Annotated in this window: 47 protein-coding genes and 1 pseudogene; 25 read left to right on the forward strand and 23 right to left on the reverse strand. The window is 68.9% G+C overall.

Features of this window, described 5'->3' with window-relative positions; genetic code table 11:
- Together QNJ12_RS05025 and QNJ12_RS05030 are read right to left on the reverse strand one after the other, a co-directional pair.
- A partial coding sequence (locus tag QNJ12_RS05025) for an ImmA/IrrE family metallo-endopeptidase (protein WP_300619687.1) occupies positions 1-631 on the reverse strand: 631 nt, incomplete at its 3' end.
- A 134-nt stretch (positions 632-765) separates the two neighbouring features.
- Positions 766-1,116 (reverse strand): helix-turn-helix transcriptional regulator, encoded by a 351-nt coding sequence (locus QNJ12_RS05030; protein ID WP_300619690.1) that lies wholly within the window; start codon positions 1,114-1,116, stop codon positions 766-768.
- Positions 1,117-1,293: 177 nt separating this feature from the next.
- On the opposite strand from QNJ12_RS05030, the gene QNJ12_RS05035 reads away from it, so the two are divergent.
- The 7 genes from QNJ12_RS05035 (at position 1,294) to QNJ12_RS05060 (ending at position 7,617) form a co-directional block, all read left to right on the forward strand.
- On the forward strand, positions 1,294-1,770 hold the full coding sequence (locus QNJ12_RS05035; RefSeq protein ID WP_300619693.1) for a multiubiquitin domain-containing protein: 477 nt from the start codon (positions 1,294-1,296) through the stop codon (positions 1,768-1,770).
- The gene (locus QNJ12_RS05040; protein WP_300619696.1) at positions 1,767-2,147 is read left to right on the forward strand and encodes an E2/UBC family protein; all 381 of its coding nucleotides are present in this window, start codon (positions 1,767-1,769) and stop codon (positions 2,145-2,147) included. The genes QNJ12_RS05035 and QNJ12_RS05040 overlap by 4 nt, the downstream gene beginning before the upstream one ends.
- A 119-nt stretch (positions 2,148-2,266) precedes the next feature.
- Positions 2,267-3,505, forward strand: a complete 1,239-nt coding sequence (locus QNJ12_RS05045; RefSeq protein WP_300619699.1) for a ThiF family adenylyltransferase — start codon at positions 2,267-2,269, stop codon at positions 3,503-3,505.
- On the forward strand, positions 3,502-3,855 hold the full coding sequence (locus QNJ12_RS23690) for a DUF6527 family protein (RefSeq protein WP_367281752.1): 354 nt from the start codon (positions 3,502-3,504) through the stop codon (positions 3,853-3,855). The genes QNJ12_RS05045 and QNJ12_RS23690 overlap by 4 nt, the downstream gene beginning before the upstream one ends.
- Before the next feature lie 432 nt (positions 3,856-4,287).
- Positions 4,288-4,695 carry a heavy metal-responsive transcriptional regulator gene (locus tag QNJ12_RS05050; protein ID WP_300619702.1) on the forward strand — a complete coding sequence of 136 codons (408 nt, stop codon included), beginning with the start codon at positions 4,288-4,290 and terminating at the stop codon, positions 4,693-4,695.
- 316 nt (positions 4,696-5,011) lie between these two features.
- The gene (locus tag QNJ12_RS05055) at positions 5,012-6,961 is read left to right on the forward strand and encodes a copper-translocating P-type ATPase (protein ID WP_367281753.1); all 1,950 of its coding nucleotides are present in this window, start codon (positions 5,012-5,014) and stop codon (positions 6,959-6,961) included.
- Between the two features lie 368 nt (positions 6,962-7,329).
- A complete protein-coding gene (locus QNJ12_RS05060) occupies positions 7,330-7,617 on the forward strand; it encodes a DUF411 domain-containing protein (RefSeq protein WP_300619708.1) in 288 nt (95 codons plus the stop codon).
- A 26-nt stretch (positions 7,618-7,643) separates the two neighbouring features.
- Here the strand turns inward: QNJ12_RS05060 and QNJ12_RS05065 are convergent, their stop codons facing one another.
- Together QNJ12_RS05065 and QNJ12_RS05070 are read right to left on the reverse strand one after the other, a co-directional pair.
- The gene (locus QNJ12_RS05065; protein WP_300619711.1) at positions 7,644-8,510 is read right to left on the reverse strand and encodes a M56 family metallopeptidase; all 867 of its coding nucleotides are present in this window, start codon (positions 8,508-8,510) and stop codon (positions 7,644-7,646) included.
- The gene (locus QNJ12_RS05070; protein WP_300619714.1) at positions 8,507-8,857 is read right to left on the reverse strand and encodes a BlaI/MecI/CopY family transcriptional regulator; all 351 of its coding nucleotides are present in this window, start codon (positions 8,855-8,857) and stop codon (positions 8,507-8,509) included. Before QNJ12_RS05070 ends, QNJ12_RS05065 begins: the two co-directional genes overlap by 4 nt.
- Positions 8,858-9,282: 425 nt before the next feature.
- On the opposite strand from QNJ12_RS05070, the gene QNJ12_RS05075 reads away from it, so the two are divergent.
- The 4 genes from QNJ12_RS05075 (at position 9,283) to QNJ12_RS05090 (ending at position 13,029) form a co-directional block, all read left to right on the forward strand.
- The gene (locus QNJ12_RS05075) at positions 9,283-10,887 is read left to right on the forward strand and encodes a CopD family protein (protein WP_300619717.1); all 1,605 of its coding nucleotides are present in this window, start codon (positions 9,283-9,285) and stop codon (positions 10,885-10,887) included.
- 115 nt (positions 10,888-11,002) lie between these two features.
- Positions 11,003-11,578 (forward strand): TMEM165/GDT1 family protein, encoded by a 576-nt coding sequence (locus QNJ12_RS05080; protein WP_300619720.1) that lies wholly within the window; start codon positions 11,003-11,005, stop codon positions 11,576-11,578.
- Positions 11,579-11,890: 312 nt separating this feature from the next.
- Positions 11,891-12,622, forward strand: a complete 732-nt coding sequence (locus tag QNJ12_RS05085) for a DUF433 domain-containing protein (RefSeq protein WP_300619723.1) — start codon at positions 11,891-11,893, stop codon at positions 12,620-12,622.
- Between the two features lie 8 nt (positions 12,623-12,630).
- Positions 12,631-13,029, forward strand: a complete 399-nt coding sequence (locus tag QNJ12_RS05090; RefSeq protein WP_300619726.1) for a hypothetical protein — start codon at positions 12,631-12,633, stop codon at positions 13,027-13,029.
- Between the two features lie 243 nt (positions 13,030-13,272).
- Here QNJ12_RS05090 and QNJ12_RS05095 read toward each other — a convergent pair whose 3' ends face one another.
- The 3 genes from QNJ12_RS05095 to QNJ12_RS05105 are packed head-to-tail and all read right to left on the reverse strand — an operon-like array spanning position 13,273 to position 14,656.
- Complete coding sequence (locus tag QNJ12_RS05095; RefSeq protein WP_300619729.1) at positions 13,273-13,632, reverse strand: CocE/NonD family hydrolase; 360 nt, start codon at positions 13,630-13,632, stop codon at positions 13,273-13,275.
- A gap of 56 nt (positions 13,633-13,688) precedes the next feature.
- On the reverse strand, positions 13,689-14,396 hold the full coding sequence (locus tag QNJ12_RS05100; RefSeq protein ID WP_300619731.1) for a hypothetical protein: 708 nt from the start codon (positions 14,394-14,396) through the stop codon (positions 13,689-13,691).
- Entirely contained in the window at positions 14,393-14,656 is a 264-nt protein-coding gene (locus QNJ12_RS05105) for a hypothetical protein (protein ID WP_300619733.1), read from the reverse strand. Before QNJ12_RS05105 ends, QNJ12_RS05100 begins: the two co-directional genes overlap by 4 nt.
- Positions 14,657-14,804: 148 nt before the next feature.
- On the opposite strand from QNJ12_RS05105, the gene QNJ12_RS05110 reads away from it, so the two are divergent.
- A complete protein-coding gene (locus tag QNJ12_RS05110; RefSeq protein ID WP_367281754.1) occupies positions 14,805-16,934 on the forward strand; it encodes a LuxR C-terminal-related transcriptional regulator in 2,130 nt (709 codons plus the stop codon).
- A 28-nt stretch (positions 16,935-16,962) separates the two neighbouring features.
- On the opposite strand, the gene QNJ12_RS05115 is transcribed toward QNJ12_RS05110, so the two are convergent.
- The 4 genes and pseudogenes from QNJ12_RS05115 to QNJ12_RS23695 all read right to left on the reverse strand — a co-directional run.
- Positions 16,963-17,175 (reverse strand): hypothetical protein, encoded by a 213-nt coding sequence (locus QNJ12_RS05115; protein WP_300619739.1) that lies wholly within the window; start codon positions 17,173-17,175, stop codon positions 16,963-16,965.
- A gap of 281 nt (positions 17,176-17,456) precedes the next feature.
- Positions 17,457-18,125 (reverse strand): SDR family oxidoreductase, encoded by a 669-nt coding sequence (locus QNJ12_RS05120; protein WP_300619741.1) that lies wholly within the window; start codon positions 18,123-18,125, stop codon positions 17,457-17,459.
- Complete coding sequence (locus QNJ12_RS05125; protein ID WP_300619744.1) at positions 18,122-18,523, reverse strand: hypothetical protein; 402 nt, start codon at positions 18,521-18,523, stop codon at positions 18,122-18,124. The genes QNJ12_RS05120 and QNJ12_RS05125 overlap by 4 nt, the downstream gene beginning before the upstream one ends.
- A gap of 15 nt (positions 18,524-18,538) precedes the next feature.
- A pseudogene (locus tag QNJ12_RS23695) lies at positions 18,539-18,778 on the reverse strand (TetR/AcrR family transcriptional regulator); the annotation flags it as partial.
- On the opposite strand from QNJ12_RS23695, the gene QNJ12_RS05130 reads away from it, so the two are divergent.
- Positions 18,760-19,938 carry an aromatic ring-hydroxylating dioxygenase subunit alpha gene (locus QNJ12_RS05130; protein ID WP_300619747.1) on the forward strand — a complete coding sequence of 393 codons (1,179 nt, stop codon included), beginning with the start codon at positions 18,760-18,762 and terminating at the stop codon, positions 19,936-19,938. The pseudogene QNJ12_RS23695 and the gene QNJ12_RS05130 sit on opposite strands and share 19 nt — an antisense overlap.
- Before the next feature lie 2 nt (positions 19,939-19,940).
- On the opposite strand, the gene QNJ12_RS05135 is transcribed toward QNJ12_RS05130, so the two are convergent.
- Genes QNJ12_RS05135 through QNJ12_RS05150 form a run of 4 tightly spaced genes read right to left on the reverse strand, consistent with a single transcriptional unit; the run spans position 19,941 to position 22,961 of the window.
- Positions 19,941-20,120: a hypothetical protein gene (locus tag QNJ12_RS05135; protein ID WP_300619750.1), complete on the reverse strand. Its 180-nt coding sequence runs from the start codon at positions 20,118-20,120 to the stop codon at positions 19,941-19,943.
- 8 nt (positions 20,121-20,128) lie between these two features.
- On the reverse strand, positions 20,129-20,998 hold the full coding sequence (locus tag QNJ12_RS05140; protein WP_300619752.1) for a metal ABC transporter permease: 870 nt from the start codon (positions 20,996-20,998) through the stop codon (positions 20,129-20,131).
- The gene (locus tag QNJ12_RS05145; RefSeq protein ID WP_300619754.1) at positions 20,995-21,882 is read right to left on the reverse strand and encodes a metal ABC transporter ATP-binding protein; all 888 of its coding nucleotides are present in this window, start codon (positions 21,880-21,882) and stop codon (positions 20,995-20,997) included. The genes QNJ12_RS05140 and QNJ12_RS05145 overlap by 4 nt, the downstream gene beginning before the upstream one ends.
- Entirely contained in the window at positions 21,879-22,961 is a 1,083-nt protein-coding gene (locus tag QNJ12_RS05150) for a metal ABC transporter substrate-binding protein (RefSeq protein WP_300619757.1), read from the reverse strand. The genes QNJ12_RS05145 and QNJ12_RS05150 overlap by 4 nt, the downstream gene beginning before the upstream one ends.
- Positions 22,962-23,070: 109 nt before the next feature.
- On the opposite strand from QNJ12_RS05150, the gene QNJ12_RS05155 reads away from it, so the two are divergent.
- On the forward strand, positions 23,071-23,508 hold the full coding sequence (locus tag QNJ12_RS05155; RefSeq protein ID WP_300619760.1) for a Fur family transcriptional regulator: 438 nt from the start codon (positions 23,071-23,073) through the stop codon (positions 23,506-23,508).
- A 48-nt stretch (positions 23,509-23,556) separates the two neighbouring features.
- On the opposite strand, the gene QNJ12_RS05160 is transcribed toward QNJ12_RS05155, so the two are convergent.
- Entirely contained in the window at positions 23,557-25,404 is a 1,848-nt protein-coding gene (locus QNJ12_RS05160; RefSeq protein ID WP_300619763.1) for a hypothetical protein, read from the reverse strand.
- A complete protein-coding gene (locus tag QNJ12_RS05165) occupies positions 25,401-26,741 on the reverse strand; it encodes a HupE/UreJ family protein (protein WP_300619766.1) in 1,341 nt (446 codons plus the stop codon). Before QNJ12_RS05165 ends, QNJ12_RS05160 begins: the two co-directional genes overlap by 4 nt.
- Positions 26,742-27,287: 546 nt before the next feature.
- On the opposite strand from QNJ12_RS05165, the gene QNJ12_RS05170 reads away from it, so the two are divergent.
- Positions 27,288-27,710, forward strand: a complete 423-nt coding sequence (locus QNJ12_RS05170; RefSeq protein WP_367281755.1) for a VOC family protein — start codon at positions 27,288-27,290, stop codon at positions 27,708-27,710.
- 320 nt (positions 27,711-28,030) lie between these two features.
- Here the strand turns inward: QNJ12_RS05170 and QNJ12_RS05175 are convergent, their stop codons facing one another.
- Positions 28,031-28,819 (reverse strand): DUF4386 domain-containing protein, encoded by a 789-nt coding sequence (locus tag QNJ12_RS05175; RefSeq protein ID WP_300619772.1) that lies wholly within the window; start codon positions 28,817-28,819, stop codon positions 28,031-28,033.
- Between the two features lie 43 nt (positions 28,820-28,862).
- Entirely contained in the window at positions 28,863-29,831 is a 969-nt protein-coding gene (locus QNJ12_RS05180) for an NAD(P)-dependent alcohol dehydrogenase (RefSeq protein WP_300619774.1), read from the reverse strand.
- 140 nt (positions 29,832-29,971) lie between these two features.
- Between QNJ12_RS05180 and QNJ12_RS05185 the strand changes: the two genes are divergently transcribed.
- The 8 genes from QNJ12_RS05185 (at position 29,972) to QNJ12_RS05220 (ending at position 38,031) form a co-directional block, all read left to right on the forward strand.
- Positions 29,972-32,833 (forward strand): BTAD domain-containing putative transcriptional regulator, encoded by a 2,862-nt coding sequence (locus QNJ12_RS05185; protein ID WP_300619777.1) that lies wholly within the window; start codon positions 29,972-29,974, stop codon positions 32,831-32,833.
- 445 nt (positions 32,834-33,278) lie between these two features.
- Positions 33,279-33,740: a sigma-70 family RNA polymerase sigma factor gene (locus tag QNJ12_RS05190; protein WP_300619778.1), complete on the forward strand. Its 462-nt coding sequence runs from the start codon at positions 33,279-33,281 to the stop codon at positions 33,738-33,740.
- A complete protein-coding gene (locus QNJ12_RS05195) occupies positions 33,737-34,828 on the forward strand; it encodes a hypothetical protein (protein ID WP_300619780.1) in 1,092 nt (363 codons plus the stop codon). The genes QNJ12_RS05190 and QNJ12_RS05195 overlap by 4 nt, the downstream gene beginning before the upstream one ends.
- Before the next feature lie 29 nt (positions 34,829-34,857).
- Positions 34,858-35,214: a hypothetical protein gene (locus QNJ12_RS05200; protein WP_300619782.1), complete on the forward strand. Its 357-nt coding sequence runs from the start codon at positions 34,858-34,860 to the stop codon at positions 35,212-35,214.
- A 117-nt stretch (positions 35,215-35,331) separates the two neighbouring features.
- Complete coding sequence (locus QNJ12_RS05205; RefSeq protein ID WP_300619785.1) at positions 35,332-35,598, forward strand: hypothetical protein; 267 nt, start codon at positions 35,332-35,334, stop codon at positions 35,596-35,598.
- Between the two features lie 532 nt (positions 35,599-36,130).
- Positions 36,131-37,066, forward strand: a complete 936-nt coding sequence (locus QNJ12_RS05210) for a hypothetical protein (protein WP_300619788.1) — start codon at positions 36,131-36,133, stop codon at positions 37,064-37,066.
- 96 nt (positions 37,067-37,162) lie between these two features.
- The gene (locus QNJ12_RS05215; RefSeq protein WP_300619791.1) at positions 37,163-37,627 is read left to right on the forward strand and encodes a DUF5990 family protein; all 465 of its coding nucleotides are present in this window, start codon (positions 37,163-37,165) and stop codon (positions 37,625-37,627) included.
- Positions 37,624-38,031: a hypothetical protein gene (locus QNJ12_RS05220; RefSeq protein ID WP_300619794.1), complete on the forward strand. Its 408-nt coding sequence runs from the start codon at positions 37,624-37,626 to the stop codon at positions 38,029-38,031. Before QNJ12_RS05215 ends, QNJ12_RS05220 begins: the two co-directional genes overlap by 4 nt.
- A 152-nt stretch (positions 38,032-38,183) precedes the next feature.
- On the opposite strand, the gene QNJ12_RS05225 is transcribed toward QNJ12_RS05220, so the two are convergent.
- The 4 genes from QNJ12_RS05225 to QNJ12_RS05240 all read right to left on the reverse strand — a co-directional run bounded on the left by QNJ12_RS05225 (position 38,184) and on the right by QNJ12_RS05240 (position 49,904).
- Positions 38,184-39,995 carry a PASTA domain-containing protein gene (locus QNJ12_RS05225; RefSeq protein WP_300619797.1) on the reverse strand — a complete coding sequence of 604 codons (1,812 nt, stop codon included), beginning with the start codon at positions 39,993-39,995 and terminating at the stop codon, positions 38,184-38,186.
- An 81-nt stretch (positions 39,996-40,076) separates the two neighbouring features.
- Positions 40,077-43,217 carry a BTAD domain-containing putative transcriptional regulator gene (locus QNJ12_RS05230; RefSeq protein WP_300619812.1) on the reverse strand — a complete coding sequence of 1,047 codons (3,141 nt, stop codon included), beginning with the start codon at positions 43,215-43,217 and terminating at the stop codon, positions 40,077-40,079.
- A complete protein-coding gene (locus QNJ12_RS05235) occupies positions 43,132-46,884 on the reverse strand; it encodes a hypothetical protein (protein WP_300619800.1) in 3,753 nt (1,250 codons plus the stop codon). Before QNJ12_RS05235 ends, QNJ12_RS05230 begins: the two co-directional genes overlap by 86 nt.
- Positions 46,881-49,904, reverse strand: a complete 3,024-nt coding sequence (locus QNJ12_RS05240; protein ID WP_300619803.1) for a hypothetical protein — start codon at positions 49,902-49,904, stop codon at positions 46,881-46,883. Before QNJ12_RS05240 ends, QNJ12_RS05235 begins: the two co-directional genes overlap by 4 nt.
- 62 nt (positions 49,905-49,966) lie before the next feature.
- Here QNJ12_RS05240 and QNJ12_RS05245 point away from each other — a divergent pair, with 62 nt between their 5' ends.
- Together QNJ12_RS05245 and QNJ12_RS05250 are read left to right on the forward strand one after the other, a co-directional pair.
- A complete protein-coding gene (locus tag QNJ12_RS05245; protein ID WP_300619806.1) occupies positions 49,967-52,753 on the forward strand; it encodes a hypothetical protein in 2,787 nt (928 codons plus the stop codon).
- A gap of 261 nt (positions 52,754-53,014) precedes the next feature.
- On the forward strand, positions 53,015-55,401 hold a 2,387-nt coding region (locus tag QNJ12_RS05250), incomplete at its 3' end, for a hypothetical protein (RefSeq protein ID WP_300619809.1).

Raw genomic sequence — 55,401 nt, forward strand, 5'->3', positions numbered from 1 at the left:
GGGCGAGATCGGTCAGCAGCATGTCGCCCCCACCGTTGTCGGCGCCCGCAAACGCATAGTCGTCGACGCCGATCCGGGTCGGAAGCCGCCGCCGACCGAACTGGCGACGCCACGGACCCGAATCGATGTGCTCGTGTCGACGCCGTCGGCCGCCCACGTCGAGCGTCGGATCCATGACCAGACCGCATGCAGGGACATCGAGGCCCTCGACCCAGCGTCGAAACGACGCATGAATGGATGCCCCAAACATGGCTGAAAGCTCGACCGGTGTGGCGAGGTCGATCGGGAAGTCGCCTGCGACGCGTCGGAACAGGTCGAGTTGGAACAAGATCTCCGCGCCGCCTTGATTGGCTTCGCGCTCGAATCGGTTGGTGACCGTCGCGGCCAACGTCTGGGATGTGTCGCCAAGAACCTGCAGATCGCGCTGCCACGGGAAGATGTCGTGGGCGACCTCGTGACACGTCACGAAGTTCTCACGACCGGCCGAGCTGCTCGGGTCGATCTGAATCACCCGCTCCCGACGATCGAGGACACCGACAACCTTGCGGGCCGCACTGCGCAACAGCTTGCGGAGATGCTTGGGTGCCTTGGCGATCATCGAGTCCGACAGCAGCACCTGGTCGGTCTTCACGAGCCCGGCAGCGGACACGATGTCTGCGACCGGCGTCGGCAGCCGCTCGTTGACATCTGCGATCCGCAGCAGCCGCTCAACGCTCGAGGCGATGTCGTCGCCGTTGTCGAGATCGCCCAGCACCCGAGCTTGCCCTATCCGCGTTCCGAACTGCGCTGATCTCGAAGGTGGGAGATGAACGCAGCAACTGCGCGGCGTTCGTCGTCGCTGAGATCCGAGCTGGCCAACGCATGCTCGAACGGACTCGCGGCGCCGCTGCCGCCGTCGGGGACCACATAGCCAGCGAGGCGCATCAGTTCGGCGTACGGCACGTTCAGGGTCGCGGCCAACCGATGCAAGATGTTCGGCGACGGATTCCGGACTTCGCCGCCCTCGAGCTTCTGCAGGTACGTCGTCGAGATCTCTGCCGGTTCGGCGACGGCCTTCAGCGAGAGCCCCAAGGCCGAGCGGACACTGCGCAACTGCTCACCGAGTTCGCTGGCCACGGCATGTCGTCCCGGTCGATGTGTACACCATGATTGTGATCGTACACCAAAGAGGTTGCGACGTCCATGGCTGACCACTATAGTGGTCGACGTCACCTCAAGAGGTGGTGCTGCGAAGACCCCTTCGCAGCCGCTCGTTCGCCCCAACCGGCGAGCCTCGTAGAAACGAGAAGCACGATGCCAGATCACGACAACCGGGGCCGCCAGCGCTTCCGTCTCGACGACCACCGGATCCGTGTGCCCCGTCACCCCGTCACTCCCGCACAGCTGCGCCAACTCGTCGACCCGCCCCTTGCTGACTCGACACAGCTCTGGCGCGACACCGACGGCGGCGTCGACGAGCAGCTCGTCGAGGATGAGCCAGTCACGGTCCGTCGGGGCGACGTGTTCTACTCCGCGGGCCCCGATGGGGCGCACCCCCGCGACCTGTGGATCATTATCGACGGCAGCAAGATCGACGTCGAAGCGCTATCAATGACCGAGACGCAGCTGCGTCAGCTCGTCGACCCGCCAATCCCCACCGACCGTGCGCTCTACCGCGACATCGATGGTGCGCCCGACGAACGCATCGATCACGACGAGGTCGTCACGCTGCGGCGCGGGGCCGAGTTCTTCTCAGTGCCCCACATCACGGCCGGCCGGTGTTCGCGATGAGAGCTTCAGACGAGCAGTACCTCGACGAGAGCGGCCTCACCTGGTCGGCCAACCAGGACGGCGAGATGGTCAACCTAATCATCGAAGACTGGCCTGTTCCTAGCGGACTCGAACCCGAGGTCACGGCGCTGCTCATCCGGCTTCCGGCCACGTTCAACGCGGCCGCGCCCGACATGTTCTGGTGCGACCCGCCCGTCGTCGGACCGAACGGGGCGGCACCAGCAGCCACGCAGGTCCGCAACCAGTTCGACGGCCGTACGTGGCAACGCTGGAGCCGCCACATCGGAGCAGCGTGGCGACCCGGCATCGACAACGTGGCCAGCTACCTCGGCTACGTCGCGCAAGCGATGGCGCAAGCAGCTCAGGCGGCAGCATGAGGTCCCGACTCGCGCTCCACTGTCGGGATGCGAACCCACTCATCGAAGCGCTCGCAGGCCCCGTCGAGACCGCCGCGATCGGAAGAGGCCGCCTGACACGAAGCGTTGACGACCACACAGTGGTCGTCACCGACATCACCTTCGTGGCTGACGAGGGCTACCTCGAGCGCTCGGCAACGCACCTCACACTCCGCCCCGAGGGATGGTCACCGGTCTGCCGGCAGATTTCGCTCGCCGGAGATGTCCCCGTCCTCCTGCACACGCACCCGAACGGGTCGGCGGCGTTCTCGGCACGCGACGACACCTTTGACCGCACCGTCGGCGCCGAGCTCCGTCGAACGGCCGGCAGCGACGTCGTCGTGTCCGTCGTCGTCGCCGGCACACCCGCTGCGCCACGTTTCGTCGCACGTCTCGTCACAGCCGACCAGTTTCGAGGTGTCGACGTCATTCGGATCGTGGGTGACCGCGTCGACATCCACCTGCCCGACGACGCCGCACCGTTGCGCGACGATGTGCACGACCGAGCGATCCGGGCGCTCGGCAAGCGTGGCAAGCGCACTCTCGGCTCGCTGCGAGTTGGCTTCGCAGGCGCCGGTGGTACCGGCTCGCCCGCGATCGAGCAGGTCGCCCGCCTCGGCGTCGGTGAAGAACTCGTCATCGACAACGACGTCGTAACCGCCTCGACCGTGTCGCGCGGCTACGGCACCACGCTGAATGACCTCGGCCGCCCCAAGGTCGACGTCGTCGCCGAGCACATCGCCCGGATGGGGCTGGACACGACAGTCGTGGCGCTCAACCAGGACATCCGGACAGAGTCATCGAGACTGGCGCTCGCCCAATGCGACGTCGTGTTCGGGTGCACCGACAGCCACGCCTCCCGAATCGTGCTCTCCCGACTCGCGTACCTCCACCTCGTACCCGTCATCGACCTCGGCGTCGTCGTCGCCAACACGGCCGGGCGGCTCAACGGTTGGGGCCGAGTGACATGGGCCGCACCCGGAGCGGCCTGCCTGTTGTGCGGCGGGCACATCGACCCCCAGATCGCCGCAACCGAGTCGCTCGACCCAACCGAACGTCGACGGCTCGCTGCCGAAGGCTATGTGCCCGACCTCGACGAACCCGCTCCCTCGGTCATCGCGTACACCACGATGGTCGCCGCCGAAGGAGTCGCTGAGTTCCTCGACCGGTTCCTTGACCTCCACTCCCACGACGGTGCATCCGAAACCCTTCTGCAACTCAGCGCACACAAGAAGCGGCGCAGCAAGCCGCACCCGCGCACTGGGTGCATCTGCAACGAACCCATCCAATGGGGAACCGGTCGAGCCGAGGTCGACCTCGACCTGCTCTGGGCGTCATGATCGGTCGGCGACCCCGATTCACCACCATCAGACAGGTTGACCGCCGCGCAGACATCGGCGACATCGCTCGTCGCGAACTTGTACTGCTCCCGAACAAGTGGCTGATCTTCCGGTGCCCGTGCGACACCGGCCACGAGGTCCACCTCAACATGGACGTACAGCGACACCCATCCTGGACGCTTGACCCAGCCAACATCTCGGTTCGTCCGTCCGTCATTGCCGCTGGCCCCGAACGCAGATGTCACTACTTCATCGTTGGCGGCCGCGTCCGAGCGTGCCCCGACGACCGCACCACATCGGAACCGCAATGGCGGCTCTGGCTTCGATCGTTGATCGCAACCATCCGCTGAAAGGTGTGGCGGCGTGCCATGGGTGTGCCATTCTCAACGGTCAACAGGGGTCAGGACCGGCTAATCTCACGGACGGGCAACAGTCCACAAACCACCAGGTCATGGTGCGAAAGTGCAGCATGACAGGCCGGTCGGCGAGGTCGGAACATCATCTTCCCAAGCTGAGAACGCGAGTTCGATTCTCGTCACCCGCTCCCAGCAACACCTGATCGATGAGCTGAGAGCCTGCAGTGGGCCAGCCTCTCGAAGCCGGCGTGCCTCACCGCTGAGGCACGACCGGCCGTCTCCTGGCTCGACGGCCGCCCTCCTTCAAGGCAAGATCCTGGTCAGCGGCGTGCGGCCTCACGGACGGCCATACGTTCTCAGCCTGTCTTGCCTGATGGTCCCTCGCACCGTGGACGGCATGGCGAGTCGCCTGGCTACCGTGGTCGTGTGTCGATCGGTGAGTTGGCTCGTGCTGCGGGGGTGTCGATCAAGACGGTCCGCTACTACGAGTCGATCGGGTTGCTGCCCGAGCCACGGCGGACGCCGGCTGGTCACCGGGTGTACAGCTCGGAGATGGTGGATCGGATCGGGTTCATCCGTCGGGCGCAGTCGAGTGGGTTATCGTTGACCGAGATCGGCTCGGTGTTGGAGATCAAGGACGCTGGCGGCCGCTCGTGTGAGCACACCCGTGCGCTGTTGGAGGATCATCTCGCGCACCTGGATGCCCAGATGGAGGAACTGCGGGTGACGCGCCGTGAGGTCGCCACGCTGGCTGAGCGGGCTGCCGAGCTGGATCCGTCGGCGTGTACGGATCCGCACCGCTGCCAGGTGTTGTCGAGCGAGCCCGCTCGCTGAGACGCAGCACCTCGGCAGACGTGATGTGACGAACGTCATATTGTCCTGCCCCTGAGGGGAGGTTTCTAGCGTGGTTCCCGTTCACCGCAGTGGAACGCGAAAGGACGCAGACATGGCTTCTCATCGAACCGACACCGATCCGGTGACGCTGGCGGCCGCCGCTGCTCCGGGGGTCGATGCGCTGGTGCACGAGCACTCGGGCGGCGACCACGGCGACCAGTCCGACACAACCCCGTCCAGCGATCACGGCGATCACGGCGAGCACGACGACCGAGGGGATCACGCCGAGCACCAGGGTCACGGGGATCACGCCGAGATGTTCCGGCGGCTGTTCTGGCGCAACTTGGTCCTGGCGATCCCGGTGATCACATTCTCCGAGATGGTGCAGGACTGGTTCGGGTACACCCTGGAGTTCCCGGGATCGGCGTGGATCCCACCGGTTCTGGGCACGGTCATCTACCTCGACGGCGGCCGCCCGTTCCTGACCGGCGGCGTCGATGAAGCGCGCTCCCGGCAGCCGGGCATGATGCTGCTGATCGCGATGGCGATCACCGTCGCCTTCGTTGCGTCGGTCGTGTCGCTCACCGACTTGATCGACCTCGAGTTCTGGTGGGAACTGGCTGCGCTCGTGGTGATCATGCTGCTCGGTCACTGGCAGGAGATGAAGGCCATCGGCCAGGCGCAGGGAGCGCTTGCGGCGCTGGCGGAGCTGTTGCCCGACGACGCCGAACGCATCTCCGACACCGGCGAGATCGACACGGTGCCGGTCGCCGATCTCGCGGTCGGCGACCGGCTGCTGGTCCGCTCCGGAGCACGGATTCCGGCCGATGGCACGATCTTCGACGGTGCCGTGGAGGTCGATGAATCGATGCTCACGGGCGAGTCGAACCCGGTCGCGAAGGACGAAGGCGACCAGGTCGTGGCGGGATCGGTCGCGACCGACAACTCGATCCGGATGCGCGTGGACGCAGTCGGTGACGACACTGCGCTCGGTGGCATCCAGCGCCTCGTCACCGAAGCGCAGACGTCGAGGTCCCGTGCGCAGGCGTTGGCCGACCGGGCGGCGGCGCTGTTGTTCTATGTCGCTGTCGCCGCAGCGGTGATCACGGTGATCGTGTGGCTCGTCGTCGGTGAGCCCGACGAGGCGCTGATCCGCACGATCACGGTGTTGATCATCGCCTGCCCGCACGCCCTGGGCTTGGCGATCCCGCTCGTCATCTCGCTGTCGACTGCCAAGGCGGCGCGGAACGGCATCTTGGTCAAGGACCGTCTCGCCCTCGAGCGGATGCGCACGATCGACACGGTGCTGTTCGACAAGACCGGCACCCTGACCGCGGGCGAACACGAGGTCACCGATCTCGCCGCCGCCGACGGTGACTCCGAGCGCCTCCTTGCCGTGGCAGCTGCTGTCGAGGCCGACTCCGAGCACCCGCTCGCCCGCGCCATCTTCCGTGCGGCGAGCGATCGCCAGATCGACCCGCCGCCGGCGCGCGACTTCCAGTCGATGACCGGCCGCGGCGTGACCGCCGTCGTCGACGGGCAGCAGATCGCGATCGGCGGGCCCGCCATGCTCCGCCACCTCGATCTCGCACCACCCCAAGACTCGGAACGTCAGATCGCCGAATGGGAAGCACGCGGCGCTGCGGTGCTCCATGTGGTCGCAGACGGCACCGTCGTCGGGTCGCTCGCACTCGAGGACGCCATCCGGCCAGAAGCGCGAGCCGCGGTCGAGCGACTCCACCGCCGCGGCGTTCGGGTCGGCATGATCACCGGTGACTCCGAGGCGGTCGCCAACCACGTCGCCGACGAGCTCGGCATCGACGATGTCCGCGCCGAGGTACTCCCTCAGGACAAGGACGCGATCGTCGCCGAACTGCAGCGTGGCGGACGCAGCGTTGCGATGGTCGGCGACGGCGTCAACGACGCCCCGGCCCTCGCCCGCGCGGACGTCGGCCTCGCCATCGGCGCCGGCACCGACGTTGCGATCGAATCAGCTGGCGTCGTGCTCGCGTCCTCCGACCCGCGCAATGTCGTCGGCGTCATTGCGCTGTCGCACGCCAGCTACCGGAAGATGATCCAGAATCTCGTGTGGGCGACTGGCTACAACGCCGCCGCCATCCCGCTCGCCGCGGGCGTCCTCGCACCCATCGGTTTCGTGCTCCCGCCGGCTGTCGGCGCAGCGATGATGAGCCTGTCGACGATCATCGTCGCCCTGAACGCTCAACTCCTTCGCCGCCTCGACCTCGCACCCGAGCGCACCACGTGACAACTCGACCGTGTCGAGTTCGACATCACTGATCAGGCTGAACACCTCGTCTCCAGCGAGGTCCCGTCAGCGCCGACGGAACTCCGACGATGTGTCGTAGTATCGTGTGGGTGACGTCTTCGGACCGAGTCCGCAACCGGGAACTGAGCCGGCGAGCGTTGCTGCGCGGTACCGCTGTCGTGTCCATCGGCGCGATCGTGGCGGCCTGCGGTGCCAGTGGTGACTCCTTGCCGTCGGCGGCCTCCCCTGCGAGCGATGCTGGAGACGGTGCTCGAGCTCTCGGTGGCGAGCCGCTCGAGGTGTGGCGCGATCCGGGTTGAGGATGTTGCACCGGCTGGGTCGGGTACCTGGCAGAACGAAACGTCGACGTGACCGTCGAGGACGATCCGGACCGCCGCAGCCGTCGACAGGAACTGGGCATCCCCGATGCTGCGGCGTCGTGCCACACCGCTCTCGTGGCCGGCTATGCCATCGAGGGGCACGTGCCGATCCAGGCGATCGAACGGCTGCTCGCTGACCGGCCCGACGTGGTCGGGCTGACCGTCCCCGGCATGCCGGGTGACTCACCCGGCATGGGCGGCGACGAGTCGACCTGGTCGACCCAGGACGTCTTCGCCATCGGCCGCGACGGCGCGCTGACGGCGTTCGGCTACTGACCCCTCGGCGTCGAATCGCAGTACGGCTACGGCAGGAGATGGTGCGCGAACACGGCGCTGTGATGGAGCTGGTAGAGGGCGAGGGCAAGTGTCACGATCGTGAGTGCGCTGGCCTGCAGGCGCGATGTGACCGAGGGCGCCGCCGGCTCGAGCAGTGCCGACGCGCGGGCCGCTGGCCCGCGGCCATCGAACCCGAGCACGCCGGCCGGGACGGTCGTGGCCATCGCGACCTTGGCGATCGTGTGCGCAGCGAGCCGCCGATCGTTGCCGGTTCGCCGGAGCGCGGCCTCGTCGGCCCACCGTTCGAGCGCGAAGTCGAGCCGGCGAGCGATCACATGCGTCGGCGGGACGAACGCGACCGCGAGCAGACCGAGGAGCTTGTAGCGATCGTGGCGGTGGCGAGCATGGGCTCGTTCGTGCTCGATGACGACGGCGTACTCGTCGTCGTCGAGTGCGCGACGGAGACCAGTTGAGACGGCGATCGTCCCGGCCGGCCCCGGGATGGTGTAGGCAAACGCGTCGTCGGATTCGACGGTCTGCATCGGTGGCGTGTCGACGCAACGCAGGCGGCGATGCAACAGCACCACCCGAACGGCGCGTACGGTGCCGGTGATCGCCAACCCCAGCGATACCCCACCGATGATCGCACCCGCGGGCGTGTGGTCGGGCAAGAGATGGTACGACCAGTCGACGACAGGGTTGTGCAGATCGGTGTGGGCGATACCCGACAGACCGATCAGCCACAGCGTCGGTACGGTTGCGGTCACGACGCTGGCGAGGAGGACTGCGTGGATGCGAGCGCCGACCACAGGCTCGAGGCGGCCAGCGGCGAGGCTGCCGACGATGCTGATGACGAGCACGCCAGCAAGGGGAAGCGCGACGAAGTCGATCATCGGGTCCCGTCGAGCAGTTCGAGGAGCTGTGCGGCTTCGTCCGCGTCGAGCGAGTTGGCGAAGCCAGCGAGCGCGGAGGCTCGATCCTGAGCGGCGTCGAGCACGGACCGAATACGGCTCGCAGTCAGATCGGCCTCGCTCACCGCGGTGTAGAGGAAGACGCGCCCGTGACGCTCCCGGGATGCCTGGCCCTTGTCGCAGAGCCGGCCGAGGATCGTCGCGATGCTCGTGTACGCGAGATCGGTCTGCATCTGCTCGATGACGTCGGCGGGTGAGGCCGGGCGACCGAGTTCCCAGAGCGCTCGGAGCACGTCCGCCTCGAGCGCTCCGTCCTGTCGTCTCGTCATGTCGTCATCGACTCGTTTCCGGGTTGGTGTCCGACGCCAGCCGGCTCCTTCGCAGCGCTGATCATGCTACGACTCGGAGGCGCGCGGATTCTCAACCTGCGGCCCCGAGAACTCTACAACTACATCGTGTCGCAGTGTCGCTCGTGTGGATCGACCGGCGCCGGGCACATGAGGAACCGTCGAAGCACGCGCCACACACACCGAGCGGAACCTCAATGAGCATCGGGCTCCTCGTGCTCGGAGTGACACTGCTCGCGATCGCCTGGGCCTTGTTGACCGATCAGCGACCGGCCAAGCCGTCGATTGCCCGGCGGCCTTCGGATTCCAACGCCCGAGACGCGGATCAACCGGGCGCACGGGACGGGTGATCGTGCTCGTGCGCCGCGCGACGCAAAGTACGACATCACGTCGTAGAGTGGCCCGCCATGTCGCAGCGGCACCAACAGCACCGTCGGCGCATCGGACGGCGCCTGCTCGCGATCACGGTCGCGATCCTCGCCGTCGTCCTGGTGGCGGCTGAGCCCGCTGCAGCGCACACCGGCTTCGAGTCCTCGGACCCCGCAGACGGCGCAGTCGTGACCGAGCCGGTCGACGTCGTCACGATCACGTTCACCGGCGAGGCGACACCGGTCGGCGACGAGTTCGTGGCACTGAACGCCGCCGGCGAGTTGCAGGAACCCATCGACGTGACCACCACGGACGATCGAGTCTTCGCCGTCCGATTCGACCCACCACTCGCCGGCGGAAGGGTCGGCATCCGGTGGAACGTCCAAGCCGCAGACGCCCATCCGATCGACGGGGCGTTCTCCTTCACCGTCGACGCACCCGCACCGACGACAACGATCACCACCACCACGACGTTGGCGCCCGCCGTCGACGAGGCCGCCGACAACACGATCGAGACCGACACTGCGCCAGCAACCTCCGCACCGCCAGAGGAGCCGCCGGCGACCACGGCCGCCGAGCCGGTCGCCGCAGCCGAACCGACCTCGACGACACCACCTCCCGACACGTCCGCCAGCGGCACGACACTCGAGGAGTTCCTCAGCGTCGACGCAACCCAGCCCGGCGAGACCACGGCGACCGTCGGACGGGTGATCGGACTCATCGGTGTGGCAGTCGGCCTCGGAGCGCTCGCCTTCGCCGCGACCACCCTGCGAGGGAGGCGCGGCGAGGTCACCACGATGCTCATCGCAGTTCGGGCACTCGGGGTTGTGATCGCCGTCGGTGCTGTGATCGAGTACGTCGGCGTGAGCCGAATCGCCGGCGAATCGCTGACCGAGGGATGGTCGACGACATCGGGGTTCGCCACCGTGCTCCGCCTGATCGGCGGTCTCGGTCTCGCGGCCGGGCTGGCCGGCACGCTCACACCCACGGGGCCGTCGGCGGCTGCGGGCGCTCGGGCGCTGTCGGCCATGGCGCTCGACGAACGCCCGCCGGCAGAGACTTCCGAGGGAAGCCCTGCTCCGAGACTGGTTCGTTGGATTCCCGACAGCAGGTCGTGGCCCGCTCTCGGCGGCGCCGCTGTGATCCTGGCGTCGTTCTGGTTCGACGGCCACACCGTCAGCAAGGGATTCCGCCCGCTGCACGCCCTCGTGAACACCGTGCATGTCGCCACCGGGACCGTCTGGGTCGGTGGGGTCCTGTCGATGGCCGCCGTGCTGTGGATGCGCACCCGCCGTGGTGAGGCGCTGCGGGGAGCGGAGATGGTGGTCCGATTCTCGAAGATCGCCACGATCGCGCTAGTTGCAGTCCTCGCTGCAGGGGCTGCGATGGCGTTCCTCGTCCTCGATTCGTTCTCGGAGCTGACGAGCACCGAGTGGGGCAAGATCCTGCTCCTCAAGAGCGCCGCAGTCGGTCTGGCGATCGTCGGTGGCGCGTACAACCACTTCCGGCTGCTGCCGGCACTCGATGCCGACCCGGACGCGCCCGAGTTGCAGACCGAGCTGCGATCCACCGTGACCGCCGAGGCCATCGTGCTCGTGTTCGTCGTCACGGTCACCGCCTGGCTCGTCGCCGCAGCGTCCTAGCCGAATCACCGCAACACACGGAGTGAGGGCCTCGCCCCTCGAGCGCCTTCACGTCCCGTACAGCACGAGCGGGTTGTCCTGCACTCTTGGCGGCAGCGGTGGAAGGCTCGGGGCCATGGCCGATCTGGTTCCCGCGATGATGCTGGTGTTCGCTGCTGAGCTCGGCGACAAGACGCAGCTCGTCGCGCTCGGTCTCGGTGCTCGCTATCGGCTGCGATTGGTCTTGGCGGGAATTGCGATCGCGTATCTCGCCGCAGGCGTGGTGTCGGTGGCGGTCGGCGCCCTGATCGGGGCGGCGCTCCCGACGCGTGCAGTGAGCATCGGTGGTGGTTTGTTGTTCATCGGCTTCGCGATCTGGACGATTGTGCAGCCCAGCAGCAACCAGGAGACGGGCTCGGAAGTGGCCCGGGCGGCAGAGGGCGGCGCGACCCGTGTGGTGTCATCCGTAGCGGTTGCCATGTTCATCGCCGAGTTCGGTGACAAGACGATGCTGGCAACGGCGACCCTGGCATCGCGTGGAAATCCGGTCGCGGTGTTCGTGGGCGCCACGGTCGGCATCTTCCTCGCGGGCGCACTTGGCGTTTACGCCGGACGGGCTGTGGGACGCCGGCTCTCCGACCGCACTGTCCGCAGCGGCAGCGCTGCGCTCTTCGGGGTCTTCGGGGTAGCGCTCATCGCGTCCGCAATCTGAACTCCCAGCTCTGCTGGAAGAAACACGGGCACTGCTGCGCGTTCGAGGCCGTGCCTCAGCCGTGCCTCACGCAACGGTCAACAGCGGTCAACACCGGGGAGCGTCGGCAGTGCTCGAAGCAAGCGAATCACCAGCACAACGCACGTTTCCCCAGGTCACAGCCCTCCCGGCCAGTGAGGCACGCTTGAGGCACGGCGCCCCGCTCGAAACGCTGTAAGAAGGTCATTGTCCAGGGCAGATTCCGTCGATGAACATCCGCTGGGCAGGCTGAGGTTCTTCGCGGCGCCTGGCTCCGGCAACGCTGAACGTGCGATGAACAGCCAATCGGCGACACCCCTCGGGCATGATTGGGGCGTGAGCTCGGCCCCTTCCATCCTCGAACGTCCGGTGTATGGCATCGGCGAGGCAGCGCATCTCCTTGGTCTGCGGACCGACCGCACGCGGGCCTGGCTGGACGGGTACGAGCGAGCCGGCACCTCGTATGCGCCGGTGATCCGACCTGAACGGACGGGCGATGAGGTCGTCACGTGGGGTGAGTTCGTCGAGCTCGGTTATCTCCGTGAGTATCGGCGCAAGGACGTGCCGCTTCAGCGGCTCCGACCGGTCATCGAGGAGCTTCGTCGAGTCCTCGGGACGCCGTACCCGCTCGCAACAGCCAAGCCGTATGTCTTCGACAAGGAGCTGGTGCTCGACGTTCAAGAGCGTGCGGGCGTTCCGTCGTCGATCGCCATCGTGATTCGCTCGGGCCAAGAGATCATGATGACGCCGGAGACCAATCGGTTCTTCAAGAAGGTGGAGTTCGACCCTGGAGCGTCGGCGAGCGCCTTGCGCATTCGACCTGCGGGGGCTGCGTCGCCGGTGGTCATCGATCCGCTCGTTCGATTCGGCCAGCCTGCTGTCGAAGGTGTCGCGACCGAACGGCTGTGGGAGCTCTTCGACGCTGGTGAACCGCTCGCCGCAATCGCCGACGGCTACGACATTGATCTGGAACAAGTCAGGGCCGCCGTGGCCTACGAGGAACAGTTCCGCACCTTGGCGGCGTAGAGCCAGCGATGGTCGCCAGGTTCTTCGTCGACGAGAACGACCTGGCGCTCGGCAAAGCACTCGCCGCACTCCACGGTGACGTCGTGTACCCCGGCCACCCGGACTTGCCCGAAGTTCCGAGGCAGACCGAGGACGACGTCTGGCTCGAGGTCATCGGGCGCCGACGTCTCGTCGTGATCACACGCGACAAGAAGATCCGCTACCGTCCAGTCGAGAAGCAAGCGTGGGTCACGCACCAGGTCCGAGGCTTCGTACTGACCGGGCGCAGCAGCCAGGCAACCGCCGACAGCCTTGCGATCCTCGAGACTCACTGGACGGCAATCAGCGCCATCGTGGCCGAGAACCCGCAGGGCCCCTGGATGTTCGGCCTCACGAGCGGAGCGCTCAGGCCCATACCGCTCGGGTGACCGCGAGTTCGCTGTCGGTCGAGACCACGAACGTGCAGTATCGAGCCGATCGACGAGCACAGTCGTGCCGATCCCGGTCGGGTCGGACTAGCTCGGAGGCCCAAAGATATGGGCGGCTCCAGCGCGAGGGAACGCCGGATATGCGGTGGGAGCAGCCGCGTTGATGACCGGAGTCAGGGCGGGGGCCGAGGGACCCTGCCCGCTCAGCATGTGCCGTACCCGGATCGTTCAGCGGTCGAAGACTCAGCGTGAGTGGCCGATCACGGCGACACGCCCGGTCGTGTAGTCGAGGGCGCGGAGTGTGTCGAGAGCGGCGATGGCATCTGCGGTCTCGTCGTCGAAGCTCGCACTGAGGTAGTCGCCGGTCGACCCGCTGACGCCGCGCTTGTCGTAGCGCAGCGTTGCCACGCCTGCGTCGGCGAGTGCCGCAGCGAGCGAGCGGGCGATGTCGAGACGCTGGCCGGGCTTGTTGGAGTCTCGGTCGAGCGGTCCGCTGCCACTGAGCAGCAAGCACCCCGGGAGTGGACCGTCGCCATCGGGGAGCGTGAGTGTCGCTGCAAGCTCCACGTCGCCCGAACGCACCGACACCGGTCGTTCTCGCATGCCCGCTCCTGACACGCCTCCAGGCTGCGTCGCGTGGAACGGCCGGGAGGCAGCGGTCATGACGAGGCCACGTCGTTGCTCTGCCGGAGCAGGGTGACGCCGGCGCCGATGAACCAGATGATCGACCCGAGTCCGAAGACCATCTCGACCGCCTCGAACGCCGGGACGACGGTGACCAAACCGGCTGCTGCGGTTGCGAGGCCGACGACGTTCAGCCAGCGGGGGAGCACCGCGGTGGCGAGGCCTGCGATCGAGACGAGGCCGATCCAGATGGCGCCGACGAGTTCGTTGCCGCCGCCGAGCCCGTTGGTGACGGTGTCGATCGCCGACCACAGCGAGGCAGCTTGATCGGGGTCGGATTCGGCGAGGTCGGCGACGGATTCGATCCCGATGTTGGAGATCATTCCGGTGGCGAACATGAGCGCAGCCCAGATCGCAGCGAACACCGCAGCGGTGTTGGCCAGGATCGGCGTCCGGTCGACCAGCCGCTGGCGGAGCGCGAGCGCGAACGGCACGAGCGCAGCGCCGAACACGACGAAGATGCCGAGGTACCAGGCAAGCAGCTGTCCCCGGTGGTCGACGAGGAACTCGACCGATTCGGCGGGAGTGGCGTCGGGGTCGGTGTAGTCGGCGAACGATGTCGCGAACATCGCGATGCCGTAGCCGAAGGTGCCGGCGGAGAGGAGTGCGGCTGCGCCGCCGATCCGGCCGAGTCGGCCGTGATCACTGTCGGCGCGTTGGTCGGTGGGTGTGGTGATGGTCATGAGTCGCTTCCTGTAGTGGGTTGGGTGGGTCGGTTGTCGGTGTCGTGATCGTCGAGGCGTCGGAGTTCGACGACGTCGACGTTCATCGACGTGAAGTGGGAGAGCAGTCCGTTGAGGTGGGACGCGTCGAGCACCTCGCCGATGAGGCGGGTCGTGCCGTGGTTGGTGGTCTCGATCTCGAAGTCGTCGATGACGGGGCGGAGGATCCGCTCGTCGGCGCGGCCACGGATCTCGATCTCGTAGCGGGTCGGTCGGGGCATACATGGATGCTCCGCCCGGGCTGGGTGAGTGGCCATCGCTCCCTGCCGGATCTCACCCGGGTGAGCCGGGCACGATCTCCCGTGTTCGATCGACCTCTACGCTGGGGGTATCGCCGACTCCCCTGCGGCCGTCACGGCCACGAAGGTCATTGCTCCGCGGCCGCCGAGCCGCTACCTCGAGCGCGCTCGCTTGCTCGAGTCTCTCGACGCTGCTGTCGCTGCGGGACGGGGCGTGGTTCTCGTGAGCGCCCCTGCCGGTTCGGGCAAGTCGACCCTCATCAACGGCTGGCTCGAGACTCGGGGCGCCGGGGTGGGTTGGCTGCAGGTCGATGAGGCAGACGACGATCCGTCCCGGTTCTGGGCCTACGTTGCGGCTGCACTCGCTGAGATGGTGCCGGGCCTCCCCGATTTCATCCGGGCGTCGATCGGCGACGGTCCCGACGCAGCCGCGGCCGGCGTCATCAATCAGGTCGCCCATCGCGCGGGCGACGTCGTCCTGGTCATCGATGACTACCACCTGATCACCAGCGAGGACGTGCATCGCAGCGTCGAGCAGCTCGTGACGCTTCGCCCGGACAACCTCACGGTCGTCCTCTCGACCAGGGTTGATCCACCGTTCCGGCTCGGGCGGCTCCGCGTGCGCGATCAGTTGACGGAAGTCCGCGCCGACGACCTCCGCTTCGACCAGGCGGAGGCGAGTTGGCTCCTCGATGCCGCGGCAACCGGTTTGGGGCCAGAGGCGGTCAACTTGCTCCACGAGCGCACCGAGGGGTGGGCTGCCGGGCTCGTCCTCGCCGGACTCTCGATGCGCGACGGCACCGACGTCGACGGGTTCGTCGAAGCGTTCCACGGCGACGACCAACTCGTCGCCGATTATCTGACCGATGAGTTCCTCGACTCGGTCGACGACCTCGAGCGACAGCGCCTGCTCGACGTCTCTGTGCTCGGGCGACTCTCGGGCCCGCTCATCGACGAGGTCTGCGGTGTGGACGACGGGACCGAGTGGCTCGCCAGGCTGGCGGCGTCGAACCAGCTGGTCACCTCGCTCGACCGGACCGGGACGTGGTTCCGGTTCCACCACCTCCTGCGCGACCTGCTCCGCTTGGAGGCCGCACGCAAGATTCCTGAACGGCTACCGGGGCTTCATCTCGCCGCTGCGTCATGGCATCGCGACCACGACGCCATGTTCGCGGCGATCGAGCACTACATCGACGGCGGCGATCTCGTCACCGCCGGCGATCTGATCGCCGTGCACGCCACGGCTCTGCTGAACGATGGGCAGGTCTTCACGGTGCTTCGTCTGCTCGACCGGCTGGGCGACCTCCCCGAGCGCCACTCGCGGAGCGCACTGGTCCGCGGTTGGATCAATCTCTCGACCGGCCGCTTCGCGGGTGCTCGCCACTACTACGGCGTCGCCGCCGAGCACGACGACGGGACCGACGCCAACCTCACCGCGTCGCTCGGAATCATGGTGCATCTCGCCGAGGGCGCTCTGGGCGATGCGCTCTCGATCGCTGGTCGGATGGTCGAGCCGACCGAGTCGACCCAGGCGATCGGTTTGGTGGCCGCTCATACGTGGGCCGGGATGTTCGACGAGGCGCGCCGATACGTCGCGATCGCTCGTGAGCTCGGCGGGTCCGAGCCATCGGACTACGCGCTGACGATGGCACCGGGTTTCGCTGCGGTGATCGAGTTGGAGTCGGGCAACCGATCCGTCGCGGCGGAACACGCGGCGGCGAGCGTGGAACATGCGCACGGTCACGGTGTCGCCGAGTCGCCGCAACTGTCGATGGCGCACGCCGTGGAGGCTCGCACGGTGCCCGACCCTGATCGCCGTGCCGCCGCTGCTGATCGGGCGGTCGAACTCGCACGACGGGCACCGGAGCCATTCACGCTCGGCTACGTGCTGGCACTTGTCGGCGACGCGGCGTGCGAGCGCGACGACCCGGCTGGTGCGCAGCTGCTTCGCGAGGCGCGCCAGATGATCGACCGATGCCCTGACCCCGGCATCGTCGGCGCGGCCCTCGCACGTATCGAGGCGCGGCACGGGCTCGCCGGGCGGGCCGCAGCACCGACCGGACTGGTCGAGGAGATCACCGAACGCGAGCTCGCAGTCTTGCGCTACTTGCCGTCGCAGCTCTCCCAGCGTGAGATCGCAAACGAGTTGTACGTGTCGCTCAACACGGTGAAGACCCACTGCAAGGCGATCTATCGCAAGCTCGATGTGGACGGACGCCAGGCAGCCGTGCACACTGCACGACACCACGGGCTGCTCTGACCCGCACCGGAGCGAAGTGCGCGCTGGATCAGCGGCCTTGTTGAACCGATTCGATGGTCGCGGCGAGGCGGGGCAGGAGACGGAACGGGCGGGCCGGGTCGGCGAACTCGTTGAAGGTTCCGGCGACGTGGCAGCCGAGGTCGGGGATGCGGAACAGGAACGACGCGGTGGAGCCGGAGTGTCCGACCATCTCCGGGATCCGGCGACCGGTCAACCAGCGCGGCAGCTTGTAGCGCAGCACGCCTTGGCCGTAGCCGATGGCGAAGGTGAGGACCCGGTTCCAGTCAGCCGCCGTGCGGTCGAACCCTGCTGCCGCCCCCGCGCTCCGAGGCCAGTGCCCTGGGGATCGACAGCGCTCGCGCCTCTCGCCGAAGCGTCAGCGGCGTCGCTCGGTGATCAGCGGCAGGGGACACGTAGGTGTCGGCCAGGGCGAGCGGTTCGACGAGGCAAGATCCTGGTCAGCGACGTGCGCCTCACCGAAGGCCATGTGCTCTCAGCCTGTTCAGCCAAGAACACCGCCGCTCACAGAGTCCAGCCGCCGTCGGTGGGGATGACGGTGCCGAACACGTACGACGCGTCGGGCGAGGCGAGCCACCACAGCACGGCGGCCGCCTCGGCGCCTCTCCCGAGACGTTGCGCTGGCACGGTGGTACGCATTGACGCCTGGAACTCGGGGTCGGCGATGGTCTCGGGTGGGAAGTAGGACGGGTTCTCGATGAAGTTCGGGGCGATGCCGTTGACGCGCACACCGTGTCGGGCCATCTCCTTGCCGACGCTGTGCACGAGTTGGAGCTGGGCTGCTCGGGCCGCCTCGTAGCCGGCGATCGGGTGCGACGAGGAACGGATCGCCGTCGCCGACGTCGGGACGACGACGGCGCCGTCACGTCGCTCGATCATCGACGGGAGACATGCGCCGAGGAGCCAGTAGAGCGGCCGGACGAGGCGGGCGTGGAGCTCGTCGACGATCGCATCGTCGTGGTCGGTGATCGATGTGACCGTGATCGGAGCGTCGAGGTTGGCGATGACGACGTCGAACGGTGCGTGCTCAGCGACGAACGCTGCCACCTCGGTCCGCGAGGTGAACGGCTCGATGTGAGCGACGACCTCGTCGCCCTCGGCCCGGAACCGCTCGACCGCTGCGGGGCCGACGAAGTGCTCGGCGTCCGTGACGAGCACCCGGCGGGCACTCACGCCGCACTCCAGCCGGTGAGCAGCAGGTCGAGGGTGGCGTCGATCATCTCGTCGAGGGTCAGCTCGCCGTCCGGGTCGTAGGTGCGGCACAGGGTGTTGAGCGCGCCGAAGAACGCCGACGAGGCGATCACCGGGTGTACGTCGCGCAGCGAACCCTCCTCGACGGCCCGGCGGATGATCACCCGGGCAGCTTCCTCGTGGTCGTGGAGCAGCTCGGCGGTTCGATCGTGGGCGGCGAGGAAGTCGACGTTGCTGATGATGAGCGGACCGGACGGCCGCTCGACGGCGAACCGCACGTGAGCCCGCCCGAACGCCTTCAGTTCCTCGACCGGCGAGGGGTCGTCGCCGGCCAGCCGGGCGGCCTCGGTGCGGATGCCGCGCAGCCCGTCGTCGAGCACGAGCGCGAGCAGGGCGTCACGGCTGTCGACGTAGTAGTACAGCGCGCCCTTCGACAGCCCGACCCGCTCGCCGACGCCGGCGAGCGTCGTGCCAGCGATGCCCGACGCACGCAGCTCCTCCTCGGCGGCGGCGATGATGAGGGCGCGACGTTGCTCGCGACGCTTCGCCGCTCGCGACGCACCGGCGGTCGGCTCGGGGTTGACAGTTTCGACTATGGGTCGAATAATAGACCGCCATGCGACGTGAGATGGAATTGGCGCTCGGCGACCGCCTCAAGGAGCTCATCGACGCCGGTCCCCCACCCGCCTCTGGGCCCTTCACCCCGCTCGACCCGTCGGTGTACACGGACCGCGACGTGCACCGCGCCGAGGTCGCAGCCATCGCATCGAGCCCGGTTGCCGCGCTGGCGTCCAGCGAGCTCGCCGCGCCCGGCGACTTCGTGGCGATCGAGCTCACTGGCGTCCCGATCATCGTCTCCCGCGACCGCGAGGGCCGCGCCCATGCCATGCGCAACGTGTGCGCCCACCGCGGCGCCACCGTCGAGACCCGAGAATCCGGATCGGCCCGCATCTTCTCCTGCGGGTTCCACGGCTGGTCGTACGAGCTCGATGGGACCCTCCGCTCCGTGTCGAACGCCGACCTGTGGTCGACCGAGCCCTGCACCCGCGGTCTGCGCCGGCTGGCGTGCGAGGAACGGCACGGCATCATCTGGGTCACCGCCGACGCCGACGCCCCTACCGAGTCGGTCGCCGAGTGGCTGGGCGAGGGGGTCGACGGACTGCTCGGCGAGCTCGGCGTCGGCGAGATGGTGCACCACGCCGCCACCGACTACGACCTGCAATGCAACTGGAAGCTGCTCACCGACGGCTTCCTGGAGATCTACCACCTCAAATACCTGCACCGGGACTCGATCGCCCCCTACTTCCCCGCCAACACCACCACGGTCGGCCGATCCGGGAACCACTTCGTCAACTGGCTCCCCAAGAACCGGCTCGTGAAGAACCTCACCGAGCAGGCGCGCGACGACTGGCAGGTGCTCGCCCACCTCACGGGCGCAGTCGTGCTCGTGCCCGGCACCGTCGTGCAGTGGCAGGCCGGCCACGTCGAGCTGTTCTCCCTCCGACCCCACCCGACCGACCCGACCCGCAGCATCGCCCGACTCACGATGCTCGTCCCCGCCGACCGTGCGGACGAGACCGACCTGTGGGACCGCAATTGGGAACGGGTCAACGTCACGATCCCCGACGAGGACTTCGCCGCCGCCGTCGACGTGCAACGCAACATCGCCGCCGGCGCCGTCGACGAGATCCGCGTCGGGGCCAACGAGCACATGCTCGTCGACCACCTCGATGCGGTACGCACGCGCTGCGCCGCACTGGACGAGCCAGCCGGCGTGGAGGTCACCGTCGGGTGACGTCAGCGCTCCACCGCGAGCGCAACGGCGATGTGGCGGAGCACGTCGGGGTTCGCCACCATGCCGATGTGGGTGGCGTCGACGTCGACGTGACGGACGTCCGGTGACCACTCGTCGAGGCCATGCGGCTCGGCACGAGGCCGTCGCGCAGCGAGCGGATCGCGGTCACGGGGACGACGCACGTGGATCGTCAGAACGCGCGACGGACGCCGGGGAGGCGCGCCCGCCGTCGAGCACCGGAGGCGACGAAGGCGACCAGGAAGAGGGCTGCTCCGGTGAGCACGATCGTCGGGCCGGAGGCGATGTCGAGGTGGTAGCTGAGGTTCATGCCGACCATGCCGGTGACGGCGCCGACGGCGGTGGCGATGATGAGCATGCGCGAGAAGCTCGGCGTGAGGAGCCGGGCGACGACCGCTGGCACGACCAGCGCTGCAGCGATCAGGGTGACACCCATCACGTTCATCGTGACCAGGATCGACGCGGCGAGGAGCACCATGAGCACGCCGTCGGTCACGGCCACCCGAACGCCCGTGACCTCGGCGACTTCGGGATCGAAGGTCACGAAGAGCAGCTTGCGGTAGGCCACGACGATCGTTGCGACCGTCGCGAGCGTGACGGCGATGATGAGGTAGACGTCATTGCGGCTGACGCCGAGCACGTTGCCGAACAACGCCGCGTCGGCGTTCTGGCTGGGTGAGCCGAACACCTGGATGAGCGCGAGGCCGAGTGCGAACGATGCCGTCGTGACCACGCCGATGGCGGCGTCGGAGCCGACCGGTCGTCGACGGGTGATGCCACCGATCATGAGGGCCGTCACGAGGCCCCACGCGCCGGCACCCAGGAAGACGTTGACGCCGATGAGCGATGCGGCGGCGAAGCCGCCGAAGATCGAGTGTGAGAGCCCGTGGCCGATGTAGCTCATCGACCGGAGCACGACGTAGCAGCCGATGAGGCCGCACAACGCGCCAGCGATTGTCGCGACGACGAGCCCGTTGCGGAAGAACTCGAACTCGTAGGGCCGCAGGATCTCGTCGATCGTGCCGGCGATCAGTGCCATCATGGTCGACCGAGCGGGACCGGGTCGGGCTCGTCGGGTGACGGCTCGTCGGGTGACGGGTTGTCGTGCGCGTGGGTGTCCGGATGCGGGTGGAGGTGCCCGTCGTGATCGCCGTGCGTCGCCGACGCGACGATCGGGCTGTCGATCACGACCGGCATGCCGGCGTGTCGCAGGACCTGCATCGGTGACCCGAACGTCGCCTCGAGCACGCTCGGCGTCAGGACGTCGGCGGGCGGGCCGACACCGATCACTCGTCCGTTCATGCAGACCATGGTGGGCAGATGGGCAGCGAACCCGTTGAGGTCATGGGTGGTGATGATGATCGACATCCCGGAACGTTGCAGCTGGCTCAGGAGGTGGAGCACCTCGTGGCGGGTCTTGACGTCGAGACCACTCGTCGGCTCGTCGAGCAGGAGTACGTCGGCATCGGTCATCATCGCTCGGGCCAGGAACATCCGCTGCTGCTGACCGCCCGACAACGCACGGATGTGTCGATCGCCGAGGTCGCCGATGCCCAACTGGTCGAGCACCACGTCGAGCCGCTCGCGTTCGGCGCGCCGCTCGGCCCGCGTCGACCAGAATCGGCGCAGTGGGCGCGTCCGGGCCATCAGGACGCATTCGCTCACGGTGACGGGGAAGTCCCAGTTGACGGTCTCGAGCTGTGGCACGAAGCCGAATCGCGTGCCCGTCGCTCGTTCGACGACGCCGCTCGTCGGCTGGACGGCGCCCGACAAGGCCCTCAGCAGCGTGGTCTTGCCGGAACCGGAGGGCCCGACGATGCCGACGAAGTCGCCACGCCGCACCTCGAGGTCGACGTCTTCCAGAACGGGCGCATGCCCGTAGGAGCACGTGATCGATCTCGCGCGGACGACGACGTCGGAACTCACTGCGGATAGTCTGCGTCATCCGTGCCGACGCCGCACACCTCGAACTCCATGAGCGCGGTGGGTTCGCCGCCGAGTGCCGAGGTCATGGTGATGTAGTTCGACTTCATCAGCCCGACCCACGAGTGATCGGCGTCGCCCGGCGCACCCGGCAGGTCGTCATCACGGAGCGTGTCGACGTAGGTGCCGCCGGTCTCGGCGGCGATCTGGTCGAGCACGGGTGACGGGAACACCTCGGATCCGAAGATCGCCGGGACGCCCTCGGCTTCGATCTGGTCGATCAGGTCGGCGACTTCTTGCGGGGACGGATCGCCGAAGTCGGCCGGCTGGATGGCGCCGATCACCTCGAAGCCGTAGTTCTCGGCGAAGTACGCGTACGCGTCGTGATACGTCAGCAGGAGCTTGTTCTCCGGCGGGATCGTCGCGAACGCTGCCTGCATGGCCTCGTCGAGCTCGCTCACGCACTCGGTGAACTCGTCGTAGTTGGCCGAGTAGTCGGCAGCGCCGTCGGGGTCGACGTCGCTCATCGTCTCGCGCACGATCTCGGCGTAGGCGAGGGCGAGGGACGGATCGGTCCACAGGTGCGGGTTCGGCTTGCCCTCGTCCTCGGGGAACGAGAAGTCGTACTTGTACTCGTCGGGATCGATCGTCTCGTCACCGAGCTCGACGAGGCGAGCGCCGTCGGCCATGTTGGCCAAGGCCAGTTCCTTCGTCGGCTCCTCGAGGACGAGACCGTTGATGAAGATGACGTCTGCGTCACTGAGGAGCTCGGCGACGCTCGGCTGCGGTTCGAACGTGTGTGAGTTCGTCCCCTCGGGCACGATGCCGACGATCTCGGCGCGAGCACCGATGATGTTCGACGCGATCGACGTGATCGGAGCGACGGTCGTGGCGATCAGCAATGCGGCATCGTCGGCATCGTCGGCTGATTCGTTCGGGTCCGCATCGGCCGGTTCGTCGTCATCGCCGCATGCGGCCAACGCGAGTGACGCGACGACTCCGGCTGCGACGAGACGATGCCGGCGTCGACGGTCACGAGGCGATCGGGAGGGCGGCGTGGTGGCGGAGGCGGTGGGGATCACCTCCGAGAAGATAGTCCCTTGTTGCGAGTCTGTCGCATCAGCGTACGTGTTGCAGGAAGGCGCCGGTCCCACGCGGCCGACGACCGTGCGCTGGTACCGTCGACGGGCGATGGTCGATTCCACCGATGTGTCTGACGCGCTGGATCAGCTCCGACGCACCGGTGGCCGAGTCACGCATCAACGGCGCCTCGTCCTCCAGGCGCTCGTCGACGCCCAACCACACCCCTCCGCCGAGGACGTCGCCGAACACGTCGCCGCCGTCGCACCGGACGTCCACATGTCGACCGTGTACCGCACGCTCAACACGCTCACGGAACTCGGCGTGATCAGCCACGTCCACCTCGATCACGGGCGCTCCGTCTACCACTTCACCGACGACGTGCGACCACATCTGGTGTGCGGGCGCTGCGGCCGCGTCGACCACGTCGACGCCGAGACGTTCGCGACCGTGCGGCATGCGATCGAGTCGGCGACCGGGTTCAGGCTCGATCGCGGCCACTTCGCCTGGTCGGCGAACTGCCCGGCGTGCCAGGCCGACGTCGGCTGACGCCCCGACGTCGCCCGAGCGTCGCCACGCCGACTCGTGCCGGTGGCGCTACGTGTCCATGAGCGTGATGCCAGCGCGAATCACCAGGAACACACCGATCGCCATCACGGCGAACGCAGCGAGCGGCACGATCACTCGACGCGCCGTTGCGATGATCTGGTTGCCCTCCATCGCGCCGAACATCCGATCGCGCAGTGCGACCATGCCGAGCCCGACGCTCACGAGCGCGATCGCCATGCCCAGTCCGAAGGCGAGGATCAGCAGGCCACCGAACGCGATGCGATTCAGCTGGATTGCCCCGAGCAGGACGATGATCGCTGCCGTCGACGGCACGAGGCCGCCGGACAGGCCGAGAATCGCCAGCGTCTTCCAGCTGACCTTGCCCGACAGGTCGAGCTCGTCGAAGTCGTACTTGTGCGTGTGCGGGAAGATGCCGTGCGTGTGCCAGCCCCGGTGGGAGTGATCGTGGTCATGGGAGTGACCGTGGTCGTGGTCATGGCCGTGACCATGTGAGTGATCGTGGTCGTGCGAATGGTCGTGGTCATGGTCGTGATCATGTGAGTGATCGTGGTCGTCGGAATGACCGTGATCATGCGAGTGATCGTGGTCGTGCGAGTGATCGTGGTCGTGATCGTGGTCGTGACCATGTGAATGGTCGTGTGGGTGGTCGTGGTCGTGACCATGTGAGTGGTCGTGGTCGTGTGAGTGATCGTGCGCCGGCCGGTCGGCATCGGGCTCGACGGCGAGCGCCGTGCCGGCGGCCACCGTCACCCCGGCCGCACGCAGCAGGCTCTTCGGCGGGAGTCCGTGGACGTCGCCGAGCTCGTGTTCGGCCTCGTCGTGGAGGTGCCCGTGAGCGTGCAGCTCGTGGGTGTGGGGCAGCGTCCTTCCCACGCGCCGAGCGGCTCGCTCGCGCAACGCCGTCACGACGAGCCAGATGCCGATGCCGAGGACGATCAACGCCGAGACGGCTTGCAGCCACGGATAGACGCTCTCGGGCGCAAACGCTGCGCCGGCGAGGTAGGTGATGATGCCGAGCACCAACACGCCAAGGGTGTGCGAGAGCGCGACGGCGATCGCCAGGACGAGCGCCTGGACCTTGGTGCCCTTGGTCCCCACGAGGTACGCACCGATGACGGTCTTACCATGGCCGGGAGCGAGCGAATGGAGCGCGCCGAGGAACGCGGCGAACCCGAGCGCCACGACCATGCTCCACACGCCCCCGTCGGCGTCAGCGATCAGGTCGGAGAACGCATCGCCGCCGCCCCCGGAGTCGTCGGATGGAACGCTGTCGTCGAGCTGCGCGGCACCCACGTCATCCGACGCCGCGAAGTCGAACGACACCGATGCCGTGCGCGGGTTGTCGTCGGCGTCGGGGAAGTCGGTGAGCCGGCGGGTGATCGACGAGTCGGACACGTCACCGACGATCTGCGTCCCATCGCCCACCACGACGATCTCGCGCCATCCCACTCGCTCTCGATAGTTCGCGTCGTCGACCGTGATCGATCGCCGACCCGATTCGACCGGGAGCGCCGACGTCCAGCCGCACTCGACGCGGAGCGTGGTCAGCCCTCCGTCGCCGTCGAGTCGCAGCGTCGACGCCGCGGGGCCCGTGAACTCCGGCGACTCCCCGTCGACGCGGATATCGACGGCGCCGAGGAGCGACGTGCAGTGAGCGGCCGGGTCGGCTTCGATCCGGTCGCCGTCGGCTTGCGTTGGCGTCTCGGCCAAGCTGACCACGTAGTCGAGCTCGAGCGCATCGGGGCTGACGAGCACGCCGATGTACCGATCGATCGCGAACGGGCCGAACTCGTGCGCCGACGCCGTCGCAGGCGCGACGAGCGCGCCGATCGCCGCGGCGACGAGCACGAGCCACCAGCGCCCGACGCGCTTCACGTCGCCACCATCTCTCGATCCTCCTCGGGCACCCCACCGTGCGTCTCGACCGCGCGAAGCCGATCGCGCTGTGCCGTCCAGGCGAACAGCACCCCGGCCGCGGCGAGCGCCAACAGCATCAGCAACAGGTTCCGGGGCCACATGCGCAGCGGGTTGGCGGCACGGTCGTCATCGAGGTCGGCGAGGCCCGTGCGAGCGATCATCCACGCCGCCGAATAGAGACAGATCACGGCGGTGACGCCGTAGAGCGCGGCCGCGGCCAACGCCGTGCGGCGCACCAACAGGAGCAGCGGGAACACCAGCAGCGCAGTGACGACGACGGCGACCTCCATGCCGATGTTGAACGCGATCAGGGCGAGCGGCGTGTCGATCTGATCGAGCCGGCGCCCGACGAAGTCGCCGGCGAAGCCGATGCCCTGCACCGCACTCAACGCGACCACGACCAGCAGTTCGCGCTCGGTGAACCTCCAGAGGCCGTACACCGCCATCGCGCCGAGTGAGGCCGCGACCAGCACGCCGACTGCGTCGCCCGATGCGTCGATCCCGGCGACGACCAGGGTCCACATGACCACCGAGTGCGCAACGGCCGACGCGGCGAGCAACGTCGCAGCGCGGCGTGTCGCCGCCGAGACCGTCGGCGCCGCGCCCCCGACGCTGCCACCCTTCGTCAGCAACGCCACCGGCGTCAGGATCGCGACCGCGAACAGCAGATGTTGGATGGCCGTGCGGACCGCATCGGTGCCCAGTCCACGCACCGCTCGCATCGACGTGAGCGCGCCGACGTCGTCCAGCTCGATCGCCTGCGACGTCATCCCGACCGAGAACCCGACGAGATGACCGGCCTCGTTGGCGAACCGTGCCGTTCCCCAATCGTTCTCGATCACGAGCAACGCATCGCGCTCGGGCTCCGCGTGGATGATCCCGTCGAACTCGACACGGAACGAACGAGGCGCAGCGTCGAATCGCTGCTCGACCTCGAACGGCACCACGATGTAGTTCCCGGCCACCGGCAACACGTCGACATCCTCGGTGAACGACAACGACCAGTCACCATCGCCATCGGCGAACGCGAGATGGTCATCGGTGTACGCCCGGATCGCGTCTGCGTGGCCGGCTGCCAATTCCGCTGCCGCCGTCGAGCCGGTGCCGAGCTCGACGCCCAGGACCTCCGCCAGGTCACCGACGGGATACTCGACGCGCCCGTCGACCGACGACCCGAGCGTCGACACGTAGATGTAGCTCTGAATCCCCGAATGTGCCCGCGCCCGGGCAGGGCCGAGCATGACACCGGCGAGTGTGGCCAGGGCAACGAGGACGAGGAACGTCGTCCGAGTCATCGAATGAGACGCCCGCCGTCGAAGGGTTCGCATGGGAACGATCGTCGGATCGTATCGCCGAGCCGTCACCGGGCGAAGACGTGCGACGAGCGACCGCACGCAGCCGTGCTTCCCGCAAGGGGCGACAGGGGTCAGCACCGGCCGGCGTCAGTCCTGCGCCCGGCGGCGCAAGTCGCCGGGATGACGCACGTCTCCCCAGGTCACAGCGCTATCGGGCCGCTCGAGCAGCGTCCGTTTCCTCACCTGAGAACGGGAGTCCGATTCCTCTCATTCGCTCTGAAGGGCACCTGGGTGACAGGAGTGGGACGCAGTCCGGTACGTGGGTGACACCGGGTTCGGTTCCTGCTGGCACTGCGAGCTCGTCGATCGGGGTCGGCCTTCTCGTTGGCGGCCGCGTTGGCCGTGTCGGATGCGAGGGGTCGTCCTGTTGCCACTGCCGCGACCCCGCGGTTCGATCTCGATCGGTCGCCTCGACCAAGCGGGGCAATGTCGAGCGTCATCAAGCGCACCGACGTGCCGTTCTCGGTGGCACCTACTGTGGCGGAGATGGACGATCAGGTCAGCGACGCACGTGTCCGGCAGTTGCGGCTCGTTGTCGAGGCCGAAGACTTCGATGCGGCGGTCGAGTTCTATCGCGATCTGCTGGGGATGCCGGAGGAGTTCTTCGTCGAGAGTGAAGGTGGGGCGTTGGTGATGGCGCTGCAGGCGGGGCGTGCCACGCTGGAGATCGTGAACCCGGCCCAGCGTCGCCTGATCGACGATCTGGAGGTGGGTCGCCAGGTGAGTCGGGGGATCAGGGTCGCGTTCGAGGTCGCCGACGCGGTCGGCGACACCGCCCGTCTGGTCGATGCCGGTGCCCAGCTCGTCGGTCCACCCACCGAGACTCCATGGCGTTCGCTCAATGCGCGGTTGGAGGCGCCGGCCGGCTTGCAGATCACGTTGTTCGAGGAGCTCGACGACGGTGAGTGAGTGGCCGGGGTCGTGCCGGCGGTCGTTCAGGTGTGGCGGTCGCGGTCGTGCCACCAGGCGCTGACGTACGCGGCTGCGGCGGTGAACAGTGGTTCGGCGTCGGGCTCGGCTCGTGCTGCGTCGAGGCAGGCGAGTGTGCACTCGGCGAGGTGGGCGTCGGGTGGGTGGCGGCGTCGTCGACGAGGTCGAGGTCGCCGGCCGCGACGCCTGGGCGAGCACCTGGGGGGCGTCGAGGATCTCGTTGTCGGAGGCTGCAGCCGACATGTCGCGGGTCGTCATCGCTGTTGCTTTCGGTGCGGTCCGTCGTCGGTGTGCTGGGTTCAGACGGGCAGCGACTGGCTGCTGCGCCGGTACCAGCGTCGGACGTCGATGCCTTTCCAGAGGAGCCAGATCGTGAACGCGAGCTCGCCGGGGGCGGCGAGAGCGACGACGAAGGTCTCGAAGAAGGCGTCGTGTTCGGGGGCGACGATGTGGGCGTAGCTCTGCGCCAGGTAGCCGACCGAGGCCACCATGATGAGCGCGCCGATGACTCGGGGCCAGAAGCCGGACCGGTGGATCAGGTAGCCGAGCAGCGCGAGGTGGAATCCGAACAGCAGGCCCCAGATCACGACGCCGAACTGGTTCACGTCGACGAACAAGCTCGTCAGCGCATCGCGCTGGTCGGGTTCGAACACCGCGAGGTAACCGGTTCCGGTGGCGATGAGGAGCACGACCCCGCTGGTGAACAGGTTGACGGCCTGCACGATCGCTTCGCCGACGCGTGCGAATGCGGCGGCGAGGGACAGCGGCCGGCTCACCGGCCGGAGCAGTGCGTAGAGCAATCCGGCCAACACGAGCTCGATGGCGATGATGATCGTCTCGGCGACCATGCCTGCTCGGAACAGGCCTTCGGATTCGACGATGTTTGCTGCGGTTGCGGCGACGTCGTCGTCGACGACGATGCGGCCGGGCACGACGAAGAACGCGAACGGGGCGATGATGAAGATCGCGAGGTAGAGCAGTCCGGCCAGGCGGGCCTTGCGCTTGACCGAGGCAGGGTCGTGGTCGGTCGTCTCGTCGTGGGCTGTGATGCGGTCGGCGGCGGGGGTGTCAATGGTGTCGGTGGACATGGGAGCTCCTTGGTTCGGTGGATGGCGGGTCGGTTGTCCGGCTTCAGATCGTGATGACGACCTTCCCCCGGCTGTGTCCGACCTCGACGTAGCGGAGGGCGTCGGCTGCGCCGTGGAGGTCGTAGGTGGCGTCGATCACGGGGAGCACCTTCCCGGTGTCGACGAGCTCGCGGAGCGTCGTGAGGTCGTCGTGGTTGGGCCGGGAGAACAGCGGTCGAAGACGGCGCCGAAGCAGCGGCGACAGCAACAGCGCCGACGCGAACCGTCCCATGCCGGTGATCGAGTCGGGCTTCGGACCGCCGACGACTACATAGGTCCCCTGTGGAGCGAGGACGCCGCTGGCCGTTCGCAGCGATGTGGACCCGGCCAGATCGATGACCTGGTCGTAGCGATCGGTGGATTCGGTGGGGTCGTCGGTGGTGTAGTCGATGACGTGGTCGGCTCCGGTCGAGCGGACCAACTCCAGGTTCCTGGTGCTGGCCACGCCGGTGACGGTCGCGCCGAGGGCTGTGGCGACCTGCACCGCGAGCGTCCCGACGCCGCCTGATGCGCCGATGATCAACACCGAGTTCCCGGGCTTCACGCCCCCGACGTCGCGCACCGCCTGGAGGGCAGCGAAGCCTGCGGTGGGGACGGCGGCAGCCTGTTCGAACGTCAGGTGCCCTGGCACGGGTTCGAGCGCGTCTTCGGGGGCGGTGGCGTACTCGGCGAACGTGCCGCGCGCCCAGCCGAAGACCTTGTCGCCGGGCTCGAATCGAGTGACGTTCGCACCCACGGCTTCGACGTCGCCCGCCAGATCCTGGCCCGGTACCGGTTGCTTGGGTGCGGTCAGCCCGTATCCCATCAGCCTCGCTGCGTAGGGCACCCCGCGGATGGCGTGGCGATCGCCAGGGTTGACCCCGGCGGCGCGGACTCGAACCAGGACCTCGCCCGGCCCGGGGGTCGGCGGGTCGATGTCTCGCATCTCGAGGACGTCGAGGGACCCGAATCGGTGGTGGAAGACAGCCTTCATCAGCACGCTCCTGTTCGTGGATCGCCCCTACTGTGAAGAGCCGATGTTGTGTCGACGCGGGAGCACGGTTGAGTCGCCGTCGAAGCCGTACGACGTCGGCTCGCGATCGAGTGCTCCGGCGTTCTCACGGGAGGACTGCCGTGACGGCTGATGGGGTGCTGACCGTTCGGCTCTGTGGCGGAGTCGAGGCCGCCATCGACGGCGATCCCGTTGACCTCGGGCCGGCGAAGTGCCGGGTCGTGCTGGCCGCGCTGGCCCTGGTGCCGGGGGCGCCGGTGTCCCAGCGTCGCCTCGTCGAACTGGTGTGGGGCGCCCACCCTCCTGCCACCGCAGAGCGGACGCTGCAGTCGTACGTCGCTCGCCTGCGGAAGACGCTCGGTCCGGACTCGATCTCCCGACAGGACAGCTCCTATCGACTCGCCGTCCCCACCGAAGCCGTCGACGTGGCCCGCTTCGAACGACACCTCGACGAAGGGCGGACATCCGAGGCGCTGGCCGAATGGACGGGCGTCCCGCTCGACGGGCTGGAGGCTCCTGGGCTCGAGCCGACGGTGACCGCGCTGTCAGAGCGATGGCTCGACGCCGTGGAGGCCGACCTGCGACAGCGGCTCGAGGCCGAGCCCGCCGTCGTGATCAGCCGGCTCACCGAGCTCACCGCGCAGCACCCGTTCCGCGAGCAACTCTGGGCCCTGCTGATGACGGCGCTGTACCGGGCGGGCCGTCAGGCCGACGCGCTCGCCGCCTACCGATCAGCCCACGAACACCTGGTCGAACAGCTCGGGCTCGACCCGGGACCGCAACTGCGAGAGCTGGAGGCGATGATCCTCGGCCACGACGAACGACTCGCCACCTCCCGGGCGCACGACCGGCTCGGCGACGCCCAGATCGCCGCAACCGACTCGGCGACCTCCCACCGTCCAGGCAACGCGCCCCGGAACCCCGGCCGCCTCATCGGACGCGACGACATCGTGAGCGCGATCGACGAGGCGCTGGAGGTCTACCCGGGCGTCACGCTGGTCGGGCCAGGCGGCATCGGGAAGACCAGCCTCGCCCTGGCCGTGGCAGCACGACGAGCGGCCAGCGGCGAGGTCTGGGTCGTCGAACTGGCCGACATCGGATCGAACGACCACCTCCCACGCGAGGTAGCCAACACGCTCGGCCTCCACAGCGGCGAGCCGGGAGCCATCAGCACCGCCATCACCCGAGCCCTCGCCGAGCGCTCCGCGCTCGTGGTGTTGGACAACTGCGAACACGTCATCCCTGCCGCCGCCGAGTTCGCAGAAGCGGTCGTTCGACATTGTCCTGCGGTGCGCTTGCTCGCCACGTCGAGGGGACGGCTGGGGTTGACGAACGAGCGGGTCGTGACCGTCGAGCCGCTCGACCCCTCGACATCGGCCGTCGAGCTGTTCAACGAGCGCGCGATCGCACTGACTCACTGGTACGACGCCGACACCAGCCGGACCGACGTCGAGGCGATCTGCCGCCGACTCGGCGGCATCCCGCTCGCCATCGAACTCGCCGCCGCTCGAACGACCAGCCTGACCCCGACCGAGCTCCGACAGCGACTCGATTCCCACCACGGTCTCCGACTCCTCGGCAACGCAGACAACAGCGGTCGGCGCCAGGAGACGATGCAGGCGACCATCCAATGGTCCTACGACCTGCTCATCCCAGTCGCACAAACGGTCCTCCGACGGCTCGCCGTGTTCACCGCCCCATTCGAGCTCGCCGCCGCCGAAGCCGTCGCCGCAGCCGACGACCTCGACGACCTCGACGTCGACCGACTGGTCGGCAACCTCGTCGACCAATCGATGCTCTCCATCGAGATCGGGCCGACCGGACGGCGCTTCCGACTCCTCGAACCGATCCACGCGTTCGCCACCGACCAACTCAACCGGAGCGGCCACCTCCACGAGACCGAGGACCGTCACACCCGATGGTGCCTGAGCCAGCTCGCCGAGATCGGCATGGACCTCACGGGATGGAACGAGATCCGCGGCGTCGACCGACTGGACGAGCTCTGGCCCGAGCTCCGCTGCGCCGTCGACCGAGCCCTCGCCAGCCACGACCACGAACTCGTCCGATCGCTCGTCCAACCCATCCTCGGCGAGATCGTCCTCCGCAGCCGCCACGAGATCGCCGACTGGCTCGAACGCCTCCTCGACATCACCCCACCCGACGACCACGACGCAAGGGTCTTCGCCCTCTACTGGGCCGCCCACCGGTACAGCATCAGCCAAGACCCAGACGGCTACCAACGACTCGTCGACCGCCACGGCGAACCAGACCACCCACTCATGGAACACGGCCGCGCCTTCGCCACGGGCGACCACGAAACGCAGGCCCGGTCATCGCCCACTGCCGGAGGCGAACTGCGCCGCCGAGGACACGACCACCTCGCAGAACGCACCGACATCAACCTCGCGGCATCGCTGCTCAACCTCGGCCGATTCGACGAACAAGCAGCGCTCACCCGAGACCTCGTCGACCGCTACCGACAGCAGGGACCACCGACCTACCTCAACTGGTCACTCATGCTCCTCGGCTACAACGCGCTGTTTCGCGGCCGACCCGACCAAGCCGACGCCTACTTCAACGACGCCATCGACGTCGAGGTCCCTTCGAAGACGCACTCACCGAACCGGCCCATCGAGGCGCGCCGCGCCCATCGCAACGGCCGACATCACGACGCCTATCGCATCCTCCGCGGCTACATCGACGACATCCGCGACACCGAGAACTACCAGGCCGGACTCCTCGTCTGCATCGAGTTCATCAACATGATCGCCGCCACCGACCGCTCCGACGACGCCGCCGCGATCCTCCACCACCTGGAGACGACCGGGCTGCTCGACAATCCCGCCTGGCACTCTCTCGTCGCAGACGCAGCCGACACACTCCAGCCCAGCAGCGACGACCCACCTGATCTCGACCACCCCGAGGCGCTCGACCTCATGGCCAACACTCTCGACGAGCTCACCAACACCGCCGGTAACGGCTGAGCGGACGCCAGGAGTCCGCACCGGGGTCGACATCACCGGCGTATTCGGGTGGCGGCGACCGGCAAACCACCCGCCGAGGCTGAGCGGGATGAACCGGACGCTTCAGCGATCCTGCACCGCCTACGTCCGCCAGGCCAGTTGCACCAACGATCTGACAGTCCCCCAGGCGCTCGTCACGCGCCTCCGTGCGGAATCGCTCGAGCAGAGGTGCCGATCACGGGTGCTGTCGCCTGGTCCTCGCCATGAGCGTTTCCGAGCGGTTGGGTCGGTGAGGCGCGTAGCGGTGCGGGCTTCGGAGGGCTGGTGGCGCCGAGGTGGTTGTGCGTCGTCGTGGACGGTTGCTGGTCGCCCGCTCTGCGGTGCCGCACAACTCGCGAATGGAAGTTGCGGTGGGGTGTTTCTTGTAGGTGTGAGTGGTCGATACGCCGAGGCGGGGTGCGCTGAAGTGACCTCGGCGTCGTGGCTGGAGGCGTTCCTGGATGAGTCGGGGGATCGGCTGCGTCGCGGGCTGGTGGCTCGGTTCGGGGTCCAGATCGGATGCGAGGCGCATGCCGATGCGGTTGCGTGGGCGTCGGAGCACGCCGATGAGCTGCGGGCGATGTCGAGCCCGCTCGGCTATCTGTTCCGCGTCGGCCAGAGCTCCGCTCGACGCTATCTGCGTTGGCAACGTCACCCTGTCGAGCTGCCGCCCGTCGATTCGGGTCGTGACCCCGATGTCGAGCCCGGACTCCCCGGCGCGATCGCTGGATTGGGAGTCGAGGAGCGGACTGCGGTCGTGTTGGTGCATTGCCACGGATGGACCTACGTCGAGGTCGCCGAGCTGCTCGAGGTCGAGGTCACCACGGTCAACAACTACGTCTCGCGGGGCATGACCAAGCTCCGCCGTTCACTGGGAGTCACGTCATGACGATGTCGTTGGAACACCAGCTCGCCGCCTACGGCGACACGATCGACGACGCCATCGATCACCAACTCGCCGGCGCACGACAGCCCGAATCGGCCGAGCCCCCTGCGACACTTCCCGAGCAGCCTGTGAGGCGCTCGCGTCGGTTGCTGATCGGTGCTGCAGCAGCGGTCGCCGTCGGCGTGGCGGGCAGTGTGGTGGCGTTCTGGCCGGGGTCGTCGTCGCCGGCGTGGGCCGACTGGGCACCCGTCGCCCAACCGGTGCCGGTCGCCGAGATCGACGCGATCGACTCGTTCTGTCGTGCAGCGACGAACGTCGGTGAGATGGAGCCGCTGATCTACGACGTCCGCGGGTCGGGCGCGGTCGCGATCTACGGCGACGACACCGGCTGGCTCACGTGCCACGCCCAGCGCTACTCCGACGGCGAGTTCCGGCTCGCAGCAACGACCTCGAACCGCGGCGACGACATCGCCGTTGCGCGTGCCGCGGTGAGTGCTGGGGCGCCGGTCACGGTCGTCAGCCTCAGCTGGCAGGGCGATCCGGCAGCGAGCCTGGCCTGGGGTGTTCGCGCGGCGGCGGTCGACGCGATCGAGATCGCGACCGTCCACGACGTGGTCGAGGCATCGTCCAGCGGTGACATCTGGGTCGGCTGGTGGCCGACCGACGATGCGGCCACGGCCCGAGTTCACGGCCTCGACGCCTCCGGCACGGTGCTCGCCGAGGGGGCCGCCGGAGAATTCGCGCCGGCGTTGCCGGATCCCTCGGCGATCGCGACAGCGGTCGCCCACGACGGAACCGCTCTCGCGCGGGAGATCCTGGCCGACGGGTTCGTCACCTGGCCGGAGTTCGTGTCCGCACTCGACGCCTGGCAAGCCTGCGTCGCGGCCGACGGGTACGACCTGACCATCGAGGTCGATCACGCCACACGCTCGTATCGCGTCATCTCGTCGCCGATCGTGAGCGTCGAGACACCCGAAGGCGAGCCCGACGACCAAGCAGCTCACGAGCTCCTCGAACCGATCAACGACAGCATCATGGGCTGCCTGGCCGCTCACGTCAGCCCTATCGAAACCGTCTTCGTCCAGCAGTAGCCGCCGCCAGCCGCCCGCCGCGCGTTTCCGTGCGCGACGCCGAGCGCATCGGTGCCGATTCCGGACGGGTGCGGAGCGTCGAAGCGAGCGGTGATATGCGCCGGCGGTTCGTGGCGACTATGCGTATAGTTAGGCGTATGCCCCGCGTTCAGGTGTATCTACCCGACGATCTCCACGAGGAACTCAAGCAGCGAGGCCTACCTGCATCGGAGTTGCTCCAGATCGCGCTCCGCGCGGAGCTCGAACGACAGGACGCGCTCGATGAGACGTCGCGTTACCTCGACGAGTTGGTCGCTGAGGTCGGCGAGCCGAACCAACGGCAGCGCAGTCACGCTGACGTCATCGCACGACGTATCCGCGACCGCTCACTCGACCGCGTGAGCTGACGGGTGCTCGTACTCGACAGCGGCGGGCTTTCGCGACTGTCTGCACGCACCAAGACGGCGGCGGCCCTCATCGGGTCACTGGTCGATCACGACCTGTGGCCACCGATCGTGCCGACGATGGTGCTCGTCGAGTCGCTGCGGGGCGACGCGCGACGCGACGCGAACACGAACCGGTTCCTCAAGACCTGCATCATCGAACCCGAAGTGAGCGAAGCAACAGCACGACGCGCCGCACACCTCCGGCGTCTCGCCCGCGCCGGATCAGCAGTCGACGCTCTCGTCGTGGCACTCGCCGAACCCGGCGGGACAGTGCTCACCGGAGATCGAGCCGACCTCGAAGCGCTCGCAGCCCACGCCGAGCGCGTCGCCGTCGAGGTCATCTGACCTTCCGGCGTCGTCGAGCACCCAACGAGCGCCCTGGTGTCGATACGAGCGGTCGCTCTGGAGCCGATTCCGTACTGTTTGCGGTCGCTGCCTGACCAAGTCGGTGTCGATGAAGCGTCGGAGCTGGTGAGGCGTGGGAGATAGCTGGGAGCACACTTCTCGGGCCGGAAAACGGAACGGGCGAGCTGGACGACCCGTCCGCATCGGCGGTCGCTGAGCCGACGAACGATCCAGACCGAGTCACACCGAGCGGGACGCGCCGTTCTCGAGTGGGCGAACCTGCGGGTGTGGTCGCACGTTTCTGCGCGGTCTGTGCGTCTGGGCGCCGTTCGTGCGTCGAATCGAGCACTTTGTGCCAGGTCTGGGGCGCTTGATGCTCTGGACGGACATGAGGTACTTCCACGATTCCAGCAATCCGATCCGACCCACCGTCCGTTGGGGCGCTGTCGCTGCAGTCGCTGGCGCGCTAGCAGCCGGACTGACCACCAGCGCTGTGCGAGTCGATGCCGCACCGAGAGACGATTCATACGACGTGTCCACACGAAAGGAAGACCGTGACGCGTCGCGGCGCTCGCCGATCGTCTACGACGCCGACCGGAGGGAAATCGTCGTCCATGGGGACGGCAACGCGACGACCAAGGGTTCGGCGATCAGGGTGTTCGGCAACGAGGAGTACCCCTGGACCTCGATCCTCAGGATCAACCTCGTGATTCTCGAGGACGGCGACACGACCCACATCGGTGAGGACTTCCCGATGTTCGATCCCAACGGCACGAGCCTCGTCGATTCCCTCCGGTACGAGGGCGACTCCGGCATCGACCAGTTCTCGAACTACACCGACCTCCGCCTCACAGCGAACGGTCGGCAGGGCGACGACTTCTTCCTCGGCGGTGGCGCCGCCGACGACCTCAGCGGCGGCGACGGCGACGACACGATCTACGGAGGCGGCGGTCCTGACGTGATCCTCGGCGGCTACGACGACGACCTGCTGCGCGGCGACGACGGCGACGACGTCGTCGACGGCTCCTACGGCGACGACGAAGTGGACGGGGGCGCCGACGACGACGTGCTCGACGGCGGCAGCGGCGACGACGTCCTCCGGGGCCGCGGTGGTGACGACGAGATGTTCCCGGGGCCCGGCAGCGACCGTTCGTTCGCGGGCAGCGGCGACGACCTGATCGAGGAGGAGTCACCGCAGGGCCCCGACCTGAACCTGCTGTGCGGGCATGACGGCGCCGACGTCCTCATCGCCAGCGACGGCGGCGGCACGATCAACGAGATCGACACCGAACTCAGCGTCGGCCAGGGCGGGGGCAACGACGGGATCGGCGACATCGTCGACGTCAGCGACTACAGCTTCGAGGGCTTCCACGTCTTCGACTACGACCCGAACAACACCTTCATCCACGTCAACGGCACGCTCCTCCTCGGGGGCGATCTCCCGCCGAACTCCTCTGTCGACTGCTAGTGCCGTGACCAGCCGAACGAGTGTGGGTCGTCGTGCGCCGGCCGTCCGGCGATATGGGCGGTCCGTGATGAGTGCCGTGGTGACAGAGTGTGATCGATGCGCATGTCGATCATCGGGTTCAATCCTCCGGGGAAGGAGTTCTGTCGGCCCGATGGATCGCCGATGGTCAACGTGCACGTCGGCGTACAGCGCCGCCGCGATCCCGACGCGCTGGTGCGTGCCGATTCGACTGACGCCCGCTGGGATGTCGATGTGGATGTCGTTGGAGACGACGCAGACATCGACTTTCGGGGGCCGGTTGTCCAAGGCAAGCGCGGCGACCGTTTCGTCTACTTGATCTGGGGAGAGGTCCACTCGGGCGGCGAGTTCGAGATGTTCCGTCGCGCGAAGCTGATGCTGAACCGGATCGATCGCGACGTCCTTGCCAGAGCGCGCGTCGTGGATCACATCGCAGTTCGGGTCGACATGACCGGCGACGACGGTGGTCCCCGCTGTGCCCGAGTTGACCCTCCGGCGATCGAGTGGTCGGTCCCAGGAGCGGCTGACGCCGGCTCGGGGTGAGATCGCTGTTCGACCTGCGAGCGCTCTTCGTGGCGGTGGACACCGAACGACGGCACCGTCAACTGAGCTGGGCGATGCTCGCGCGACAGGTCGGCGTGGCCGCTTCGACGATGCGACGATACGAGGAGGCCGACGACGCTGAAGCCGATGGCGTGCTTGCGGTTCTTCGGTGGCTGCGCGTGGTCCCGGAGGACTACGTCGCCGGTGATGCGGTGAACGGCGACGTGCTCCCCGACGATGGTCATGGGTACATCCGCGTCGACATGGAGTTGGTGGCTGCCGCGAGCGGTGACGGTTCGGGCAGAGCGACCGAGCGTCGCCGCACGACCATCCAACGACTCGTCGCCGTGGCCCAGGGATCGGGCAACACCATTCGGTCGCTCACGAAGTACAGCGAGGTGTAGCCGCTCGCCATGGTCCCACCGATGTGCAGATCCGGCTCGTCTTCGATGCGGGACTCGGTCCGCCGCTGCTCTGCCCTCGGTGTGGTCGCTCGTCGGCCAGGAGGACGTCATCGAACGTGGCACGGCCGGCCGGGCGCGGCAGCGGGCGGGACCTACGGCGTCGGGACGAAGTCGACGATGCCGTCGGGATCGATCCGGGTGAGGTCCGAGGTCAGTTCGGGACGGACCTCGAGCAACGACGTGGTGAGCTCGGGGTCGAGGACGACCACCTCGAGCAGTCCCGTCGTGGTCACCGCGCTCCGCTCGGCCCGGAAGAAGTCGGTGGTGATCTTGTCGGACCGGCTGTCTCCCTCGGCGTAGGCATCGAATCGCTCGACGACGAGCAGCTCGCCGGCCAGCTCGGCCCGCAGCGTCGTCGTCTTGAAGGCGAACTCGTAGATCCCGACGAGCCGATCGTCGTCGAACGTCGCGTCCACCTCACCCCAGTCGCAGTCCGACGGTGAGCAGCTACCGAAGCCGTTGATGGTCGCGCCGCCACCGTCGGTCGCAATCACGAGCCGGGTCATCCCCCTGGTCTCTGCGTCGATGTTCACCCAGGTGCCGGCGTAGTGGTCGATCGTGGGGCCGCTGGAGATCGTCATGGTGAGCTCGGCGGCCCGCTCCCCCTCGCCGGGGTCCTGCGCGACCACGATGCCGGCCGGCTGGGGCGCCGCCTGGTCAACGACCGTGGCACCGATGCCGGCGCCGGCCAGCTCGGCCTCGGCCGCCGCCTGTTCCAGGCCGACCACCAGGGGGACGACGGGGAGGCCCGGTCCGACCGACACCACCAACTCGACCACATCGGACCGCTCGCCACCGCGCGGCGTCTGGTCGACCACGGTGCCGGCGCTGCTCGGGGACTCCTCCTCGCGCTCGGAGACGGTCACCTCCGCTGGCATTCGGGCGCGGGCGTCGGCGATGGCTTCGCCCGTGACGTCGGGGATCACCGGGAGCTCACGTCCGCTGGAAACGAACAGCACCGCAGACCCGGTCTCGACACCCGGTTCGGGGAACTGCCCGAACACGATGCCTCGGTCCTCGTCGCTGCCCGACTCCTCGAGGGTGGAGACGATGCCGGCCCCCTCGAGCTGCGCGACGGCGTCGGCGCTCACCAGCCCGACCACGTTCGGCATGTCCGGCGGTGGCGGGCCGAGCGACACGACCAACTCGACGACCGTCGCCCGTTCGCCGGCGACCGGGTCCTGGCCGATGACCACCCCGGCCTCCTGCTCGGACTCCTCGGTCTCGATCGAGACCTCGATACCCAGGTCGTTCATGATCTGGACGGCCTGCACCTCGGTGAAGTCGACCACGCCGGGCACGCGCGGGTCGTCCGGGTCCGCCTGTTCGTCACCGCCGAGCACCAGCCAACCGACGACGACGGCCGCCACGAGCGCGAGCACGAAGAGCCAGGCCAGGGGTGAACGCATCGCCGACCCGACACGATCGATGAAGCTCGGCGGCGGTGGTTCGCCCTGGATCGCGACCGTGAGTCGCTCCATGTCGCCACGGAACCGGGTCTGGCTCACCTCGACCGCCTGCCGGAGCGACAGCGCAGCGAGGTCGGGCGGCAGCTGATCGGCGGGGGGCATCTCGGCACCGCCCACCAGCACCGGCACCACCCGGACGTCGTCGGCGGCCAACCCGGCCGCGATCTCGCTGCGGAGGTAGTCGCCCTCGTTGGCGAGGCGCCGGTTGCCGTCTGCGTCGGTGGCGTCGAGCCATCGGGGCCCGATGACTGCGATGAGCACCTCGATCCTCCGCAGCCGGTTGCGGAGGACCTCGCTGAAGTCGTCGCCCGGTTCGATGTCGTCGACGTCGATGAACACCTGGTCCGCGCCGAGCACCTGCGACAGGTGGTCGGCGATGCGACCGGTCCACCCGGCGCTGTCCTCTCTCCGGTAGCTGATGAATACCTTCGCCACGGCCCCTCCGACCACCAGGTTAGAGACCTGGCGAATCCGCGTCGGCCGGATTTGCGACCGGAGCTCCCTCGGGAGCCAGCGTCAACCGGTCGCAGCGTCGATCAGGCGCTGGCTCGCGGCCTCTGGTGGGACGTCGAGTTCGTCGAGCACCGTCTGGAGCCGCCGGGCAGCCGCAGCGGCCAGGTCGCGGTCACCCCGCTGGAGGTGGGCGGCGATGAGGTGCTGGTGCGCGATCTCGCCCCAGGGGTCGAGCTCGATCGCCTGCGTGGCGTGGCGAACTCCGGCCTCGAGCCGGTCGAGCTCGAGGTCGAGCGCGGCGGCCTGCGCACACGCCCGGGCGGCGAGCAGGGTCAGACGCTCGGCCTCCCGGTCGAACCAGTCGCCGTCCCGGGTGTCGGCGAGCGGCGGGCCCGCGACGAGGTCGACGGCGCGGGTCAGGAGATCGCACGCCACCGTGGTCGCACCCGCCCGGGCCGCGGCCCCCGCCTCGTCGACCAGGTGCTGGAACGCGCCGACATCCGTCGTCACGGCCGGCGCCAGCGACAGCAGCCCGTTGGCGTCGACGACGATCCGCTCGTCGTCGCTCGAGATGCGTCCGAGGTAGCTGAGGTTCACGCGCAGGTTCGAGGTCGCACGCGACTCGTCGAGGTGGTCCCAGAGCATCGCCGCGAGCTCGCGACGGCTGATCGGCCCGGCCATCGCGATCGCCGCCAGCAGCTCCCTGACCCGCCGGCGGGCCAGTTCGGGGTGGCGCTCCCCCGCGTCGCCGATGTCGACGCCGACCGGGCCGAGCAGCCGAACGACCACCTCGTCGCGATCGGGTGGAGCGGCGCCGGCGAACAGCTTCGTGGCGGCGGCCCGCAGCTCGGGGGCGAGATGGACCCGCACCTCGTCGCGGACGGCACGCTCGGCGACATCGAGCAGGTGGCCGGCCAGCTCGACCGCCTGCGGATGGCCGAGCGTCGCGCCCCGGCACGCCAGCTCGACCGCCCAGGGCACGGGCAGGGCGCACATCACGACCGCCGGGTCGGGCCAGGCAGCGCCGGCGTCGCCGCGGCGCACGGCATCGAGCGTGTCCGAGAGGGCGAGCATCTCCTGCTGCCACGGGCCGAGATCGATCGACCGGATGACTGCGCGCTCGTCGTCGGTGACGAGCTGGTCGACGAGCGCCGGGAGGCGGAGCGCGACGCGGCTACCGAGCGGCGACGTCAGCGGGTGCACGTCGAGGAACTCCCGGAGCGCGGCCCGGGCGGTGTCCGGGTGGTGGTCGGCGACGGCGTACGCCGCCCGCGCCCACGCGACGAAGCCGAGCAGCTCTGGTTGCACACCGGCCCGAAGGCAGGCCTCGGCGGCACCGATGTTGCGCGCCGCGAGGTCGAGTCGGCCCGCGAACGCCTGCATCGCACCGAAGAACGTACCGATCCAGATCCGGTCGATCAGCGAGGTGCTCTCGACGCTCTCGGCGATCGGCAGCCGGTCCAGCACCTCGGTCTCGACGCCGAGGTGCCACGCCGCCGAACGCGCAGCGCACCAGCCGCCCACGTAGCCGGGCGAGCCGAGCGCCGTCGACCGCTTGGCGGCGGCGAGCGCCTCTCGGGGGCGGCCGAGGAGCAGCAGGTTGTTGCAGCGGGTGAACTCGACGAGCGCCATCCAGCCGTCGGGGAGGTCGCCCGGCCGGATCTCGTCGAGCGCCGCCAACCCGGCCTTCGCGTCGCCGAGCTGCTCGGCGACGCCCGCCCGTGCGAACGCGGCGAGCGGGCGGGCCTCGCCGTGCCCCAGCGCCTCGAGCTCGAACAGGCGGGTGATCACGGCCATCAGCTCGTTCGGGGCGCCGCGGGACCGGAGGACGAACGCCAGCTCGCTCATCGCGACGACCTCGCAGCCGATCACGCCGAGCTCGCGGAACTCGAGCCATGACTGGGTGAGCAGCCGCTGCGTCTCCTCGCTGAACGGGTTCGCCGCCCGGGTCGAGATCGCAACCAGCAGCCGCCCCTCGGGTGTCTCGGCGAACTGGTCGGGCGCCAGCTCGAGCCACTGGTCGATGACGTCGATCTGGAGAGCGATGTGGCCGAGCCGACTCACGTCGCGGATGACCTCGGCGAGCTGGAAGGCGTCACCGGCGCGGGCGGCCGCTCGCACCGCGAGGTCGTGCTGCCCCTGGCTGCGGCGCGCGTCGGCGATCTGGTGGAGCAGCTCGGTGGCCCGGTCGGGAAGCAGGTGGCGCTCGACCACGGGCGTCCACAGCTCGTGAGGGGTCAACGTGCCGTCACCGTCGATGGCGACCATCGGCACGGCGGCGGCGATGTCGTGCGGGTCGCCGGTGTACCCCACCACCGTGCGCAACAGCCACGGTTCGGCGTGCTGCGCCAGCACGGCGCAGGTCAGGACGTCCAGCGTCTTCGGGTCGAGCCCGGAGATCACCTCCTCGGAGAGGAAGTCGAGCGCGCCCCGCTTGCCGGCGATGACGGTGAGCGCAACGAGCGCCGGCCAGCCCGCCGCCGACGAGAGGGTGTCGACCGGGAGCCGGTGGCGTTCGGCCAGCTCGGCCAGCTCGGCGCCGTCGTAGGCGAGGTCGGATTCGTCGAGGTCGACCACGTGGCCGGCGGCGCGCGCCCGCGCCAGCGGGAGTGGGATGCGGCGCCGCGAGGCGAGCACGAGGTGGACCTGCGGCGGCAGGCGGGACGCCAGCTCGCGGAGTGCGTCGACGCCGTCGCTGTCGTCGCCGAGCTCGTGGAGGTCGTCGATGACGAGGCACGTGGGCTCGCCGAGGGCGTCGAGGACCGCCATCAGCCCGTCGACGTCGTCGGCCGTCGCACCCAGCGCAGTGGCGACCTCGTCGACGAGATGGGACGCGGCCCGGCTCGACGGACCGAGCGCAATGACGTGGTCCCGTCCGGCGGCGCCGGCGTGTCGGTGGCCCCGCACGGCCTGGGCGATCGCGGTGGACTTCCCGAAGCCGGCGCCGGCGGTGAGACAGACGATCTGCCGCTCCCACCGCTGGGCCAGCAGCTGGATCAGCCGTGTGCGCTCCAGGGCATCGGGGACGACATCGAATTCGGAAGGATGGTGTACTGCGTCGATCCGCTCATTGCAGCACAGGAGCGGCGGGGGCGCCCATCCGAATTCGGCAGTCGATTCAGAGCCAGGAGGCGGGGATCTCGAAGGTCTCGACGTAGACGACCCGTTCTCCGTCGACGATCGTTCCGTCGTCGTCGATCTCAGTCGGCTCGCGCTCTTCCAAAACGAGCCGCAGGGGCGTCGTGGTCGGCGGGAGGGCGATCCCCGCCACCCACCGGTCGACACCGAGCATGGATCTGAGGTCGAGGAGCCGGTCGGGCAGCAGCTCGGCCCATCCGAGATCGACGTCGGCGACGGCCGGGTCGGCCTGCTCGATGCGGGCGTACATCGGGTTGCCGACGCCGCGGCCGGAGGCGACGACGCGCAGCGTTCCCGAGCGCGGCCGGAGTCGGACCTGCCGGGTGACACCGAGTCGGAGCGGCTCGGACTGGTGGATCGGCCCGAGATGGGCGCCGTCGATCGAGTCCCGCTGGAACCGGGCGAGCGCCAGCGTCACCCACTGGCGGTACCCCAACGGAGGCTCGATCGTGATGTCGCAGTACCACTCCTTGCGAGCGGGGTCGTACTCGACATCGTGGGCGGCGACGTCGAGTCCGGTGCCGTCGACGTCCGTCATCACGTGGGTGGCGCGCGTGAAGTCGGCGGTGCTCGGCGGGTCGACGACGAGGTCGGTCGTCAGCGGGTCACGACCCCACCGGGTCATGTCGGTCACCTCGCCGGCGGCGGCGGGCTGGATGACGACCGCCAGCTGCTCGCCGTCTCCGGTGATGCACCACGGCCGGTCGAGGTACACGCGGAACGTCTGACCCCAGTGGCGCAGCCGGGTCGCCGACTGGGTGTCCCACCGCCGTCGCTCGGCCGACGGCATGATCCGCTTGACCTGCACGGCGGCCGGCGGCGCCGAGTTCGGCACGACGAGGTGCACCTTCTCGACACCGCCCTCGGTGGAGAACCGGCTGATCGGGAGCGGGATGTACTCGACGGTCACCGGTGTCGCCGGCGGCGCGCCACCGCCCGGGATCCGGGCGATCGTGCCGTTGACGGGGTCGGCGCTGTACTGCACGCCCTCCTGGTAGAGCTCGCCGGTGGCCGTGTTGCGGACGAGGAAGTTCGTGCTGGTGAACCCGCGGCTGTCGACGGTCTGGCCGGCGTTGACGAGCGTGATCTCGACCTGCTCTGCGAAGTAGCGGCTGAACCGGCTCAGCGCCTCGGCGTCGATGAACACGTCGTGGCGACGCGTGTCGTGGAGGTCGATCTGGGTGTCGGTGAAGACGAGCGGCGAGCTCGCCGGCACGTCGTACGTGCCGATCACCCGGTGGGTGGTGACCGAGATCGGCGCCGGTTGGGTGAGGTCGTCGATCTTGTCGGTCCACTCGCCGGTCACGACGATCGAGCCGGTGACCTTGTCGTCGAAGGCGACCTCGCCGGAGAAGGCCGCCTCGACGGCACCGATGAACGGCCGGTCGGCCGACGGCGTGTCGACCGTGTCCGCGATGACCGGGATCGTCAGCGGTTGCCTGACGGCGTGCACCAGGCGGACGCTCGTCCGCGACGAGGTCATCCAGTGGCGGCCCGACTGCATCGTTGCAGCGATCCCCGGTTGCAGCGGAACGGGCTGGTTGTTGTGCACGTAGAAGTCGCCGACGAGGTCGCCGCGCACTGCGCAGCTGAGCTCGGTCGCGATGTCGCAGCCCTTCGGGACCCAGACCGTGAGATCGTCGAGCGACGCCAGGTCGACGACCGGTGCCTCGTTGCCGGCCCGCACCTTGAGGCGCGTCCCGACGTGCTCGGGCCACCCTCCGTCGAGCGGCACGATCGTCGTGCCGGCGGCACCGGGCAGTCCCTCGAACGCGAGTCCCGACGCGGCGGGGTCGGTGAGGTACGGGATCGCCGGCGGCGCGTCGCCCGGTCCGGTGATCGAGATCAGCTCGTCGTTGGTGGCGTCGTAGGTGCACAGGTCGGTCGGCGACCGGCTGTCGCGCGTCGCGAGCTCGGTGTACGAGGCCGGGTCGATCCCGTCCCCCGAGAGCGGGTAGCCGTGCAGCTCGAGCCGGGCCTGGGCGATCGCCGGGGGCAGGATCATGCGTGTCGTCGGTGACACGGTCGCATCGTCCTGGTCCCACTCGCTCTTCAGCACGATCACAGCCGTGGCGTCACCCCAGCCCGGCACCGGCCGCAGCTCTTCGCGCACGAGCACCGGGACCGGGATCGGCGAGAGCCGGCCGTAGGTCGCGAGATTCGAGATCAGCGCAGCGTCGCTGACACCGTTGGCGACCGTGATCGAGTTCCCGGCCAGGTCGACGACGCGCCCGCGGACCTCGTACTGCGACCCGTAGCGCAGCCGCGGCAGCGTCAGCGGCACGGCGAAGTAGTCGACGGCGAAGCTCACCGGCGACGCCGTCCCGGCCGACGAGCCGGCGGGGCGGTCGGCGGGCTGGCCGTCCTTGTCGAGCATCCGGCCCGGCTCGCCGGCGACGAGGCTCCAGCCCTGCCAGCGGAACACGTTCTGGTCGATCCAGTAGTTGGTGAACTCGCCGACCTCCTCGCCGATCGGGCCGAACGAGCGCTGGGTGTTGGTGAACAGCATCTCGGTCTGCCACCCCTCGTCCGGACCGGGCTCGTGCACGAGCGCGCTGCCGGGGAACTCGTAGCCCGGCGACGTCGCGTCGCGCTGCCAAGGCGACAACCAGTCCTTCGAGTCGTCTCGGCGCAGGTCGTAGCGGTACCCGACCACGATGTCCTCGGACCACAGCTCGGTCTCGGTCGTCGCCACCTCCCACTGCCGTTCGAGACGAGCCAGCAGGTTCACCGCCTTGTCCTCGTCGAGCAGGCTGAGACCCGCCTCGGGGATCGGCGGGAGGCCGATCTCCTCCGGGCTGCCGGACTGCACGTCGGCGACGACGTCGAGCAGCTCGATCGCGGCGGCCATCCCGTCGACGGCGGTCAGGTAGCCGGGGTCGAGTTGCATCCGGTCCTTGTGCTCGGTGAGCGTCACGCCGACGAGCTCCGGGTGTGCCTGGGTGTTGGGCGCCGGGTTCGGGTTGGGCAAGGCGCGGAACGTGCTGTCGACGTGCGTGTTGAACTCGCGGACGTCGCTGAGCAGCGGGGCGTCGACCGACACGACCGACGGCAAGGCCGGTGGCATGTCGATCTCGAGGTCGACGACGAGACCGAGCAGCCGCATCAGCTCGGGGTGCGCGCTCATGTAGGTCTGGGCGCGATGGAAGTCGAAGTCGGTGAGCTCCGAGCCGTCGTAGTCGTCGTTGGACAGCACCGGGTCGTCGGGCCCGAGCGCGTCCGGCTGGAGTGCGGTCTTGGCCTGGCCGAGCTCGGCGCTCCCGAAGAAGTCGGCCGCGGCGCCGAGCGCTGCGAGGTCGGCGCCAGACGGGAGCTGGGCGCCGTTGCGGCCGAGCTGGAGGTACATCTCCTCGAGCTTCTTCGCCAGCTCGACCTGATCGACGCGATGGGGCAGCCCCAGCAGCCGGCGGTCGATGGCCCGCCACGGCCGGACGTCGATCTGCGGGTCGTTGGTGGGCGGCAGCGGGTCGCCGAACAGCGCCGTCCACGCGGTCGGCGACGGGGGTGCCGACACGGTGGTGACGTTGGCGGCACCGACGAGCGCTCCGTCGAACCGCACGCGGAGGTTGGCGGCGTTGAGCGTGTTCGGCCAGATGCGGTAGTCGGCGAACTGTCGCAGCGGCGTGACGACGGCAGGCGTGAGCCGGATGTTGATGAAGACCGACAGCTGCAGCTTGGGAGCAGCGACACCCGTGATGCCGTGCGGGCAAGGGACCAGCAACACGTCGGTCATGCGAACGCTCCCGTGTACTCGTTCCAGTCGTCCTGGGTCATCCGCTGACCGAACCCGTCGGTCCCGCTTGCGGAGAGCAGCCCTGGTGCCGGCTCGCCACTTCGCAGCGCCTGGCCGCGGAACCCGCTGCCGGCTCCGTCGCCGAGGCTGACCGTCGTGCCGCCGATCGGCAGCGAGCCGCTGTCGCTCAGCGGTCCGACCGAGGCCGACCAGATGATCGTGCCCGTGATCTTGACGTTCTGGGCGATCTCCTTGTATTTCACCGTCGCCTGGAGTCGCATCGTGACCTCGGCGATGCCGAGCACGTTGATCTTGCCCTCGATCCAGACCGCGCCGATGAACGTGACGTTGCCGTCCTTCAGCTCGAAGAACGCCGAGATCCCGAGCGTGACGCTCGCCTCGACGATGATCAGGTCGAGGCCGAACAGCTTCATGCTCATCTCGACCGAGACCGCCACGCGCCGCAGTCCGTACTCCGGTGAGACCTCGACGATCATGTAGAACTTGCCGGTGAAGCCCATCACGGTGACCGTCACCGGGGAGGGCTTCTTGCCGACGTTGAGGCGCACCTCCGGCAGCCCGTCGCCGTTGCTGCCACCGGAGCCGAACGGGAACTCGCCGCCCAGGCCGACCGAGAAGTTGCGGATCGAGACGACACCGAGGTTGATGGTGGGCAACGGGATCTCGACGGAGAGGTCGAGCGCTTCGGGGGTGATGTCGATCGCGAAGTTCTTCCCAGTCGTCTTCGCGAGGTTGACGATCGGCTGGAGCAGTTCGAGGATCCCGGCGAACCGCCAGGTGCGGAGGTCGAGGTCGAAGTCGGTCGGCCCGTCGGACGGCTCGACGACGCGCAGCTGCTCGAACTCGAGCTCGACGAGCGGCACGAACGGGGGTACCTCCAGCGTGAAGCCGCGGACCGTCAGGTCGATCGTGCTGGTCGGCGCCTTGCCGCCGGTCAGCCAGGCGCACGTGATCACCTTCACGGACACGCTGCCCGGCGCTGACAACCCGAACGCCGGGATGCCGTTGACGTCGGTCGGCTCATAGAGGAGCGTCGCGGTGATCTTGTCGCCGTCGACCTCGGTGAGCACGGTCGGCACGTTCACGCCGAGGTCGAAGTCGATCTCGGCGACGACGTTGAAGAGCTCTTGGAGCAGGACCCCGCCGAGGAAGCGAGCGACGTCGCCGAACGCCTCGGCCGGATCCCACTCGGGCGCGCCGACCGTGATGTCGGGTCCGGCGCCGAGGGTCTGGTTGAGGACCGATGCGTCCATCTCGACGACCATCAACGCCTTCGCGTCCTCGCCGAACGAGAACGGCTGTGGTTGGTCGAGCTGCAGGAAGGCGAGGTCGGGGTTGCCGACAGGGTCGAGACCGTCGGTGAGCCAGCGCGGCGGGAACGTCACGTCGAACGGCTCGATCGGTGCACCGCTCACGGTGTTGAGGGTGTCGTCGGCGATGCGGGCGGTCTCGACCACCGGGAAGAACGCCGGCCGGTTCTCGGCCCGGAGCTGGGCGTCGGTCGGTGATCCGGTGGGCGACCCCAGCGAGAAGAGGATGCGGTGGGTCTGCTTGCTCGTCAGGCCCGAGCCCGCCGTGCTCTCGGGCGCCCAGGCGACCAGTGCGCCGCCGATCTCGGGGACGTCGCGGCCGGCCTCGGTCACGCCGTTCTGGTAATGGGCGACGAGGCCGCTGCCGCCGGAGCCGGTGGCGAAGTTCCAGTCCACGTACCGGGCCGGGAGGTCGAACGAGATCGGGTCGTTGCCGACGTGGTCGGTGGCGGTGTAGGTCAGGATCAGGTCGGTGTTGCTCCCCGGCGCATCCGTGACGCCCCACGCCTCGTCGACGTTGCAGTTGACGATCGCGCGCTTGTCCACCGGCGCCCATGGCGGCGAGTCGACGGTGACCGACGCGAACGGGAAGCCGCGCCCGTCGTCGGGGTTGAACGGGCTCTGCGCGCTGTCGGGGAACTCGACGGTCGGCTGCGTCACGATCAGGTAGGTCTCCTCGACGAGCACGTAGGAGAGCCCGCCACCGGAGTCGGCCTTGAGCTGGCGCTCCTGCACGGTCACCCACGACGCCGGATGGCCGAACGGGGCGAGGTAGCCGCGCTCGGCGATCTCGATGTGCACGTCGCGGCCGCCGTTGATGCGCTGCACCCAGCGGCTGATCGCACCCGCGTCCCAGTTGCCCTCGATGTCGGCGAACGCGCCGGCGAGCGACAGCCAGAGGCGGTGGGCGAGCGCCGGCGCGTAGTCGGGGTTGGTGGGATCGGTCAGCGCCACGATGTCGTCGCGGTTCTGCGCGTCGGGCTGGCGCCGCGCCCCGACCGCGGTGTCCGACGACGAGCCGTTGTTGCGAGCCTCGATCTCGGGTGTGCCGGTCGGGTCGAAGAGGCGCGCCATCCACGTCTCGGTGACGTCGCCGCGGGTGACCGGTTGGGTGAGGGCTCTGAACCCGGCGTTGCCGATCGGGGTGATCGTCAGGCCGGCCGGCACGCGGATCGCGGTGAAGTCGGGACCGGGGTTGCCGCTGCCTGCGATCTCGAGCGAGTAGGCGGCCAGGTCGAGCAGGGTGTCGACGTCGAAGTCGAGTGGTGGCACGACGCTGAAGACGAGCCGAGTCGCGGGCGCATCGATGTGACCGCGCGTGTTGTCCGGGTTCGGCGTCCCGTTGGGCCCGAACGCGTTCTCGGCCGTGTGCTGGCTCGGGAAGACCATGCGCATCAGGAACGGGCCGCCGCCGCTCGCGACGAGCTGGCCGGTCGCCTCGTCCAGGTCGAGACCGACGAACTCGAGATCGAGCAGGACCTGGTCGTCGGCGCGCACGAGCCGGCGGGTGAACGTCGCCGGGGTGGCGAAGATCGAGGAGTTACCGCGCAGCAGGTCGAGGACCGACCAGCCGTGCGCAGCGGCGACCAGGGTGACGCCGCCCGCCTTGAGGAAGCGGCGGCGCGTCCAGCCGGTTCCGGCGTCCTCGGGGTGATCGAGACCCCCGCTCACGACAACGTCGTCGGTCACGCCGGGAACGTACGACACGGCGGTTAACGCATCGTTAACCGGGTCCTGCCACGATCGGTCGCGTGATCGGCCGGCGGCGCAGCGCAGCTCTGGTGACGGGCACCATCGTGCTGTCGACGGTGCTCGCTGCCTCGGTGGGACAGGTCGCCGACGCGGCGGGCGACATCGACACGATCGCCGGGCTCGGCATCGCCGACCCGTCGGTGGCGGTCACCGCGGTGCTCGATCACCCCCGCGGCGTCGCCGCGGACCCGACGACCGGCGACTTCTACGTGGCCGACTCCGAGCACCACCGGATCCGCTTCGTCGACGGCGCGACCGGCGACATTGCGACCGTTGCCGGCGGCAACGGCGCCGGCGACACCGGCGACGGCGGGCCCGCGGTCGACGCCGAGCTCGACGGACCGGGCGACGTGGCGATCGACCCGACGACCGGTGACCTGCTCGTCGCCGACACCTTCAACCACGCGATCCGCCGGATCGACGGCGCCGGCGTCATCACGACCGTCGCCGGCGGCAACGGCCCCGGTTCGGGGGGCGACGGCGGGCCCGCGACCGCCGCCCAACTCGAGGCCCCGATGTCGGTGTGGGTCGACGCGGCCGGTGAGCTCTTCATCGCCGACACGTTCAACCACGCGATCCGCCACGTCGACGGCGCCGGCGTCATCACCACGATCGCCGGCGGCAACGGGCCCGGCGACGCCGGTGACGGCGGCGACGCCACGCTCGCCCAGCTCGACGAACCGCACGGGATCGTGGTCGACGGTGGCGATCTCTACATCGCCGACCGCAAGAACCACGCCGTCCGGCTCGTGAGCGGCGGCACGATCGACACCTACGCCGGTGGCAACGGCTTCGGATACGACGGTGACGGCGGCCCGGCGACGGCGGCGCTGTTGCGCAGCCCCGAGGACGTCGGCCTCGTCGCCGGCGAGCTCGTCATCGCGGACGCCCTCAACCATGCGGTCCGCCACGTCGACGGCGCCGGCGTCATCACGACGATCGCCGGCGGGAACGGCCCCGGCGACGGCGTGGGCGACGGCGGCGACCCCCTGCTCGCGCAGCTCGCGCGGCCGGTCGGTCTCGCCACGGGCGAGGACGACACGCTGCTGGTCGTCGATCACGGAAGCAGCCGCGTCCGTTCGGTCGCCGGTGGTTCGATCGACACGGTCGTCGGCGACGACGGCGACGGCGGTCCGGCCGTCGACGCGCAGCTCCGGTACCCGCGCGGGCTGGCGGTCGATCCGGTCACCGGGCAGCTGATCGTCGCCGACTCCGACCACCACGAGGTGCGGCGCGTCACCAGGGGCGGGCTCATCACGTCCGTGGCGGGCGGCAACGGTCCCGGCTACGACGGCGACGGTGCGGCGGCGACCGACGGGCGGCTGCGCGCGCCGACCGGCGTGGCGGTCGATCCCGCCACCGGTGACGTGTACGTCGCCGATCGCGGCAACCACGCGATCCGCATGATCGACGCGACCGGCACCATCACCACCATCGCCGGCGGCAACGGCGAGGGGTCGGCCGGCGACGGCGGCGCGGCGACCGCAGCGATGCTGAGCTCGCCGACCGATGTCGCGATCGATCCGATCACGGGCGACGTGGTGATCGCCGACACCGGCAACCATGCGATCCGGCGCATCGACGGTGCCGGCGTGATCGACACGATCGCCGGTGGCAACGGGTCGGGCTACGCGGGCGACGGCGGCCCGGCCGACGCGGCCCTCGTCCGGCTCTTCGCGCCGGAAGGTCTCGCCTTCCGTACCACCGGCGAGCTGTTGATCGCCGACACGTTCAACCACGCAATCCGCGAGATCGCCCTCGACGGGACGATCGACACCGTCGCCGGCGGCCTCGGACCGGGCTCGAACGGCGCCGACCTCGCGATCAACGCCCTGCTCGACACACCCCGCGGGGTGTCGGTGACCGGCGACGGCGGCTACCTCATCGCCGACACCGCGAACGCGGTGGTCCGGGCCGTGACCGACACCGGCTTCATCTCGATCCTCGCCGGCCAGGTCGGCGAGCACGGGTTCGGCGGCGACGGCGGGGCGGCATCGGATGCGACGATGCGCTATCCCGAGGCGGCGGTCGTCGACGGTGACCACACCTACCTGCTCGACACCGGCAACAGCAGGATCCGGGCGATCGACGAGGGCGTCATGACGTGCAACGGCCTCGACGTCACCGTCGACCTCGGCCTCGGCGAGACCCCGACCAACGGGCCGGACGTGATCCTCGGCACCGCCGACGCCGACGTGATCGACGCGCTCGCCGGCGACGACGTCGTCTGCGGTCTGGCGGGCGACGACACGATCAACGGCGGCGACGGTCGCGACACGATCTTCGGCGACCTCGGCCTCGACACGGTCGACGGCGGGCGCGGCCTCGACACCATCCATGGCGGCCCCGACGACGACGACCTGTACGGCGGCGGGGGCAGCGACAAGCTCTACGGCGAGGACGGCGACGACATCGTGAGGGGCGGCAACGCCAACGACCTCATCGAGGGCGGGCCCGGCGTCGACGAGCTGCGGGGCCAGAACGGGTCGGACACGATCTACGCCAACAGCGCTGCCGACAGCACAACCGTGGATGCCGACACGATCTTCGGGGGCGGGCTCGTCGACGACGCCTTCGGTGACGCCGGCGCCGACGTGCTCTACGGCGGCAACTTCGGCGACGTCTTGTCGGGCAAGTCCGGTGACGACGAGCTCTTCGGCAACAACGGTGCCGATGTGCTGCGCGGCGGCCCGCACCTGATCGGCGACTTCTGCAACGGTGGTTCGATGAACTCGGGGGCGGGCGACAGCGCCTCGGCCTGCGAGACCATCGTCAACGTCCCCTGACGACCCGGTCGCTCACCGACCGTCGAACGCCCTCAGGCGGCGTTCGCGTGCGCGTTGTCGTCTTCGGAACCAGGGTCGTTCACCCACCGTCGACCGCCCTGCGACGGCGTTCGCGCGCGCGTTGTCGTCTTCGGAGCGAAAGGGCCGAACGGCCCTACTTCCAGGGCCGAAAGGGGCGTCTGCTGAGGGGGAAGGCGACAGGGCGCTGGACCACAGGTGGGCGCCCCCTCCCGCGTGGCCCGACGCCTCAGGAGGTGGGTCATGGACGCCGCACGGACCACTGCGGACCGGCGATCGGTGGGTTGGCGCAAGGCAACCGCCCTCACAGGTGGTCGCCGGAAGATCGGTTGGCGAGGCGTCCTCGGGGTCGTCTCGCTCTTCGTCTTTCCGGGCATCGTCGTGCCCCAGGGCACGGCGTCGAGCGTCGGTGAGAGCTTCCGGGCGTCGGTGACGCAGGACTGGGTCGAGGGACACAACTGGACGGCCGGCGCGACGGCGACCGTGTGGGTCGACGACAGCGGTGGCTCCATGAAGGGATCGACGACGACGGTCGTGGCCCCGGACGGCTCGTTCCGGGTCGAGCGCGACCAGCTCGGTGTCGACATCGTGTTCGGCGACGAGGTCGTCGTCACCGACCCGGGCGCCGGCCACTCGGCCGTCATGACGGGTCCGCTCTCGATCGACGTCGTCCGTGACCCTGCGGCGGCGTTCGGCACGTTGCCGAGCGGTGCGACGGTCCAGGTCTACGTGAACGGCTCGGCCTGCGAGTCGTCGGCCTCGGTGGCCGACGGCGACGACGGCACTGTCGACGGCAACTGGAGCTACGACTTCGGCGGCGCATGCCCCGGCGGCCTCGGCTTCTTCGAGCGCGGCGAGGTCGACTTCGGCTGGACGGTCGCGCAGTCGCCGCTGCTCTTCCAGATCGGCGCGTCGCTGGACGAGGAGTGGATCTATGGCACCGGGTTCGCGCCGTTCGGCTCCGCCGACGTGTGGGTGAACGCCGATCCGCTGACCCAACCGCCGACGTTCACGACGCCGCTCGACTTCCTCGGGCGCTTCACCGTCGACAGCGGCCTCGACCTCCAGTCCGGTGACGCCATCACGGTGGACGACGGCGCGATGAACAAGTCGATGATCCTGTCCGGGCCGCTCTCGGTGTTCGTCGACCCGGCGACACCGTTCGTGTACGGCGAACTGCCGGTCGGCGAGGGCGTGCAGACATGGGCATGGGGTTCGGACTGCAACCCCGGCGCATTCGTGCTCGACGGCGATGACGGCGCTGTCGACGGGCTGTGGTCGAAGGACTTCAGCGCCGACTGCCCGACCGGCCTCGGCACCGACCGGGGCGCAGTCGCGCTGCACTTCGACCCGTTCGACGACTTCACGCAGGTGCGGGCTGCCCCACCTCCGCAGATCCGCGCCTCGGTGACCAACCTCTGGGTCGAGGGTGAGGGCCTCGTGCCCGGCGGCACCGTGGACCTGTGGATCAACGCCGACCCGCTCACGGAGCCGCCGACGTACACGCTCGGCCTCGACGGCGACGGGAACTTCTGGCAGGAGCACCCGGTGGTGTTCGGCGACCTGATCATCGCCGACGACGGTACGAACTACCGCGAGCTGCTGCTCGAGGGCCCGCTGTCGATCGACGCCGACCTTGCGGCGCGCACTGCCTCCGGTGAGCTGCCATTCGGCGCGACCGTCCGGGTCGAGATGGGCGGCGAGGACTGCGGCACCGGCACCGACGTCGCCGACGGCGACGACGGCACGGTCGACGGGCTGTGGTCGGTCGACCTGTCCGGCGACTGCACGGGCGGCCTCGGCCCCAACCCGGGCGCCCAGGTCAAGCTGTTCGACGTCGACGGCGACGCCACGGTGGCCGAGCCACCGCCGCCACCGGAGATCCAGGCGAACCCGATGTACGACTGGATCGCGGGCCACGGGCTGGCGCCGAGCACCATCGTCGACATCTGGGTCAACGCCGATCCGCTGACCCAGCCGCCGACCGATTCGGTCGGGACCGACCCGGGTGGGCACTTCCACTTCAACCCGTCGGTCGACCTGATGTTCGGTGACCTGATCATCGCCGACGACGGCGTGAACTACCGCGAGCTCCTGCTCGAGGGGCCGCTGTCGATCCAGGTCGACGGTCCCTCGGCGACCGCATGGGGCGAACTGCCCCTCGGCGCCATCGTGCACGTGGAGATCGGCGGTCAGGACTGCGGTGCCGGACGCGACGTCCACGACGGCGACGACGGCACCGTGGACGGGCTGTGGTTCGTCAATCTGATCGGTGAATGCACGGGTGGGTTGGGCCCCGATGCCGGCGGTCAGGCGTTCCTGTACGACGTCGACGGCGACGCCACCGTGGCAGAGCCGCCGCAGCCGCCGCAGATCCGGGTGTCGGAGACCGGCAACTGGATGGAGGGCCAGGGGTTCGCCCCGAACAGTCCGATCGACATCTGGGTCAACGCCGATCCGGCGCTCGATCCACCGACCGAGGGCACCGGCACGGACCCGAACGGCAACTTCCACTTCGGCTTCGACGTCGACTTGGTGTTCGGTGACTACGTTGCCGCCAGCGACGGCATCATCCTGCGCGAGCTCGTGCTCGAGGGACCGCTGTCGATCAACGCCGACCTCGACCTGCT

Source organism: Ilumatobacter sp. (assembly GCF_030065885.1).
Taxonomy (GTDB): domain Bacteria; phylum Actinomycetota; class Acidimicrobiia; order Acidimicrobiales; family Ilumatobacteraceae; genus Ilumatobacter.

Bases quoted from the DNA above. Each gene is read 5' to 3' on its own strand.
- QNJ12_RS05180 (WP_300619774.1), bottom strand. From the start codon at position 29,831: ATGAAGGCTGTCTTCCACCACCGATTCGGGTCCCTCGACGTCCTCGAG.
- QNJ12_RS05095 (WP_300619729.1), bottom strand. From the start codon at position 13,632: ATGCGAGAACGACCGGTGTCGGTGCGTTCGGGCGACGTGGAGCTTGCA.
- QNJ12_RS05090 (WP_300619726.1), top strand. From the start codon at position 12,631: ATGGTCGCCAGGTTCTTCGTCGACGAGAACGACCTGGCGCTCGGCAAA.
- QNJ12_RS05140 (WP_300619752.1), bottom strand. From the start codon at position 20,998: ATGATGGCACTGATCGCCGGCACGATCGACGAGATCCTGCGGCCCTAC.
- QNJ12_RS05085 (WP_300619723.1), top strand. From the start codon at position 11,891: ATGAACAGCCAATCGGCGACACCCCTCGGGCATGATTGGGGCGTGAGC.
- QNJ12_RS05065 (WP_300619711.1), bottom strand. From the start codon at position 8,510: ATGATCGACTTCGTCGCGCTTCCCCTTGCTGGCGTGCTCGTCATCAGC.
- QNJ12_RS05215 (WP_300619791.1), top strand. From the start codon at position 37,163: ATGCGCATGTCGATCATCGGGTTCAATCCTCCGGGGAAGGAGTTCTGT.
- QNJ12_RS23690 (WP_367281752.1), top strand. From the start codon at position 3,502: ATGATCGGTCGGCGACCCCGATTCACCACCATCAGACAGGTTGACCGC.
- QNJ12_RS05075 (WP_300619717.1), top strand. From the start codon at position 9,283: ATGTCGCAGCGGCACCAACAGCACCGTCGGCGCATCGGACGGCGCCTG.
- QNJ12_RS05055 (WP_367281753.1), top strand. From the start codon at position 5,012: ATGTTCCGGCGGCTGTTCTGGCGCAACTTGGTCCTGGCGATCCCGGTG.
- QNJ12_RS05080 (WP_300619720.1), top strand. From the start codon at position 11,003: ATGGCCGATCTGGTTCCCGCGATGATGCTGGTGTTCGCTGCTGAGCTC.
- QNJ12_RS05165 (WP_300619766.1), bottom strand. From the start codon at position 26,741: ATGACTCGGACGACGTTCCTCGTCCTCGTTGCCCTGGCCACACTCGCC.
- QNJ12_RS05040 (WP_300619696.1), top strand. From the start codon at position 1,767: ATGAGAGCTTCAGACGAGCAGTACCTCGACGAGAGCGGCCTCACCTGG.
- QNJ12_RS05205 (WP_300619785.1), top strand. From the start codon at position 35,332: ATGGTGCTCGTCGAGTCGCTGCGGGGCGACGCGCGACGCGACGCGAAC.
- QNJ12_RS05235 (WP_300619800.1), bottom strand. From the start codon at position 46,884: ATGACCGACGTGTTGCTGGTCCCTTGCCCGCACGGCATCACGGGTGTC.
- QNJ12_RS05100 (WP_300619731.1), bottom strand. From the start codon at position 14,396: ATGACCATCACCACACCCACCGACCAACGCGCCGACAGTGATCACGGC.
- QNJ12_RS05130 (WP_300619747.1), top strand. From the start codon at position 18,760: ATGCGACGTGAGATGGAATTGGCGCTCGGCGACCGCCTCAAGGAGCTC.
- QNJ12_RS05155 (WP_300619760.1), top strand. From the start codon at position 23,071: ATGGTCGATTCCACCGATGTGTCTGACGCGCTGGATCAGCTCCGACGC.
- QNJ12_RS05195 (WP_300619780.1), top strand. From the start codon at position 33,737: ATGACGATGTCGTTGGAACACCAGCTCGCCGCCTACGGCGACACGATC.
- QNJ12_RS05175 (WP_300619772.1), bottom strand. From the start codon at position 28,819: ATGTCCACCGACACCATTGACACCCCCGCCGCCGACCGCATCACAGCC.
- QNJ12_RS05070 (WP_300619714.1), bottom strand. From the start codon at position 8,857: ATGACGAGACGACAGGACGGAGCGCTCGAGGCGGACGTGCTCCGAGCG.
- QNJ12_RS05035 (WP_300619693.1), top strand. From the start codon at position 1,294: ATGCCAGATCACGACAACCGGGGCCGCCAGCGCTTCCGTCTCGACGAC.
- QNJ12_RS05105 (WP_300619733.1), bottom strand. From the start codon at position 14,656: ATGCCCCGACCGACCCGCTACGAGATCGAGATCCGTGGCCGCGCCGAC.
- QNJ12_RS05170 (WP_367281755.1), top strand. From the start codon at position 27,288: ATGGACGATCAGGTCAGCGACGCACGTGTCCGGCAGTTGCGGCTCGTT.